Origin of the sequence: Pseudomonas sp. MF4836, assembly GCF_002018875.1 — a bacterium.
Taxonomy (GTDB): Bacteria; Pseudomonadota; Gammaproteobacteria; order Pseudomonadales; family Pseudomonadaceae; genus Aquipseudomonas.
In genome coordinates this window covers 56216-110504 of record NZ_MVOL01000018.1, presented here as the reverse complement: position 1 = coordinate 110504, position 54289 = coordinate 56216, and the positions used below count along the sequence as shown (strand labels likewise).

At 64.1% G+C, this 54289-nt stretch carries 60 protein-coding genes (2 of these 60 cut by a window edge); 33 read left to right on the top strand and 27 right to left on the bottom strand.

Annotation, left to right across the window (positions count from 1 at the left end; genetic code table 11):
- The 7 genes in view from mdcH to mdcA are tightly spaced (each overlapping or abutting the next) and all read right to left on the bottom strand, a layout consistent with a single transcriptional unit that may run on beyond the window.
- On the bottom strand, positions 1-344 hold the 5' end (the start) of the coding sequence (gene mdcH / locus MF4836_RS30980) for a malonate decarboxylase subunit epsilon (RefSeq protein WP_078473552.1). 592 nt of this gene lie to the left of the window's left edge; 344 of the gene's 936 nt are visible here — the first part of the coding sequence; its start codon is at positions 342-344; its stop codon lies beyond the left edge, outside the window.
- Positions 341-964, bottom strand: coding sequence for a malonate decarboxylase holo-ACP synthase (locus tag MF4836_RS30975; RefSeq protein ID WP_238596239.1), 624 nt, complete (start codon positions 962-964; stop codon positions 341-343). Before MF4836_RS30975 ends, mdcH begins: the two co-directional genes overlap by 4 nt.
- A complete protein-coding gene (mdcE, locus tag MF4836_RS30970; protein WP_078473550.1) occupies positions 961-1764 on the bottom strand; it encodes a biotin-independent malonate decarboxylase subunit gamma in 804 nt (267 codons plus the stop codon). Before mdcE ends, MF4836_RS30975 begins: the two co-directional genes overlap by 4 nt.
- Positions 1761-2612: a biotin-independent malonate decarboxylase subunit beta gene (locus MF4836_RS30965; RefSeq protein ID WP_078473549.1), complete on the bottom strand. Its 852-nt coding sequence runs from the start codon at positions 2610-2612 to the stop codon at positions 1761-1763. Before MF4836_RS30965 ends, mdcE begins: the two co-directional genes overlap by 4 nt.
- Positions 2605-2904: a malonate decarboxylase subunit delta gene (locus MF4836_RS30960; RefSeq protein WP_078473548.1), complete on the bottom strand. Its 300-nt coding sequence runs from the start codon at positions 2902-2904 to the stop codon at positions 2605-2607. The genes MF4836_RS30965 and MF4836_RS30960 overlap by 8 nt, the downstream gene beginning before the upstream one ends.
- Entirely contained in the window at positions 2904-3779 is an 876-nt protein-coding gene (locus MF4836_RS30955; protein ID WP_078473547.1) for a triphosphoribosyl-dephospho-CoA synthase, read from the bottom strand. The genes MF4836_RS30960 and MF4836_RS30955 overlap by 1 nt, the downstream gene beginning before the upstream one ends.
- Positions 3779-5455, bottom strand: a complete 1677-nt coding sequence (gene mdcA / locus MF4836_RS30950) for a malonate decarboxylase subunit alpha (RefSeq protein ID WP_078473546.1) — start codon at positions 5453-5455, stop codon at positions 3779-3781. The genes MF4836_RS30955 and mdcA overlap by 1 nt, the downstream gene beginning before the upstream one ends.
- Before the next feature lie 223 nt (positions 5456-5678).
- On the opposite strand from mdcA, the gene MF4836_RS30945 reads away from it, so the two are divergent.
- The gene (locus MF4836_RS30945; RefSeq protein ID WP_078473545.1) at positions 5679-6251 is read left to right on the top strand and encodes an NADAR family protein; all 573 of its coding nucleotides are present in this window, start codon (positions 5679-5681) and stop codon (positions 6249-6251) included.
- A 6-nt stretch (positions 6252-6257) separates the two neighbouring features.
- Here the strand turns inward: MF4836_RS30945 and MF4836_RS30940 are convergent, their stop codons facing one another.
- From MF4836_RS30940 to pilG, 6 genes are all read right to left on the bottom strand, one after another.
- Entirely contained in the window at positions 6258-6725 is a 468-nt protein-coding gene (locus MF4836_RS30940; protein ID WP_078473544.1) for a chemotaxis protein CheW, read from the bottom strand.
- Positions 6718-12639, bottom strand: coding sequence for an Hpt domain-containing protein (locus MF4836_RS30935; RefSeq protein WP_078473543.1), 5922 nt, complete (start codon positions 12637-12639; stop codon positions 6718-6720). The genes MF4836_RS30940 and MF4836_RS30935 overlap by 8 nt, the downstream gene beginning before the upstream one ends.
- Positions 12640-12668: 29 nt before the next feature.
- Positions 12669-14732 (bottom strand): methyl-accepting chemotaxis protein, encoded by a 2064-nt coding sequence (locus tag MF4836_RS30930; RefSeq protein WP_078473542.1) that lies wholly within the window; start codon positions 14730-14732, stop codon positions 12669-12671.
- Between the two features lie 85 nt (positions 14733-14817).
- Complete coding sequence (locus MF4836_RS30925) at positions 14818-15357, bottom strand: chemotaxis protein CheW (protein WP_078473541.1); 540 nt, start codon at positions 15355-15357, stop codon at positions 14818-14820.
- Positions 15358-15368: 11 nt separating this feature from the next.
- Complete coding sequence (gene pilH / locus MF4836_RS30920; RefSeq protein ID WP_020295795.1) at positions 15369-15734, bottom strand: twitching motility response regulator PilH; 366 nt, start codon at positions 15732-15734, stop codon at positions 15369-15371.
- A gap of 43 nt (positions 15735-15777) precedes the next feature.
- On the bottom strand, positions 15778-16185 hold the full coding sequence (gene pilG, locus MF4836_RS30915; protein ID WP_020295796.1) for a twitching motility response regulator PilG: 408 nt from the start codon (positions 16183-16185) through the stop codon (positions 15778-15780).
- A gap of 238 nt (positions 16186-16423) precedes the next feature.
- Between pilG and gshB the strand changes: the two genes are divergently transcribed.
- The 7 genes from gshB to MF4836_RS30880 all read left to right on the top strand — a co-directional run bounded on the left by gshB (position 16424) and on the right by MF4836_RS30880 (position 22506).
- On the top strand, positions 16424-17395 hold the full coding sequence (gene gshB, locus MF4836_RS30910; RefSeq protein ID WP_078473540.1) for a glutathione synthase: 972 nt from the start codon (positions 16424-16426) through the stop codon (positions 17393-17395).
- 127 nt (positions 17396-17522) lie between these two features.
- The gene (locus tag MF4836_RS30905) at positions 17523-18434 is read left to right on the top strand and encodes an energy transducer TonB (RefSeq protein ID WP_078473539.1); all 912 of its coding nucleotides are present in this window, start codon (positions 17523-17525) and stop codon (positions 18432-18434) included.
- 140 nt (positions 18435-18574) lie between these two features.
- The gene (locus MF4836_RS30900; RefSeq protein ID WP_020295799.1) at positions 18575-19144 is read left to right on the top strand and encodes a YqgE/AlgH family protein; all 570 of its coding nucleotides are present in this window, start codon (positions 18575-18577) and stop codon (positions 19142-19144) included.
- Positions 19144-19581, top strand: coding sequence for a Holliday junction resolvase RuvX (gene ruvX / locus MF4836_RS30895; RefSeq protein WP_020295800.1), 438 nt, complete (start codon positions 19144-19146; stop codon positions 19579-19581). Before MF4836_RS30900 ends, ruvX begins: the two co-directional genes overlap by 1 nt.
- Positions 19582-19700: 119 nt before the next feature.
- On the top strand, positions 19701-20207 hold the full coding sequence (gene pyrR / locus MF4836_RS30890) for a bifunctional pyr operon transcriptional regulator/uracil phosphoribosyltransferase PyrR (protein ID WP_020295801.1): 507 nt from the start codon (positions 19701-19703) through the stop codon (positions 20205-20207).
- Between the two features lie 26 nt (positions 20208-20233).
- Positions 20234-21238: an aspartate carbamoyltransferase catalytic subunit gene (locus tag MF4836_RS30885; RefSeq protein WP_078473538.1), complete on the top strand. Its 1005-nt coding sequence runs from the start codon at positions 20234-20236 to the stop codon at positions 21236-21238.
- Complete coding sequence (locus MF4836_RS30880) at positions 21235-22506, top strand: dihydroorotase (protein ID WP_078473537.1); 1272 nt, start codon at positions 21235-21237, stop codon at positions 22504-22506. Before MF4836_RS30885 ends, MF4836_RS30880 begins: the two co-directional genes overlap by 4 nt.
- Positions 22507-22613: 107 nt before the next feature.
- Here the strand turns inward: MF4836_RS30880 and MF4836_RS30875 are convergent, their stop codons facing one another.
- Positions 22614-23033 (bottom strand): NINE protein, encoded by a 420-nt coding sequence (locus MF4836_RS30875; protein WP_078473536.1) that lies wholly within the window; start codon positions 23031-23033, stop codon positions 22614-22616.
- Between the two features lie 250 nt (positions 23034-23283).
- On the opposite strand from MF4836_RS30875, the gene MF4836_RS30870 reads away from it, so the two are divergent.
- Positions 23284-23907, top strand: a complete 624-nt coding sequence (locus MF4836_RS30870; protein ID WP_078473535.1) for a C40 family peptidase — start codon at positions 23284-23286, stop codon at positions 23905-23907.
- Positions 23908-24024: 117 nt separating this feature from the next.
- On the opposite strand, the gene MF4836_RS30865 is transcribed toward MF4836_RS30870, so the two are convergent.
- Positions 24025-25059, bottom strand: coding sequence for a type IV pilus twitching motility protein PilT (locus MF4836_RS30865; RefSeq protein ID WP_078473534.1), 1035 nt, complete (start codon positions 25057-25059; stop codon positions 24025-24027).
- A 57-nt stretch (positions 25060-25116) separates the two neighbouring features.
- Here MF4836_RS30865 and MF4836_RS30860 point away from each other — a divergent pair, with 57 nt between their 5' ends.
- The 11 genes from MF4836_RS30860 to MF4836_RS30810 all read left to right on the top strand — a co-directional run bounded on the left by MF4836_RS30860 (position 25117) and on the right by MF4836_RS30810 (position 32775).
- The gene (locus MF4836_RS30860) at positions 25117-25815 is read left to right on the top strand and encodes a YggS family pyridoxal phosphate-dependent enzyme (RefSeq protein ID WP_078473533.1); all 699 of its coding nucleotides are present in this window, start codon (positions 25117-25119) and stop codon (positions 25813-25815) included.
- A 33-nt stretch (positions 25816-25848) separates the two neighbouring features.
- On the top strand, positions 25849-26667 hold the full coding sequence (gene proC, locus MF4836_RS30855; protein WP_078473532.1) for a pyrroline-5-carboxylate reductase: 819 nt from the start codon (positions 25849-25851) through the stop codon (positions 26665-26667).
- A gap of 11 nt (positions 26668-26678) precedes the next feature.
- Positions 26679-27269, top strand: coding sequence for a YggT family protein (locus MF4836_RS30850; protein WP_078473531.1), 591 nt, complete (start codon positions 26679-26681; stop codon positions 27267-27269).
- 4 nt (positions 27270-27273) lie between these two features.
- Positions 27274-27567 carry a DUF167 domain-containing protein gene (locus MF4836_RS30845; protein WP_078473530.1) on the top strand — a complete coding sequence of 98 codons (294 nt, stop codon included), beginning with the start codon at positions 27274-27276 and terminating at the stop codon, positions 27565-27567.
- A 259-nt stretch (positions 27568-27826) separates the two neighbouring features.
- Positions 27827-28969, top strand: coding sequence for a homoserine O-succinyltransferase MetX (metX, locus tag MF4836_RS30840; RefSeq protein WP_078473529.1), 1143 nt, complete (start codon positions 27827-27829; stop codon positions 28967-28969).
- 25 nt (positions 28970-28994) lie between these two features.
- Positions 28995-29615 (top strand): methionine biosynthesis protein MetW, encoded by a 621-nt coding sequence (metW, locus tag MF4836_RS30835; protein WP_078473528.1) that lies wholly within the window; start codon positions 28995-28997, stop codon positions 29613-29615.
- A gap of 26 nt (positions 29616-29641) precedes the next feature.
- The gene (locus MF4836_RS30830) at positions 29642-30076 is read left to right on the top strand and encodes a DUF4426 domain-containing protein (protein ID WP_020295813.1); all 435 of its coding nucleotides are present in this window, start codon (positions 29642-29644) and stop codon (positions 30074-30076) included.
- The gene (gene rdgB / locus MF4836_RS30825; RefSeq protein ID WP_078473527.1) at positions 30073-30669 is read left to right on the top strand and encodes an RdgB/HAM1 family non-canonical purine NTP pyrophosphatase; all 597 of its coding nucleotides are present in this window, start codon (positions 30073-30075) and stop codon (positions 30667-30669) included. The genes MF4836_RS30830 and rdgB overlap by 4 nt, the downstream gene beginning before the upstream one ends.
- Complete coding sequence (hemW, locus tag MF4836_RS30820; protein WP_078473526.1) at positions 30666-31868, top strand: radical SAM family heme chaperone HemW; 1203 nt, start codon at positions 30666-30668, stop codon at positions 31866-31868. The genes rdgB and hemW overlap by 4 nt, the downstream gene beginning before the upstream one ends.
- Positions 31869-31877: 9 nt before the next feature.
- A complete protein-coding gene (locus MF4836_RS30815; RefSeq protein WP_020295816.1) occupies positions 31878-32201 on the top strand; it encodes a DUF3392 domain-containing protein in 324 nt (107 codons plus the stop codon).
- A 25-nt stretch (positions 32202-32226) separates the two neighbouring features.
- Complete coding sequence (locus tag MF4836_RS30810) at positions 32227-32775, top strand: RNA 2'-phosphotransferase (RefSeq protein WP_078473525.1); 549 nt, start codon at positions 32227-32229, stop codon at positions 32773-32775.
- A 46-nt stretch (positions 32776-32821) separates the two neighbouring features.
- Here MF4836_RS30810 and trmB read toward each other — a convergent pair whose 3' ends face one another.
- The 4 genes from trmB to MF4836_RS30790 form a co-directional block, all read right to left on the bottom strand.
- Positions 32822-33547 (bottom strand): tRNA (guanosine(46)-N7)-methyltransferase TrmB, encoded by a 726-nt coding sequence (gene trmB, locus MF4836_RS30805; RefSeq protein WP_078473524.1) that lies wholly within the window; start codon positions 33545-33547, stop codon positions 32822-32824.
- 9 nt (positions 33548-33556) lie between these two features.
- Positions 33557-34351 (bottom strand): thiazole synthase, encoded by a 795-nt coding sequence (locus MF4836_RS30800; protein WP_078473523.1) that lies wholly within the window; start codon positions 34349-34351, stop codon positions 33557-33559.
- Positions 34352-34416: 65 nt separating this feature from the next.
- A complete protein-coding gene (thiS, locus tag MF4836_RS30795; protein ID WP_161955775.1) occupies positions 34417-34617 on the bottom strand; it encodes a sulfur carrier protein ThiS in 201 nt (66 codons plus the stop codon).
- Between the two features lie 71 nt (positions 34618-34688).
- Complete coding sequence (locus MF4836_RS30790) at positions 34689-35069, bottom strand: DUF423 domain-containing protein (protein WP_078473522.1); 381 nt, start codon at positions 35067-35069, stop codon at positions 34689-34691.
- 74 nt (positions 35070-35143) lie between these two features.
- Between MF4836_RS30790 and mtgA the strand changes: the two genes are divergently transcribed.
- The gene (mtgA, locus tag MF4836_RS30785) at positions 35144-35866 is read left to right on the top strand and encodes a monofunctional biosynthetic peptidoglycan transglycosylase (protein ID WP_020295822.1); all 723 of its coding nucleotides are present in this window, start codon (positions 35144-35146) and stop codon (positions 35864-35866) included.
- Between the two features lie 81 nt (positions 35867-35947).
- Here mtgA and rpoH read toward each other — a convergent pair whose 3' ends face one another.
- The 4 genes from rpoH to ftsY all read right to left on the bottom strand — a co-directional run bounded on the left by rpoH (position 35948) and on the right by ftsY (position 40126).
- Entirely contained in the window at positions 35948-36802 is an 855-nt protein-coding gene (gene rpoH / locus MF4836_RS30780; protein ID WP_020295823.1) for an RNA polymerase sigma factor RpoH, read from the bottom strand.
- Between the two features lie 113 nt (positions 36803-36915).
- Positions 36916-37938 (bottom strand): permease-like cell division protein FtsX, encoded by a 1023-nt coding sequence (gene ftsX / locus MF4836_RS30775; protein WP_020295824.1) that lies wholly within the window; start codon positions 37936-37938, stop codon positions 36916-36918.
- A complete protein-coding gene (gene ftsE, locus MF4836_RS30770; protein ID WP_020295825.1) occupies positions 37935-38606 on the bottom strand; it encodes a cell division ATP-binding protein FtsE in 672 nt (223 codons plus the stop codon). Before ftsE ends, ftsX begins: the two co-directional genes overlap by 4 nt.
- Positions 38603-40126, bottom strand: coding sequence for a signal recognition particle-docking protein FtsY (gene ftsY / locus MF4836_RS30765; RefSeq protein WP_078473521.1), 1524 nt, complete (start codon positions 40124-40126; stop codon positions 38603-38605). Before ftsY ends, ftsE begins: the two co-directional genes overlap by 4 nt.
- Here ftsY and MF4836_RS30760 point away from each other — a divergent pair.
- The 6 genes from MF4836_RS30760 to MF4836_RS30735 all read left to right on the top strand — a co-directional run bounded on the left by MF4836_RS30760 (position 40125) and on the right by MF4836_RS30735 (position 45822).
- Complete coding sequence (locus MF4836_RS30760; protein ID WP_078473520.1) at positions 40125-40319, top strand: hypothetical protein; 195 nt, start codon at positions 40125-40127, stop codon at positions 40317-40319. The two genes, ftsY and MF4836_RS30760, sit on opposite strands and share 2 nt — an antisense overlap.
- A gap of 151 nt (positions 40320-40470) precedes the next feature.
- On the top strand, positions 40471-41826 hold the full coding sequence (locus tag MF4836_RS30755) for a M16 family metallopeptidase (RefSeq protein ID WP_078473519.1): 1356 nt from the start codon (positions 40471-40473) through the stop codon (positions 41824-41826).
- Positions 41819-43309 carry a M16 family metallopeptidase gene (locus MF4836_RS30750; protein WP_078473518.1) on the top strand — a complete coding sequence of 497 codons (1491 nt, stop codon included), beginning with the start codon at positions 41819-41821 and terminating at the stop codon, positions 43307-43309. Before MF4836_RS30755 ends, MF4836_RS30750 begins: the two co-directional genes overlap by 8 nt.
- Entirely contained in the window at positions 43309-43929 is a 621-nt protein-coding gene (rsmD, locus tag MF4836_RS30745) for a 16S rRNA (guanine(966)-N(2))-methyltransferase RsmD (protein WP_078473517.1), read from the top strand. The genes MF4836_RS30750 and rsmD overlap by 1 nt, the downstream gene beginning before the upstream one ends.
- A gap of 58 nt (positions 43930-43987) precedes the next feature.
- Positions 43988-44986 (top strand): hydrolase, encoded by a 999-nt coding sequence (locus tag MF4836_RS30740; RefSeq protein WP_078473516.1) that lies wholly within the window; start codon positions 43988-43990, stop codon positions 44984-44986.
- 2 nt (positions 44987-44988) lie between these two features.
- Positions 44989-45822 (top strand): AraC family transcriptional regulator, encoded by an 834-nt coding sequence (locus MF4836_RS30735; protein WP_078473515.1) that lies wholly within the window; start codon positions 44989-44991, stop codon positions 45820-45822.
- A 41-nt stretch (positions 45823-45863) separates the two neighbouring features.
- On the opposite strand, the gene MF4836_RS30730 is transcribed toward MF4836_RS30735, so the two are convergent.
- Both MF4836_RS30730 and MF4836_RS30725 read right to left on the bottom strand, forming a co-directional pair.
- Positions 45864-46718, bottom strand: coding sequence for a sulfurtransferase (locus MF4836_RS30730; RefSeq protein ID WP_078473514.1), 855 nt, complete (start codon positions 46716-46718; stop codon positions 45864-45866).
- A 34-nt stretch (positions 46719-46752) separates the two neighbouring features.
- Positions 46753-47424, bottom strand: a complete 672-nt coding sequence (locus tag MF4836_RS30725) for a TetR/AcrR family transcriptional regulator (RefSeq protein WP_020295834.1) — start codon at positions 47422-47424, stop codon at positions 46753-46755.
- A 146-nt stretch (positions 47425-47570) separates the two neighbouring features.
- Between MF4836_RS30725 and MF4836_RS30720 the strand changes: the two genes are divergently transcribed.
- The 5 genes from MF4836_RS30720 (at position 47571) to MF4836_RS30700 (ending at position 52183) form a co-directional block, all read left to right on the top strand.
- Entirely contained in the window at positions 47571-49001 is a 1431-nt protein-coding gene (locus tag MF4836_RS30720; RefSeq protein WP_078473513.1) for a coniferyl aldehyde dehydrogenase, read from the top strand.
- A gap of 27 nt (positions 49002-49028) precedes the next feature.
- Positions 49029-49574 carry a hypothetical protein gene (locus MF4836_RS30715; RefSeq protein WP_043228798.1) on the top strand — a complete coding sequence of 182 codons (546 nt, stop codon included), beginning with the start codon at positions 49029-49031 and terminating at the stop codon, positions 49572-49574.
- Positions 49575-49633: 59 nt separating this feature from the next.
- Entirely contained in the window at positions 49634-51229 is a 1596-nt protein-coding gene (locus tag MF4836_RS30710; RefSeq protein WP_078473512.1) for a GMC family oxidoreductase, read from the top strand.
- Positions 51230-51344: 115 nt separating this feature from the next.
- Positions 51345-51824 (top strand): pantetheine-phosphate adenylyltransferase, encoded by a 480-nt coding sequence (gene coaD / locus MF4836_RS30705; protein ID WP_008019993.1) that lies wholly within the window; start codon positions 51345-51347, stop codon positions 51822-51824.
- 107 nt (positions 51825-51931) lie between these two features.
- The gene (locus MF4836_RS30700) at positions 51932-52183 is read left to right on the top strand and encodes a YfhL family 4Fe-4S dicluster ferredoxin (RefSeq protein WP_020295838.1); all 252 of its coding nucleotides are present in this window, start codon (positions 51932-51934) and stop codon (positions 52181-52183) included.
- A 127-nt stretch (positions 52184-52310) separates the two neighbouring features.
- On the opposite strand, the gene mutM is transcribed toward MF4836_RS30700, so the two are convergent.
- Both mutM and MF4836_RS30690 read right to left on the bottom strand, forming a co-directional pair.
- Entirely contained in the window at positions 52311-53123 is an 813-nt protein-coding gene (gene mutM / locus MF4836_RS30695) for a bifunctional DNA-formamidopyrimidine glycosylase/DNA-(apurinic or apyrimidinic site) lyase (protein WP_020295839.1), read from the bottom strand.
- A 33-nt stretch (positions 53124-53156) separates the two neighbouring features.
- Positions 53157-53969, bottom strand: coding sequence for an HDOD domain-containing protein (locus MF4836_RS30690; protein ID WP_178103000.1), 813 nt, complete (start codon positions 53967-53969; stop codon positions 53157-53159).
- Positions 53970-54184: 215 nt separating this feature from the next.
- Between MF4836_RS30690 and MF4836_RS30685 the strand changes: the two genes are divergently transcribed.
- On the top strand, positions 54185-54289 hold the 5' portion of the coding sequence (locus MF4836_RS30685) for a class I SAM-dependent rRNA methyltransferase (RefSeq protein WP_020295841.1). It continues 1092 nt past the right edge of the window; 105 of the gene's 1197 nt are visible here — the first part of the coding sequence; it begins with the start codon at positions 54185-54187; the stop codon falls past the right edge of the window.

The following is a 54289-nucleotide window of genomic DNA, read 5'->3' as shown; positions in this document are numbered from 1 at the left end:
ATCAGCTCGCCCCGCAGGCTCACCAGGCGCAACGCATCGGCAAATTCCAGGGCCCCGGCCACCACCGCCGCCGGATAGGCGCCGATGGACAGCCCGGCCACGTACTCCGGCGCCGGTGCCTGCTCCAGCAGCAGTCGGGCACTGGCAACGCCGGCGATCAGCAAACACAGTTGCACGGCCCGGGTATTGGCCAGGGCGGCGGGGGAGTCCAGGGTCAGCGGATCCTCGCCCAGCACCTGCGCCGCCTCTTGCAGGCAGGCCTGCACCAGCGGGTTGGGCGGCAGGCGCTGCAACATGCCCGGCTGCTGCGCGCCCTGGCCCGGAAACACCAGCAGGCTGCTCACGCCACATGCTCCAGGGCCTGCCACGGGTTCTCGACCAGCCGAGCACCCGTCGCGCATTTGAGCAATACACGCCGGGCGCCGGCAGCCCATTCGCGCAGGGCCAGTGCGCCGTTGGGGGTCTGTAATTGCAGGTCCACCGGGCATGGCGCGCTGTCCAGCAACGCCAGCAGGTGCCGGGCCTGGGCCCGGGGCAGAGGTTCGACGCTGCGCGCAATCAGGTCCAGGTCACTGCCCTGGTGCAGCGCTGCCACACCGCTGGCCAGTTCAAACCCGGCGCTGCCGCTGACGCCCCACACCAGGCCGCACGCGTTCAACTGCGGGCGCAACAGGGCCAGGGCCCGCAACGCCGGCCAGGGCTGATCCGACTCCACTGCGCACAGGGCTTCGGGCGTGACGCAACGGCTGATGGAGGCCAGCGCCATCAGGGTCGGATAACGCTGCTCGCGCAGGCGCCCGCGCACGCCCACCGCCACCTGCCCCGGCGCGGTCAACGCCCGGCGCACCACCACCGGCTGGCCGTCGGCCATGGCCGCCACCACCCAGGCTGGCGCATCGCCCGGCAATTGCTCGGGCGTCAGGCCCCAGAGCAGGTCATGGGGCTGGGGTGGCAAGCGGCTCACCACTGTTCTCGCAACAGCTGGCGCACCCGGCTCGACGCTACCCGATTGCTCGCGCCCAACCGCCCGCTCAGGTCATGCCCGGTGGCGCGCACATCGGCTATCGCCTGCACCAGGCACTCGTTGACCCGCGCCAGGTCATGGGCCGTGGGTTGTTCGATCTGAGTCACCGACAGGGTTTCCCAGAGCAGGCCCAGGCTGGCAAAGCTGTCGATGTCATAGGCCATCGGCGGCACGCTGGCGGCCAGGGCTTCCAGTTCCTCGACGCTGCGCAGGGTCACCCGCGCCGCCGAAGCCTTGCCCATGGCATGCACCATCACCCCCGGGTCACGCAGGGCGATCAGGCGGTTGGCCTGGTAGCCGTGGGCCAGAAACGCCCCGGACATGGCCTTGCCCACCAGCAGGGCAATCACCGGGTGCCCGGCCAGCCGCGCCCGGGCATAACTGTCGGCCGCCCCGGCCAGCGCCTGGTGAATGCCCAGTGCTTCTTCACGCCGACCGTAGGCCTGGCTCGGCACATCGACGATGGCGATCAGGGGGCGTTTTTCGGTGTGCGCGGCATCGGCCGCGATCACGTCATCCACCACCCGAGCCAGGCTCCAGCCTTCCAGCAACCCGACTTCGCCGTTGCGGGCACGGGGGAAACGGTTGTCCGGGTCGGCCACCACGGCGATAAAACGCACCGCTTGCCCGGCCAGGTGGCCGTCCGCGACGCTCAACGATGCCGGCACATCAGTGACGGGCGTGGCGCCGGCACTCAGGGCCTGAAACCAGTGCCAGCCGCGCAGGGAATAAGCACTCATGAGCGGTCTCCTTGATACAGGTCGCGAACCGTTGCCGGTTCGATTTGCGGCGCGGTATCCAGCCGCGCCAGGCAGCCCAGGTAATGTTCGGCCTGGCGGCTGCGCTGCTGCGCCGGCAACCCCAGGGCCAACAGTTCACCGACCTGCTGCTGGATCTGCGCCACATCGTCGGCCACATACCGATCCACCAGGCCACTGGCAAAGCGCTGTTCGCCGCCGGTCAGGCTCCAGATAAACGGCCGGTCGCGGGAGTCGTACTCCTCAAGGCCGGCTTCCTGCTCGATCACTTGCGGGCCGTTGAGCCCGAGCCGCGCTTCTTGGGTCACCAGCAGGTAACTGCACAGGCCGGCGGCAATCGACATCCCGCCAAAACAGCCAACGCTGCCGGCCACCACGCCGATCACCGGCTGGTACTGGCGCAGGTCGACAATCGCCGCGTGGATATCGGCAATCGCCGCCAGCCCCAGGTTGGCTTCCTGCAGGCGCACGCCGCCGGTTTCCAGGAGCAAGACGGCGCGAGTGGCGATGCCGTTGCGGTTGTCCTCGGCGGCCAGTTCCAGGGCGCCGGCGATCTTCGCCCCGCCCACTTCACCCAGGCTGCCGCCCTGGAATGCGCCTTCGATGGCGGCAATCACCACCGGCAGGCCATTGATCTTGCCCTTGGCGATCACCACCCCGTCGTCGGCCTGGGGCACCACGCCCTGGCGGACGAGCCAGGGCGACATGACCCGCTGGAAAGGGTCGAGCAACTCGCGAAAGCTGCCGGCATCGAGCAAGGCCCTGGCCCGCTGGCGAGCGCCGAGTTCGACGAAGCTGTGCTTGTGCAACAGGCGGTCGCTGTCAGTCATGGCCGATCTCCTCGAAGCCCTGTTCCAGGCGCAGGCGCACCACGCCCGGCGTGGCGCCGAAATCATGAATATCGATGGCCAGCGCCGGCGGCACCTGGCCGTCGAAGAGGCGCTCGAACAGATGCTGCCAGCGCGCCCCGCTGCCATTCACCGAGGTCTGCACCTGGATCGTCAGCTTGCCGGCCGGGCCGGGTTCGAGCAGCACTTCCAGGTCGCCCGAGCCGACACAGCCCACCAGCGCCCGACCGCGAGCCGGTGGCCCGGCGGGAAATTCAAAAGACAAGGTTTCCATCACACTGCTCCCTGGATAAAGGCGTCGCCGGACTCGATCCGGTCGAGCAACAGGCAGGCTGCCAGGAGGTCCGCAGCGCCGCCGGGCGAGGCATTCAAGGCCAATAACTGTTGGTCCAGCTCATGCAGGCGGCGACGCCCGGCCAGGCTCGCACTGCCACCGGCCTCGAGCACCGCCCGCGCGCCCCGCTGCATGGCCTGCAAGCCCTGCTCGCCGGCGCGGTACAGCACGCAGGTGTCGACCAGGGTGGTCATGATGGCGAGCAAGGCATCGAGCCGGGCGTTCTGCTCGCCATGGCCCTGGGCGCGACTGCGCTGAAGCTGCGGCAAGCCATGTTGCAGCACCGCTGGGAACCCCAACTGCGCCTGTTCGCGGGCACCGAGTGCACCGTAGCGCTGCGCCACCTGGGCGCCATGGCTGAGGGCACGCGGGGCATGGCGATCATCGAGCAACGCCAGGCGTGCGGCGCGAACGGCCAGGCTGCCGGCGCGGTTGGCCTGAGGCTCCAGCGCCGCAGCCGCCACCAGCAGGCCCAGGGCCCATATAGCCCCACGATGGGTATTGACCCCGCCGGTGGTGACCAGCATCGCCGCTTCGCCTTCACGGCCGATGCGGCCCAGGGCTTCGCGCAATGGCAAACCGATCGCGCCGAGTTCAATGGCGGCGTCGGCCATGGCCTTGAACGCCGGCCACAGGGACAGGGCCGAGGCGTGCATCAGCCCCAGGTGCAGGTCGCTGTGGGCACCGTTGCCACGACGATCCACCAGCGCCGGCTTGGGCGACAGGTCGGCCTCGTCGATCAGTGCGTCGACCGCCAGGTCCGCCAGGCGCTCGGCCAGGCTCAAGGGTTTCGCGTGCAGATTGAATGCGTGCATTACCAGCTCCTGAACTTGGCGGGCGGGTGGTACAGGCCACCCGACCACTCCACCAGATCGGCGACGCTTTTCGCCGCGAGCAACTCGCGACTGGCATCGGTACGGCGAATGCCGAGGTCTTCGGGCAAGGCGATCAAGCCTTCACGGCGCATGCGCGCGGTGTCTTTGGGGTTGTGTCGCAGGCCGATGACGGTGACCCCGGCCACGGCGGCGATCATGGCCTGGCGCTCTTCCAGGGAGCGGGCCTTGTACAGGTAGGCGATGCCTTCCTCGGTCAGCAGGTGGGTGACGTCGTCGCCGTAGATCATGATCGGCGCCAGGGGCATGCCGCTCTTGCGCGCCACTTCCACCGCATCCAGGGTCTCGACGAAGGTCGGTTTGCCGCCTTCCTGGAAGGTCTCGACCATCTGCACCACCAGCTTCTTGCCGCGTTCGAGCATGGCCTGGGGCGCGTCGCTCTGATCGACGCGCATATCCAGCCAGGCCGGGGTGCCATGGCGTCGGCCGCGGGGGTCGTGGCCCATGTTCGGGGCCCCGCCGAAACCGGCCAGGCGCCCGCGGGTCACGGTGGAAGAATGGCCGTCGCCGTCCACCTGCAAAGTGGCGCCGATAAACAGGTCCACCGCGTACTGCCCGGCCAGTTGGCAGAACATCCGGTTGGAGCGCAGGGAACCGTCGCGGCCGGTGAAGAACACGTCCGGGCGCGCGGCGATGTAGTGCTCCATGCCCAACTCGGTGCCGAAGCAGTGCACGCTTTCCACCCAGCCACTTTCAATGGCCGGGATCAGGGTCGGATGGGGGTTGAGGGTCCAGTTGCGGCAGATCTTGCCCTTGAGCCCCAGGGATTCACCGTAGGTGGGCAGGATCAGCTCGATGGCCGCGGTGTTGAAACCGATGCCGTGGTTCAGCGACTGCACATTGTGTTTTTCGTAGATGCCGCGGATCGCCATCATCGCCATCAGCACGTGCACCGGCTTGATATGCCGTGGGTCGCGGGTAAACAGCGGCTCGATGTAGAACGGCTTGTCGGCCACCACCACGAAATCCACCCAGGACGCCGGGATGTCCACTCGCGGCAACTCGCTGACGTCATCCACCAACTGGTTGACCTGGACGATCACGATACCGTCGCTGAAGGCTGCCGGCTCGATCAGCGCCGGGGTGTCCTCGGTGCTCGGGCCGGTGTAGATATTGCCGGCGCGGTCGGCCATGAAGCCGGCCGAGAGCACCACGTTGGGAATCAGGTCCACCACCAGCCGTGCATAAAGCTCGATGTAGGTATGGATCGCGCCGACTTCCAGCAGCCCGTCTTCGAGCAACTGGCTGATGCGCAGGCTCTGGGTACCGGCAAAGGAAAAGTCCAGCTTGCGCGCGATGCCGCGCTCGAACAGGTCCAGGTGCTCGGAACGGCCGACGCTGGGCATGATCATGTGCAAGTCGTGGAGCTTGGCCGGGTCGGCCTTGGCCAGTGAGCGCGACAGGAAATCCGCCTGCTTCTGGTTGTTGCCCTCCAGCACCACCCGGTCCCCGGGCAGGATCAACGCCTCCAGGGCCGCCACGATCTTGTCGGTGGGCAACACCACACCATCGGCCAGGGCCCGCACCTGTTCGAGGCGCCGCTGCTTTTCGCTGCGCCGCCGCGTCCAGCGCGAGTCGGGGGATATTATTGTTGTCATGCTCACTCCACTGGTTCGCTGTCGTGGAGCCACCTTAGGAGGCAATGCCCGGGGCATCAATCAAGCCCAGCGGCGGATCGTTACGCTCAGGGTAATGATTCAAGCCGCAGCCATGGAGGCAGTGCCTGCACCGCCGATGTTGGAGTACCCTGCCACCCCACCACAGCTGCATCCCGAATCACCCGGCCGATGAATGGCCGGCATCGACGTGACGAGAACTCTCATGGCAAAAACCGCATTCCCTCCTGTGCGCTCGGTCGAGCAGTTGCTGGGGCAACTCCAGCAGGGCTTCAAGCCCGAGTACCTGATGTTCTGGGGCCACCAGCCGGCGCGGGATGGCCGTGTCACCCACAGCTGCTTCAGCCAGTGGTTCCCCACGCCGTTCGAGGTCGACGGGGTGAGTTACGCCAGCGCCGAGCATTACATGATGGCGGGCAAGGCCCGTCTGTTCGATGACGCCCAGACCCTGGAGCGGATCCTCGTCGCGGCAACCCCGGCCGATGCCAAGCAATTGGGGCGTCAGGTGCAGGGGTTTGACGGGGCGCAGTGGGACGCGGCGTGCTTCGATATCGTGGTGCGCGGCAACCTGGCCAAGTTCAGCCAGCACCCGGCACTGGCTGAGTTCCTGCTGGCCACTGGCGAGCAGTTGCTGGTGGAAGCCAGCCCGGTGGACCGCATCTGGGGCATCGGCCTGGCCGCCGAGGACAAGAAAGCCTCGCAGCCGGAGAAATGGCGCGGGCTCAATCTGCTGGGGTTTGCCCTGATGGAAGTGCGCAGCGCCCTGCTTGCCGGCTAAGCAGGCTCAGCCCTCGCCCGGCACCAGCCCCGACGCCACCAGCAAGGCTTCGAGGCCCAGCAGGTCGGGGACCTTGGCCACTTGTTCGGCCACTTGTACCGCGGCTTTTTCCAGGGCGCACAAGGGCACATCGACGTAGCTCAATTGGCTGTCGAGTTTGTGCGAGCGCGGGATGCCCTGGACCAGCAAGGCGATGAACGCCAGGTTCGGCCGCCCGCCCAGGGCGTTGAGCACAACGATCCGCGCCCGGTCGCCAATCACGGTCTTGCCGCCACAGGCCGATTCGAAGCTGAGCAGCGGGATCTGCCGGTCGCGCCAGCTCACCAGGCCCAGGTACCAGGGCGGCGAATCCAGGTCGAACGAGCCGGGCTGGTAATCGATCAGTTCGGCGATCGCGACATTGGGCAGGACCAGGGTCCGGTCGGCCAGGGGCAACAGCAGCCCGGTCAGGTTGCTGGCGCGGTGATCAAGCATGGGGTTTGCTCCACAGGGCGATGCTTTCGAGCAATACCGACTCTTGGTAGGGCTTGCCCAGGTAGTCGTTGACGCCGATGGCCATGGCCCGGTCGCGGTGCTTCTGCCCGGTGCGCGAGGTGATCATGATGATCGGCAGGTGCTGCAGGCGCGGATCGCTGCGCACCTGCATCGCCACTTCAAAGCCGTCCATGCGCGGCATTTCGATGTCCAGCAGCATCAGGTCCGGCAGGTGCTCGTCGAGCAGGAGCATGGCGTCCACCCCATCCTTGGCGGTCAGCACGTTCATGCCGTGACGCTCCAGCAGGCGGCTGGTGACCTTGCGCACCGTGACCGAATCGTCCACCACCATGACCAGCATCGGCCGTTGCGGCTCGGCCTCTACCGGCCCTTCCTCGTTGCCCACCACCTGCTGGCGCGGCAACCAGCTCTGCTGGACGCGGATATGGGCCAGCAAATCGAGAATCAGCACCACCCGGCCATCGCCGAGGATGGTCGCGCCCGACAGCCCCTGTACCGCCGAGAACTGCGGGCCAAGGCTCTTGACCACGATCTCCCGGCTACCGGCCATGGCATCGACCTGCACCGCGATCCGGTGCTCGTTGTAATGCACCAGCAGCACCGGCAGCGGCAGGCTCTGGCCCAGCAGTTTCGGGCGGCCGACGGTGTGCAGCAGTTCGCCGAGGTAGCACAGGTCGTAGCGCTGACCGGCGTATTCATAACGCGGCGGATCGAGCTGGTAATAGCTGTCGAGCTCCACCGGCAGTACGCGGACGATGCCTTCGATGGTGTTCAGCGGGATCGCGTATTGCTCGTCGGCACACTGCACCATCAGTGCCCGATTGACCGACACGGTAAACGGCAGGCGAATCCGAAAGTGCACGCCCTGCCCCGGGATCGAGTCGATGCTCATGGTGCCGCCCAACTGCCGCACCTCTTCATGCACCACGTCCATGCCCACGCCGCGCCCGGAAATCTGGGTGATTTTTTCCGCCGTGGAGAACCCCGGCTGCATGATGAATTGCAGCACGTCGCGGTCGCTGATTTCGAGGTTCGGGTCCAGCAGCCCGCGCTTGATCGCCTTGCTGCGCACCGCCTCCAGCGGCACCCCGGCACCGTCGTCACGCATGTCGAAAACGATGTCGCCACCTTCGTGTGCCAGGTCCAGGGTGATCCGGCCCTGGGCCGGCTTGCCCACCGCCAACCGCGCCTCGGCCGATTCCAGGCCATGGTCGACGGCGTTGCGCAGCATGTGTTCCAGGGGCGCCACCATGCGCTCCAGCACGTTGCGGTCCATCTCGCCCTCGGCATTGCCGACGACGAACTCGACCTCCTTGCCCAGTTCGCTGGCGACCTGGCGCACGATGCGCTTGAGCCGCGGCACCATGCGTTCGAACGGCACCATGCGCGTGCGCATCAAGCCTTCCTGCAATTCGGTGTTGATTCGCCCCTGCTGCTGCAGCAGGTTGTGTGCGTCGTGATTGCGGCGGTCGAGGGTTTCCTTGAGGTCGAGCAGGTCGGAGGCCGACTCGAACAGGGCCCGCGACAGCTGCTGCAACTGGGAATGGCGGTCCATTTCCAGCGGGTCGAATTCTTCATAGCCCAGGCGCTCGGCCTCCACCTGCTGGCGGCTGAGGATGCGGCCCTGGGTTTCGGTGTCGAGCCGGCGCAGTTGGTCGCGCATGCGCTCGATGGTGGTTTCCATCTCGCTCAGGGCCACCCGCGCATCGTTGACCTGCTGTTCGATACGCCCGCGAAAGATCGAGGTTTCCCCGGCCAGGTTGACCAGGTCATCCAGCAGTTCAGCCGACACCTTGACCATGTCCCCGGCCGGAGCCTCGACCACCGGCACAGGCGTCTCAGGCTTGCTCGGCGGCGGCAGGCTGAGCAGCGCTGGCGGCGGGCTGGGCTCGACAGAAGGATGGGTAAACGCCCGGATCGCTTCGATCAGGCTGTCGGCGGGCTTGATCGGCTGCCCCGCGCGGGCCGCATCGAGCATCTGCGCCAGCCGGTCGTGGCTGCTTTGCAGCAGGCTGAACAACGCGGGGGTGGCGTGCAGCAGCCCGGAGGACAGGCCTTCGAAGAGAAACTCCAACTCGTGGGCCAGGTCGCCGATCGGGACGATTTCCACCATCCGCGCCCCACCCTTGAGGGTGTGCAGGTCACGCAGCAGGGTTTCCACCTCCTGCCGCCCCTGGGGCTCGGCCTGCCAGCGGACCAGCGCCGCAGCGGAGCTGTCGATGATGTCGAAACCTTCCTCGAGGAAGATCTCCAGCAGCTCCGGGTCATGGGCGGCCGAATCACTGTCGGCCAATGGCTCCACGACCTCGGGGGCGACACTCGCCCGCTGGCGGAAACGGCTGATGGCCTCGATCAGTTCCTGCGGTTCATCCAACGGCTGTTGCCGCTGCAACTGCTCCAGCAGTACTGCCAGTTGATCGTGGCTGTGCTGCAGCAGCTGCGCCAGTTCCGAGCTGTGCTGGTAACGCCGGTCCACCAGGCCCTGGTACAGGTTTTCCAGCTCATGGGCCAGGTCGCCCACCGGCCCGACGGCGGCCATGCGTGCGCCACCCTTGAGGGTGTGCAGGTCGCGCTGCAAGGACAACAGCGGCGCGCCGTTGTCCGGGTCGGACAACCAGCGTTGCAGGGCCTGGCCCGCACTTTCCAGGATATCGACTGCCTCTTCGAGGAAGATCGCGACAATTTCATCGTCCTGCTCTGGCAGGTCCGCAGCCTGCCCCAGCTCGGCGGTGGCAGCCCCCAGTTCACTGATGCTCAGGGTGCGACTGCCGTCGCTGCGGATCAGCCCGGTGGCCGTCGGGTCCAGGCCTTCCTCGAGCAACTCGCGCAAGGCCCTGACCCGCGCCGGTTGCGGGCTGACCACCTGCCCGGCGGCCAGCTCGTCGAGCATATTGATCAGCGCTTCATGGGCGCTTTCGGCCTCGTGGAAGAAGCGCTCGCTGACCGCCAGGCTGCTTTCCTCCACCGCCCCATACAGGTCGAGCAAGGCTTCGCACAACTCATCCATCGGTTGCAGGTCGGCCAGGTGCGCGCCCTCGCCCAGGGTCGTCAGCTCATCCAGCAGCGCGCTCAGTTCCTGACGCGCGCCGGGGTGCTGCTGCCAGCGGCGCAACAGGTTTTCGGCGTCCAGCAGGATGTCCATGCCCTGGGCCAGGAAGTTGTTGATCAGTTGCGGGTCGCGCTTGATGCGCAGCCCGCTGGTAGGGGAATTGAGGAGTTTTTCCAGGCGTTCGCCCAGCAGGGCCTGGGTGCGGTCGATCAATGACCGCGCCCCGTTGATGGGCGCCTGGGGATCGTTGCCCAACTGCTTCAGGCCACGGCGAAACAGGCCCTCGGCCTCCAGCAGCAGCTCGACTTCATCCAGGTCGAGGGCGATCAGGTGCGCGCGATACTCCCGGGCCAACTGGTCAAGAGGCGCCGCCAGCTCGGCAATCGGCAAGACTCCGGCCATCGAGGCACTGCCCTTCAGGGTGTGCAGGGCCCGTTGCAACTCGTCGCTGGCCTGCAACGGCAGGTGCTCGGCGGCGTGGTCGAGAAAGCGATTGATGCTGTCGAGGTGGGTTTGCGCTTCATTGCGGAAAATCTCCAGCAACTGCGGATCGAGGGCACCGCTCGCCGTGTGCTCCACCGGCTCGGCGTCATCGCCCTTGGCCAGGGCATGGGCACGGGCCGCCAGTTGGTCGACATCGTCACGCTGACGCTGGGCCTGGGCGGCGAATTCGGCGATCAGCTCCGGCAGCAGCTGCACCACTTCGCCCAGCAGTTGCCAAACCTGGGGCCCGGGCTCGACGCTGCGCTCCAGCACCCGGTTGAGCAGGTTCTCGACGGCCCACGCCAGTTCCCCCAGGACCAGCGCACGCACCATGCGCCCACTGCCCTTGAGGGTATGGAAGGCGCGGCGCAGCTCACTCAGCGCGGCCTTGCTCGCAGGATCGGCCGACCAGCGCGGCAGGTACTCGCGCAGCACTTCCAGCACCTCGTCGGTTTCCTCGAGGAACACTTCCCGCAGCTCATCGTCCACCGGTGCTTCGTCCCGCGGCGGCGGCAGCAGGCTGCCCGGGGTGTTGAGCGCCGGCGGGTTGAGGGCCGACACCGGGCTGGCCAGCACATCAGCCAGGGACTGCACCACCTGCGGGTCGTCGAGTTCCTGCAGGTCCTGCATCACCAGGGCTTCGCCGGGGCTGAGCACATCGTCGAGAAGCGGCACCTGTTCGACCGGCACATAACCCAGCGCGGCCAAGCCCTGCTCGGCCACATCGAGGATTTTCTCTCCGGGGGCCTCGGGGTCTTCGCTCAGGCGCTCAAGGTAATACTCGATGCTGGTGATCACGTCGGCCAGGCTGTCCAGTTGCTGCCACTCGGGGCGGACCGGGTCGGGCAGCAGGTGTTCACGGATAAAGCTGTTGCAGGCTTCGAGCAGGCTCGCGGCGCGGCTCAGGGGAATCATCGCCAGCGCCCCGCGCACCTGGGTCAGCAGCTCGGGCAAAGGCAACAGGTGCTCGCGGTCCCAATCGGCGTCGATGTATTCAACGATCAGGTCCTTGGCCTGTTGCAGGCACAGCCGCGCTTCCTTGATCACCAATTGGTGGATCTGGGTCAGGTCGGTGGTGGGCAGGCGGCTTTCTTCGCGGCTTTCAGGCTCCACGGTGCCGACCATACCGGCCAGGGTCGCCTCGACATACAGCAAGGCGCCGGCCACATCCATCAGCACCGCGTCATTGGGTTCGCGCTGGCCCTGGGCCAGGCTCTGGACCACCGCCAACTGGTCGATGATCACCTTGCGCGGCTGGCCAAAACCCAGCACCGCGAGGGTGTCGGCGATCTGCCGCAACGGCGCCAGCAGGCTGTCCAGGTCATCAGCGTGCTGCCGGTCGCTGCGCACGAACAGATCCAGGCGCTCCTTGACCCGTACCAGCTCCTCGCACAGCGCGGCCAGGACCGAGCGCATGGCGTCGCGGTCGGGGCCCGCCATGCGTGCGCGCTCCTCATCGACCAGGGCGCTGTCGGGCAGCGCGTCGTCCAGGGCGTAGCGTTCTTTCATGATCTGCATCTGCGGGGTGGGATGACGGGCCTTGGCGATGTAAAACAGCAGGCTCTTGAGCAATTCGTCCGGCGCCGGCTGGTTGACCCCGGCGATGCCTTCCTCGAACAGGCGCTTGAGCTGGCGGTCGACATCCTTGAGCAGGCTGCGCACCGCCGGGCTGTTGGCCACCACCTCATGGCGCATGCCGTCCACCAGGGCCAGGGAAATCTGCCACAACGGCCCCAGCGGCGCGTTCTGGCACAAGGCCTCAAGGCGCTCGAACACGCGGGTCATATAGGACAGGCTGTTTTCCACATCCTGTTCCCGCAGCAGGTCCACCAGCGCGGTTTGCAGCATATGCCGCAGTTTGCGCAACAAGACCTGCCATTGCCCCGGATCCAGCTCGGCCAGGGCCGCCGCGTCGAGCGGCGCGAGGCTGGGCAGCAGGGGGCTGAACAGGCTGGTTTCCGAGAGCAGACTCTCGCCACGGGCACTGCGCAGGTCGTTGAGCAGCGGCAACACCACCAGCGGCAGGTCGCGCCGCGCACTTTGCACCCGATCCAGGTATTGCGGCAGTTGAGTGATGGCCTGCAACAACAGGCGGATGGCTTCGTCACGCTGGGACACGCGGTGCTGCTGCAAGGCCAGGGCCAGTTGCTCCATCTCTTCGGCCAGCAGCGCCGCGCCATAGAACTCGACCATCTGCAGGCTGCCATGGACCTGATGGATGCCCTCCAGGCACTGGCCGATGGCGTCGGCCGCCAACGGCTCATCGAGCAGATGCTCCAGCGCCTGATAGGCCTGCTTCAGGGTCTCGGCAATTTCGCCCTTGACCCATTCGAGGGCCACATAGTCGTGCCGATCAACCATAACCACTCCAGTCAAAGTCTTCGTCTGCCTTAGCGTTTGTCACCCGGGGCGAGTTCCCGAGAGGCCGGCAAGGTGAAGCCGGACACCGAACGCCGCAGTTGGCTGGCCATTTTTGCCAGGTTGCCAATGCTTTCAGCCGTCGCGGTGGAACCGGACGAAGTTTGTGAGGTGATCTGCTGGATCACGTTCATGGTCAGGGAAATCTGCCCGGCCGATGAGGTCTGCTGCTGCGCCGCATTGGAAATGCTCTGGATCAGCGCCGCCAGGGTCTTGGACACGCCTTCGATTTCTTCCAGAGCCACCCCGGCGTCCTGGGCCAGGCGCGCACCGCGCACCACTTCGGAGGTGGTCTGCTCCATGGAGATTACCGCTTCGTTGGTGTCGGTCTGGATCGCCCGCACCAGGGTCTCGATCTGCCGCGTGGCCGCCGAAGAGCGCTCGGCCAGACGCTGCACCTCATCGGCCACCACTGCAAAACCGCGCCCGGCGTCCCCGGCCATGGAGGCCTGGATCGCCGCGTTCAGGGCGAGGATGTTGGTCTGGTCGGCGATGTCGTCGATCAGACTGACAATGTCGCCGATCTCCTGGGAAGACTCACCCAGACGCTTGATGCGCTTGGCGGTGTCCTGGATCTGCTCGCGGATGTTGTCCATGCCGTGGATGGTGTTGTGCACCACCTCATTGCCCTTGTTGGCGATCTCCACCGAACGCTCGGCCACCGCCGACGACTCGGCAGCGTTGGCCGAGACCTGGTCGATGGACTGGGCCATGTCGTTGATCGCGGTGGAGGCTTCGGAAATCTGCTGCGCCTGATGCTCCGAGGCTTCGGCCAGTTGCATGGCGGTGGCCTGGGTTTCCTGCACGGCACCGGCCACCTGGCCGGCGGTGAGGTTGATGGTGGCCACCAGGTCGCGCAGTTGGTCGACGGAATAGTTGATCGAGTCGGCGATGGTTCCGGTGAAGTCTTCGGTGACCGAGGCCGTCACCGTCAGGTCGCCGTCGGCCAGGTCTTCGATTTCATCCAGCAGGCGCATGATCGCGTTCTGGTTGCGCTCGTTCTTTTCAGCGGTCTCGCGCAGTTGGCGATTGGTCTCGCGCACCATCACCAGGCCGATCAGGATGATCGACATCAGCGCCAGCAACCCCAGGACATAACCACCAATGGTGTCCAGGGAGCGGCCACCGGCCAGGTTCTCAAAACCGTTGGCCAGGCGCGAGGCTTCATCGAGCAGGGTTTGCGAGAGGCTGAAGATATTGCTCGCGGACTCGCGAACCTGGAACAGCTCGGGAGAGGTTTCGAGGATTTCATCCACCGAGCCCGACACGAACTCGAACAGCTCGGAGATCTCGGCCAGCCGGGCGCGGGCATCACGGTCTTCGACCTGGCTGATCTTCAGCGCCGGATTGCCCTGCAACATGCCGTTCAGCACCTGGCCAAAGCGTGCCGCATCGCGCCCGAAGGCATCGGCGGCCTGGACCGCATTCTCATCCCCGGCGAGCACGGTGTTCACCGCGCCCAGGATCCGTTCCGCCAGCAGCGACTGACGCTGAGCCACGGCCACCTGGGCCGCCGGCGCGCCACGCTGGAGGAGGATTTCGACCACCTTCTCGTACTCCACCTGCAGTTGCGGCACGGTTTCCGCGAGGGTCGCGGCCACTTGATGCAAGGACAGCACGGTCTGTTCGCTGGCAAGAATGGCGTCGGTGTTCTTCAGCAGTTTTTCCCAGTCCTGCTGCACGGCGTGCATTTCATCGCGCACGGCCAGCGGCGCGCCGGGCAGGCCGGTGGCCGGGTCGCCTTTTTTCAGGTAACCCCAGCGCTGGGCAAAATCGTTGCGCGCATCACTCAGCAGCTTGAACGCGGCAGCCTTGCCGGCGGCGGCTTCGGTGGCGTTCTTGGCAATGCGCTGGGACAGCACCCGCAGCTCGCCGGCGTGGCCGATGTACTGCTTGTCGTAGGTGGCCTGGGTGTTGAGGTAAGCGAAGTTGGCGAACAGCAGCATGATGAAAATGATCAGCGCGATAAACAGCACGATGATCTGCGAGCGGCTGCGCGAACCTTCCACGGGCTTGGCGGTTTTGGCTTTTATCATCGATCAGGCCTGTGGCGAGCGAGCATGCCCGCGTTGTAAGTGCACAGCGCTCATGACGGGCCCCGCGGCGGCGATGCCTGGCGGTTCACGGCGCTACATCCATAAATCCCGAGGAACCGGCCAGGGCAAAGGGGCTGAACACCTGCCACACCTGGTCGCGCTCGAAACGGCCTTGCAGGTAGGGCGCGATCGCCCCCTGGGCCGGCTCGGTCACGCTGGCTTGCAGGCTGTCCTGGGCAAAATGCTGCATGCCGACGACTTCATCCACCATCAGCCCAGCAAACACCTCTTTGTGCTCGACCACCAGCACCCGACGTTGCTTGCGCAGTGCCGAGAGCTCATGGCCGAGGAAACCGCACAGGTCCATGACCGGCAGCAGCCGCCCCCGCAGATTGGCCACGCCCTTGACCCAGGATTTCACCCCGGGCAGGACGGTGTAGCGCGGTTCATGCAGGACTTCGCTGACTTCGCCCATGGGCGCCACGTACCACTGCTCACCGATGCGAAAGCCGATCCCGCTCCAGCTGTGCTGGCGGGTTTCCTGGGACGGCAGGTCCGCCGCCAGCAGGCGGCAGCGCCGATCGATATCGAGCAGCAGCTCGAACGCGGTTTGCGACTCGGCCATGGCGCTGGCCGTCAGCCGGCCAGAACGTTGTTCAGGGTCTTGATCAGGGTTTCTTCATCCACCGGCTTGGTCAGGTAGTCCTTGGCGCCCTGGCGGGTGCCCCAGACCTTGTCGGTCTCCTGATCCTTGGTGGTGATGATGATCACCGGGATATGGCTGGTTTCGGCGTCCTTGGTCAGCTGGCGGGTCGCCTGGAAGCCATTGAGGCCTGGCATGACGATATCCATCAGCACCGCGTCGGGTTTTTCCTGGCGGGCCAGGGCGACGCCGTCCGCGCCGTTTTCGGCCTTGAGGACTTCATGACCGTGCTTTTCCAGCATGCCGGTCAGTTTGTACATTTCAGTCGGCGAATCATCGACGATCAGAATACGTGCCATGGTCTTCCCCATACGAATAGGCGTTCGGCCCCTTGGCTGAACGTCAATGTGCTTGTTCTACTGCGGCGAAGCCCGGGACATGGGCCTTGATCGCGTTCAGCAGTTCTTCCTTGCTAAAGGGCTTGGTCAAAAACTGGTCGGAACCGACGATGCGGCCCTTGGCCTTGTCGAACAGACCGTCCTTGGAGGACAGCATAATCACCGGCGTGGACTTGAAGGCACTGTTGTTCTTGATCAGGGCGCAGGTCTGATAGCCATCGAGGCGCGGCATCATGATGTCGACAAAAATGATCCCGGGGTGATGATCGGCAATCTTGGCCAGGGCCTCGAAACCGTCAACCGCAGTGATGACTTCACAGCCCACGTTCTTGAGCAGCGTTTCAGCCGTGCGGCGAATCGTCTTCGAGTCATCGATCACCATCACCTTCAAGGCGCTGGAATGCTGTTCCATATTCTGCTCTACCATCGCCACAGCGAATCGATTTAATGCCGGTACCGCCTGGTAAAGCCCCAAACCCTTGATGTTCAAGGCCTGGGCGCGGCATGCGAGCCTTTTTAGCATACTCTCAGAATGCAATCTATCGGCCGACCGGCAAGGCGGTTTTTCCTTGACCGGGAACCGCCCGAGCGCCACTCTGACGCCACTTTTTCAAGCCATTGCGCCCACTAAATTTTCGAGGAAACAGCCCATGAGCGTTCGCGTCGGGATTGTCATGGACCCTATCGCCAGCATCTCCTATAAAAAGGACAGCTCGCTGGCCATGCTGCTGGCCGCCCAGGCCCGCGGCTGGACCCTGTTCTACATGGAACAGCGCGACCTCTACCAGGGCGCGGGCGAGGCACGGGCACGCATGCGTCCGCTGCAAGTCTTTGCCAACCCGGAAAAATGGTTCGAGCTGCAAGACGAAATCGACAGCCCGCTGAGCGATCTGGACGTCATCCTGATGCGCAAGGACCCGCCGTTCGACATGGAGTTCGTCTACTCCACCTACCTGCTGGAGCAGGCCGAGCGCGCCGGAGTGCTGGTGGTCAACAAGCCGCAGAGCCTGCGCGACTGCAACGAGAAGCTGTTCGCCACGCTGTTCCCGCAGTGCACGCCGCCGACCGTGGTCAGCCGCCGCGCGGACGTGCTGCGTGAATTTGCCGCGCAACATGGCGACGTGATCCTCAAGCCCCTGGACGGCATGGGCGGCACCTCGATCTTCCGCCACCGCGCCGGCGACCCGAACCTGTCGGTGATCCTGGAAACCCTGACCGCCCTGGGCGCCCAGCAGATCATGGGCCAGGCCTACCTGCCGGCGATCAAGGATGGCGACAAGCGCATCTTGATGATCGACGGCGAGCCGGTGCCTTATTGCCTGGCGCGAATCCCGGCCGCCGGTGAAACCCGGGGCAACCTTGCCGCCGGCGGACGTGGCGAAGCCCGCCCGCTGACCGACAAGGACCGCTGGATTGCCGCTCAGGTCGGCCCAACCCTGCGGGAGAAAGGCCTGCTGTTCGTCGGCCTGGATGTGATCGGCGAGCACCTGACGGAAATCAACGTCACCAGCCCGACCTGCATCCGCGAAATCGACAATGCGTTTGGCACCAACATCGGTGCGCTGCTGATGGATGCCATCGAGGCCAAGCTGCAAGTGGCAAGCCGCAAGCCACAAGCTTGATGTGGATCATGTACAGCCTGTCGCTTGTCGCTTGAAGCTCGCAGCTTGAAACCAACATTGCGTTATCATGCGCCGCCTGTGAAACGCGCGATGTTGGTTTTGTGATGCCTCCTGTGATGTTGAACCGATGACACTCCCGTCCGACCTGCCCCTCGACCTCCCTCCCGAGCTCGCGCATAGCGGTGTGCGTGCGGCTGATCGTCTCGGTTTCACCCTGTTTCTCGCCGCCCTCCTGCACCTGGCGCTGATTCTCGGCCTGGGCTTCTCCTTCGCCGAACCCAAGCAGATCACCAAGACCCTGGAAATCACCCTCGCCACCTTCAAAAGCGAGACCAAGCCGAAGAAGGCCGATTTCCTGGCCCAGGACAACCAGCAGGGCAGCGGCACCCTGGACAAGAAGGCGATCCCCAAGACCACCGAGGTTGCGCCGTTCCAGGACAACCAGGTGAACAAGGTCACGCCGCCGCCCGCCGCCAAGCCCGAGGTCAAGGAAGCCGCGCCCAAGGCCGCCGTCGCCACCACCGCGCCAAAACCGAAAAAGACCGTCACCAAGCGCGAAGAGGTCAAGACCGAAGCCGCGCCCAAGCCTGCGGCGCCGACCTTCGACAGCTCGCAGCTGTCCAGCGAGATCTCCAGCCTCGAAGCCGAACTGGCCAATGAGCAGCAGCTGTATGCCAAGCGCCCGCGCATCCACCGCCTGAGCGCGGCCTCGACCATGCGCGACAAGGGCGCCTGGTATAAGGACGAATGGCGCAAGAAGGTCGAGCGCATCGGCAACCTCAATTACCCCGAGGAAGCCCGGCGCAAGCAGATTTACGGCAACCTGCGACTGATGGTCTCGATCAACCGCGACGGCTCGCTGTATGAAGTGCTGGTGCTGGAGTCGTCCGGCCAGCCGCTGCTGGACCAGGCGGCGCAACGCATCGTGCGCCTGGCCGCGCCTTTTGCCCCTTTTACCGGTGACCTGTCGGATATCGACCGCCTGGAAATCATTCGCACCTGGAAGTTTGCCCGGGGCGACAAGCTTTCCAGCAACTGACGCCCTGTCCGTGGCCAGGGAGCCTGCTCGCCCTCGACCCGGCACTTCGGACCGAAGGCAGCAGCTGGCCCCACGCCACCGGGCCAACCGCAGTGATCACCAGCTTGTCAGTTTGCCCCTCCAACGCCACACTAGCGCACATGAAAAACGTCAGCCCCAGTTACCTCAAGCATCACTTCCTGATCGCCATGCCCCATATGGCCGACCCGAACTTTGCGCACACCTTGACTTACATCGTCGAGCACAACGCCAATGGCGCCATGGGGCTGGTAGTCAATCGCCCGCAGGAACTGAGCCTTGCCGACATTCTCGAGCAACTGCGCCCCGATGTTGAAACGCCACTGCTGTGCGAGCACGTGCCGATTTTCAGCGGCGGCCCGGTGCAGACCGATCGCGGTTTTGTCCTGCACCCCAGCGGCCTGACCTTCCAGGCCACGGTCGAGCTCGAAGGCCTGGCGCTGTCCACCTCCCAGGACGTGCTGTTCGCCATCGCCGACGGTGAAGGCCCGCAGAAAAGCCTGATCGCCCTGGGCTACGCCGGCTGGGAAGCCGGGCAACTGGAGGCCGAACTGGCCGACAACGCCTGGCTGACCTGCCCGTTCGATGCCGACATCCTGTTCAACACCAGCAGCGAACTGCGCCTGGAAGCGGCCGCGCGGCACCTGGGGATCAACCTCAACCTGCTCACCAGCCAGGCGGGGCACGCCTGATGGCCTTGCGACTGATCCTCGGTTTCGACTACGGCACCAAACAGATCGGCGTCGCCGTCGGCCAGGCGATCACCGCCCAGGCCCGCGAGCTGTGCACGCTGAAGGCGCAGAACGGCATTCCCGACTGGAATCAGGTCGAAGCCCTGATCAAGGAATGGAAGCCCGACGCCGTAGTCGTCGGCCTGCCGCTGAATATGGACGGCAGCCCCAGCGACATGTGCGTGCGCGCCGAAAAGTTCGCCCGGCGCCTCAACGGCCGCTACAACCTGCCCTTCTATACCCACGATGAACGCCTGACCACCTTCGAGGCCAAGGGCGAACGCCTGACCCGGGGTGGGCAAAAGGGCAGCTACCGCGACAACCCGGTCGACGCCATCGCCGCCGCCCTGCTGCTGCAAGGCTGGCTCGACGAAAACGCAGCCTTGCTCGAACACTGAACCGCCCGATCCTGAAGATGCGTGGCTGCCCCAGCCACACGCCTCCTGGCCACAACACCAGCCGTAAGACTCCGCACCCGGCTCCACGCAGCCGGGCGCGGGCCCACGAAGGAGCAACCATGAGCCTGCCCAATCCCGTCGAACTGATCAGCCAGATGGCCGCTGATCTCAACGCCCACCTGGCCAAGCGCAAGATCAGCGAGCCGCGCTATATCGGCATTCGCACCGGTGGTGTCTGGGTCGCCCAGGCCCTGCTGGAAGCGCTGGGCAGCGACTCGCCGTTGGGCACGCTGGATGTGTCGTTCTATCGCGATGACTTCAGCCAGAACGGCCTGCACCCGCAAGTGCGGCCTTCGGAGCTGCCGTTCGAGATTGAAGGCCAGCACCTGGTGCTGATCGATGACGTGTTGATGAGCGGCCGGACCATCCGCGCCGCCCTCAACGAACTGTTCGATTACGGCCGCCCGGCCAGCGTGACCCTGGTCTGCCTGCTGGACCTGGACGCCGGCGAACTGCCGATCCGCCCGAATGTGGTGGGTGCGACCTTGTCGCTGGCCGCCCATGAGCGGGTAAAATTGTCCGGCCCCGCGCCACTGCAACTCGAACTGCAAGACCTCGCCCTTTGACACGCCCCTTTAAAGAGTCCATTGCGATGACGCCTCCAGACGCCAAGCGCCCGCTGCAGCTCAATGATCAGGGCCAGCTGCGCCACTTCCTGTCGCTCGACGGCCTGCGCCGCGAGCTGCTGACAGAAATCCTCGACACCGCCGACTCGTTCCTTGAAGTCGGCGCCCGGGCGGTGAAAAAAGTCCCGTTGCTGCGCGGCAAGACCGTGTGCAACGTGTTCTTCGAAAACTCCACCCGTACCCGCACCACCTTCGAACTGGCGGCCCAGCGCCTGTCGGCGGACGTGATCACGCTGAACGTGTCCACCTCCTCGGCGAGCAAGGGTGAAACCCTGCTCGACACCCTGCGCAACCTGGAAGCCATGGCCGCCGACATGTTCGTGGTGCGCCACGGCGACTCCGGCGCCGCGCACTTCATCGCCGAACACGTGTGCCCGCAAGTGGCGATCATCAACGGCGGCGACGGCCGGCACGCGCACCCGACCCAGGGCATGCTCGACATGCTGACCATCCGCCGGCACAAGGGCGGCTTCGGGAACCTGTCGGTGGCCATCGTCGGCGACATCCTGCACTCGCGGGTGGCTCGTTCGAACATGCTGGCCCTCAAGACCCTCGGTTGCCCGGACATCCGGGTGATCGCGCCCAAGACCCTGCTGCCGATCGGCATCGAGCAGTACGGGGTCAAGGTCTACACCGACATGACCGAAGGCCTGAAGGATGTCGACGTGGTGATCATGCTGCGCCTGCAACGCGAGCGCATGCAGGGCGGCCTGCTGCCCAGCGAAGGCGAGTTCTACCGCCTGTTCGGCCTGACCACCGCGCGCCTGGCCGGAGCCAAGCCGGACGCCATCGTCATGCACCCGGGCCCGATCAACCGCGGCGTGGAGATCGAATCGGCGGTGGCCGACGGCCCGCATTCGGTGATTCTCAACCAGGTGACCTACGGCATCGCGGTACGCATGGCCGTACTGTCCATGGCCATGAGCGGGCAGACCGCCCAGCGACAATTCGAGCAGGAGAACGCCCAGTGAAGCTCAGCATTCTCGGCGCCCGCGTCATAGATCCAAGCAGCGGGCTGGATCAAGTCACTGATTTGCACCTGGAAGCCGGCAAGATCGTCGCCATTGGCGCTGCCCCGGCCGATTTCAACGCCACCCAACGCATCGACGCCAAAGGCCTGGTGGCCGCCCCCGGGCTGGTGGACCTGAGTGTCGCCCTGCGCGAACCGGGCTACAGCCGCAAAGGCAGCATCGCCAGCGAAACCCGGGCTGCTGCTGCCGGTGGCGTCACCAGCCTGTGCTGCCCACCGCACACCAAACCGGTGCTGGACACCTCGGCGGTGACCGAGCTGATCCTCGACCGTGCTCGCGAAGCCGGCAATACCAAGGTGTTCCCCATCGGCGCCCTGAGCAAAGGCCTGGAAGGCGAGCAGCTTGCAGAACTCATCGCGTTGCGCGACGCCGGCTGCGTGGCGTTCGGCAATGGCCTGGAGAGCTTTCGCAGCACCCGCACCCTGTGCCGTGCCCTGGAATACGCTGCAACCTTCGACCTGACCGTGATTTTCCACTCCCAGGACCGCGACCTGGCCGAAGGCGGCCTGGCCCACGAAGGCGCCACCGCCAGCTTCCTCGGCTTGCCGGGGATTCCAGAGACCGCAGAAACCGTGGCCCTGGCCCGGGACCTGCTGCTGGTGGAGCAAAGCGGCGTACGCGCGCACTTCAGCCAGCTGACCAGCGCCCGGGGTGTGGCGCTGATCGCCCAGGCCCAGGCTCGCGGCCTGCCGGTGACTGCCGATGTGGCGCTGTATCAGCTGATCCTGACGGATGAAGCCTTGATCGACTTCTCCAGCCTGTATCACGTGCAGCCGCCCCTGCGTTCGCGGGCGGACCGCGACGGGCTGCGTGAGGCGGTGAAATCCGGGGTGGTCCAGGCCATTTCCAGCCACCACCAACCCCACGAGCGCGACGCCAAGCTGGCGCCGTTCGGCGCCACCGAGCCGGGCATCAGCAGCGTCGAGCTATTGCTGCCACTGGCTCTGACCCTGGTGGAAGATGGCTTGCTGGACCTGCCGACCCTGCTCGCCCGCCTCAGTGCCGGCCCGGCCGATGCCCTGCGCCTGCCTGCCGGCAAGCTCGCGGTAGGCGCCCCGGCCGACCTGGTGCTGTTCGACCCGACCAGCTCCACCGTGGCCGGTGAACACTGGCTGTCCAAAGGCGAAAACTGCCCGTTCCTCGGCCACAGCCTGCCCGGCATGGTGCGCTACACCCTGGTGGATGGGCGCATCAGCTACCAGGCGTGACTGTAGGCGCGGTGGTGTGGCAGGTGGGTGCTGGTTGATGCAGAGGGCCAGCGCAGCCTCGCACGACTCGACAGCGGCTACAGGTTGTAGCCGCTGTTTGAGTCAGGTTAACGCCGCTTGGCGTTTTCCAGGGAGACCTGATCGTTCAGGGTCCAGAAGTCGTAGAGCACACCCAGGAAGAACAGCCCGCCTGTCAGCAGGTACAACAGGCCACTGATCCATTTGCCCTGGTACATGCGATGCACGCCAAACACCCCGAGAAAGGTCAGCAGCACCCAGGCCACGCTGTATTCGACCGGGCCGGCGGTAAACCGCAGGTCCGCTTCACGGTCCATGGCCGGAATCAGGAACAGGTCGATCAGCCAGCCAATCCCCAATAAGCCCAAGGTGAAAAACCAGATCGTACCGGTCACCGGCTTGCCGTAATAAAAGCGGTGCGCACCGGTAAAACCGAAAATCCACAACAGATAACCAATCACCTTGCTGTGGGTGTCCTGCGGTGAAACATCCTGACGATAGGTGTTCATTGATGACCTCATTCCACGCAATAGATAAATATTCTTTAATTCTTTGTGACTTTTTTACAGGCTGCCGACGTATGGGAAATGTTAAAGTCCCTCCCGCCAAAGCCCCGTACCGCCTGAGTTCTGACGGACAATTGCGTCAATTTGCCGCTACTTTGCAGAAGTTGACCTCCAGGTTGAATCGACAAACGGCCTCGGAACAGACAAAAAAGCTGTTATAAAGTTGCGCGCTAACCCATAAGAGCCTTGCCTAATGCGTCCATTTTTCAAGACATGGCTAACCATTTGCCTATTAATGCCACTGGCCGCCCACGCCACCAACCGTGAGCAACGTCTTCCCAACATTAACGGTTACACCCCGAAATCCCATGTTTCGCCGGTAACCGCCAAGAACAAGCAAAGCATCAAGGGCCCGACTCACCTGAGCAAGGCCGACAGCAAGCTGGTCCCGCAAATGGCGACCAAGCAGAGCAGCAACGTACTGAGTCGCGCCGTCAACGTCCTGGGTACTCCCTATCGTTGGGGCGGCAGCAGCCCAAGTAAAGGCTTCGATTGCAGCGGGCTGGTGAAATACGCGTTTAATGATGTGGCAGCGGTGGATCTGCCTCGCACGTCCAATGCCATGGCCAGCGGCCACGGGCAGAAGGTCGAGCGCAAGGACCTCAAGCCGGGCGACCTGCTGTTTTTCAACATCAAGAGCCGCAAGGTCAACCACGTTGCCATCTACCTGGGCAATGACCGCTTTATCCACGCCCCGCGCCGTGGCAAGGCCGTGTCGATCGACACCCTGAAAAAGCCGTACTGGGATAACCACTACGTGGTTGCCAAGCGCGTCCTGCCTAAAGAGCAGAACGCACTGCGTGTGGTTCAGCGCTGACCGCCAGCCCGAACGCAATACCTCTATCGCCGGCAAGCCGGCCCCTACAGGTCTCATGGCCTTGCCGGGGTCGCCTTGCCGGCGATGGCGTTTCTGGCGCCGCACAAAATCCCTCGCTCACAGCCCCTGCGGCGTCCGGGCCTTCTCCCGAGCATGTTCCGGGCTGATCAGCCCCGCACTCAGCAGCGCCTTCAAGCTCATGTCCAGGGTGCGCATGCCCACCGCGCCGCCGGTCTGGATCGCCGAATACATCTGCGCCACCTTGTCTTCGCGGATCAGGTTACGGATCGCCGGGCTGCCGAGCATGATTTCGTGCGCCGCCACCCGCCCACCGCCGATGCGCTTGACCAGCACCTGGGCGATCACCGCCTGCAGCGACTCGGCCAGCATCGAACGCACCAGGGCCTTCTCCTGGGCCGGAAACACGTCCACCAGCCGATCGATGCTTTTCGCCGCCGAGGTGGTGTGCAGGGTGCCGAACACCAGGTGCCCGGTCTCTGCGGCGGTCAATGCCAGGCGAATGGTTTCCAGGTCCCGCAGTTCGCCCACCAGGATCACATTCGGGTCTTCGCGCAGGGCCGCGCGCAACGCCGCGGCAAAACTTCGGGTATCACGCAGGACTTCGCGCTGGTTGATCAGGCACTGCCTGGGCGAATGGATGAACTCGATGGGGTCTTCGATGGTGAGAATGTGTTGTTGGCGGTGTTGATTGAGGTGGTCGATCATCGCTGCCAGGGTGGTGGACTTGCCGGACCCGGTCGGCCCCGTTACCAGCACCAGGCCATGGGGTAAGGCGGTAATCTGGCGAAACACTTCGCCCATCCCCAACTGCTCCATACTCGGCACCTGCGCGGGAATGGCGCGCAAGACCCCGGCAGCGCCGCGGCTTTGATGGAAGGCATTCACCCGAAAACGCCCGATTCCCGGCAGTTCGTAGGAAAAATCCAGGTCAAGGGTTGCCGCGAATTCCGCCCGCTGCGCCTCGCTCATCAGCCCCTGGAGCATGGCCTGCACCTGCTGCGGCTCAAGCGCCGCCATCTCGCTGCGGACAATCTCGCCATCAACCCGCAGCATCGGCGGCAAACCTGCGCTAAGGTGCAAGTCCGACGCGCCCTGTGCAACGCACAAGGCCAGCAACTCAGGGATGTCCATAGTGCCTCCCAATTCCAGTAGAATGCCGCAACCCCAAGACCCGCTGGCGCACATTGAATGTCCACGATAGCAGACAACATCGCACTGGTCGGCGCGCGGATCCGCGCTGCGGCGCAGGCTTCGCAACGAGATGTAAACAGCATTCACCTGCTCGCCGTGAGCAAGACCAAACCCGCCGCCGCCCTGCGTGAAGCCCACGCCGCCGGCTTGCGCGACTTCGGCGAGAACTACCTGCAGGAAGCCCTGGGCAAACAGCTCGAACTGGCCGACCTGCCCTTGTGTTGGCACTTCATCGGCCCCATTCAATCGAACAAGACGCGACCTATCGCTGAACATTTCGACTGGGTGCACTCCGTGGATCGCCTGAAAATCGCACAACGCCTGTCCGAGCAACGGCCTGAACACCTGCCGCCGTTGAATATCTGCATTCAGGTCAACGTCAGCGGCGAGGCCAGCAAGTCCGGTTGCACCCCGGCCGATCTGCCGGCCCTGGCCAGCGCCATCAGCGCCCTGCCGCGCCTGCAACTGCGCGGGCTGATGGCGATACCCGAGCCGACCGAAGATCGTGCCGCCCAGGATGCTGCCTTTGCTGCCGTGCAGGCACTGAACAACAACCTGCAACAGCGTTTGAATCTGCCGCTCGACACACTTTCCATGGGCATGAGCCACGACCTCGAAGCGGCCATCGCCCAAGGCGCCACCTGGGTGCGGATCGGTACCGCGCTGTTTGGTACCCGCGACTATGGCCAGCCCTGACGTGGCTGACTTACCTCTCTATAAGGACCTGACATGAGCAAGACTCGTATCGCCTTTATCGGCGCCGGCAACATGGCTGCCAGCTTGATTGGGGGCCTGCGCGCCAAGGGCCTGGACGCCGCGCAGATCCGCGCCAGCGACCCGGGGGCCGAAACCCGGGCCCGGGTCCAGGCTGAACACGGCATTGAGGTGTTCGCTGACAACGCCGAGGCCGTCCAGGGCGCCGACGTCATCGTCCTGGCGGTCAAGCCCCAGGCCATGAAGGCCGTATGCGAGGCCTTGCGCCCAAGCCTTCGCGCTTCGCAACTGGTGGTTTCAATCGCCGCCGGCATCACCTGCGCCAGCATGAACAACTGGCTCGGCGCCCAGCCCATCGTGCGCTGCATGCCCAACACGCCGGCGCTGCTGCGCCAGGGCGTCAGCGGCCTGTTCGCCACCGCCCAGGTGAGCGCCGAACAGCGCCAGCAGGCCCAAGAGTTGCTGTCGGCCGTCGGCATTGCCCTGTGGCTTGATGAAGAACAGCAACTGGACGCGGTGACTGCGGTGTCCGGCAGTGGGCCGGCGTACTTCTTCCTGCTGATCGAAGCCATGACCGCCGCCGGCGAGAAGCTCGGCCTGCCTCGGGAAATTGCCGCCAAGCTGACCCTGCAAACTGCCCTGGGCGCCGCGCACATGGCCGTCTCCAGCGAGGTCGATGCCGCCGAGCTGCGCCGTCGTGTCACCTCGCCGGCCGGCACCACTGAAGCCGCCATCAAATCGTTCCAGGCCGGGGGCTTCGAAGCCCTGGTGGAAAAAGCACTGGGTGCCGCCGCGCACCGCTCGGCCGAAATGGCCGAACAACTGGGCCAATAAAGGAGCCACTGATGATTGGATTGAATACTGCAGCGGTGTATGTGCTGCAAACCCTTGGCAGCCTGTACCTGCTGGTCGTGCTGCTGCGTTTTGTGCTGCAACTGGTCCGCGCCAACTTCTACAACCCGTTATGCCAGTTCATCGTGCGCGCCACCCAGCCGCTGCTCAAGCCGCTGCGCCGGATCATCCCGAGCCTGTTTGGGCTGGACATGTCGTCGCTGGTACTGGCGATCATCGTGCAACTGGCACTGATGGCACTGACCCTGCTGCTGACCTACGGCACCACCGGCAACCCGCTGCAACTGCTGATCTGGTCGATCATTGGCGTGACCGCGCTGTTTTTGAAGATCTTCTTCTTCGCCCTGATCATCAGCGTGATCCTGTCGTGGGTCGCTCCGGGCAGCCATAACCCGGGTGCTGAACTGGTGAACCAGATCTGCGAGCCGGCCCTGGCGCCGTTCCGCAAGATCCTGCCGAGCATGGGCGGCCTGGATATCTCGCCGATCCTGGCGTTCATGGTGCTCAAGCTGCTGGACATGCTGGTGATCAACAACCTGGCGGCGATGACCATGATGCCGGACATCCTGCGCCTGCTGATCTGACCCGGTGAGCTACTTTCGCTGGGACGGTGACGACCTGATTCTGGAGTGCCACTTGCAACCTGCGGCCCGCAGCGATGACTTCGCCGGGCTGCATGGTGACCGGCTGAAAATCCGCCTGACCGCGCCGCCCGTCGAGGGCAAGGCCAACGCCTACCTGATGGCGTTCCTGGCCAAGGCGTTCGGCGTTTCGAAAAGCCAGGTCAGCCTGATCAGCGGCGAGCTGAACCGGCAAAAGCGGGTCCGGATCAACGCCCCCAAAAAGCTCCCGGACCTGCCCGACCTGACCCGCCCGACCTGATCTGTACGGTTTCTGCGCAGCACCCTCGATTCCGGCGTCCACACCTGTAGCCGCTGCCAAGCCCGCGAGGCTGCGCTGCCCCGCACCCACACCCTCAATTTGCCAGACACACCCGCGACACCAGTTACAGCCAGCGCCCGAACCCGGCCCGAGCCTTCGGCAGCGGCTACAGCGCACGAAATAATCAGGCCCGGCCTTTGCTTGCCGCTGGGGGCAGCGGTCTTTAGACTTACGCCTCATTTAAATGAGAGCAGGGTCGATGCCAACTGCCTTTCCCCCCGATTCCGTTGGTCTGATCACGCCGCAACTGGCGCACTTCAGCGATCCCCTGGCCCTGGCCTGCGGTCGCTCGCTGCCGGCTTATGACCTGATCTTCGAAACCTATGGCGAACTGAACGCCACGGCCAGCAATGCCGTGCTGATCTGCCATGCCCTGTCCGGCCATCATCACGCTGCTGGCTTTCACAGCGCCGAAGACCGCAAGCCGGGCTGGTGGGACAGCTGCATCGGCCCCGGCAAGCCCATCGACACCAACAAGTTCTTCGTGGTCAGCCTGAACAACCTCGGCGGCTGCAACGGCTCCACCGGCCCCAGCAGCATCAACCCGGAAACCGGCAAGCCCTTCGGTGCCGACTTCCCGGTACTGACCGTGGAAGACTGGGTACACAGCCAGGCCCGGCTGGCCGACCGTCTCGGCATCCAGCAATGGGCCGCCGTGATCGGCGGCAGCCTGGGCGGCATGCAGGCCCTGCAATGGACCATCACCTACCCGGATCGGGTACGCCACTGCCTGGCGATCGCCTCGGCGCCCAAGTTGTCGGCGCAGAATATTGCCTTCAACGAAGTGGCGCGCCAGGCGATCCTCACCGACCCCGAATTCCACGGCGGATCGTTCCAGGAACACGGGGTGATCCCCAAGCGCGGCCTGATGCTGGCGCGCATGGTCGGGCACATCACTTACCTGTCCGACGACTCCATGGGCGAAAAATTCGGCCGTGGCCTGAAGAGCGAAAAGCTCAACTACGACTTCCACAGTGTCGAGTTCCAGGTCGAAAGCTACCTGCGCTACCAGGGCGAGGAGTTCTCCGGACGCTTCGACGCCAACACCTATCTGTTGATGACCAAGGCGCTGGACTACTTCGATCCTGCGGCGAACTTCGACGATAACCTGGCGAAAACCTTCGCCAACGCCACCGCCAAGTTCTGCGTGATGTCCTTCACCACCGACTGGCGCTTCTCCCCGGCCCGCTCCCGGGAATTGGTGGACGCGCTGATGGCGGCGAAAAAAGACGTCTGCTACCTGGAAATCGATGCGCCCCAGGGCCACGACGCCTTCTTGATCCCGATCCCGCGTTACTTGCAGGCCTTCAGCAACTACATGAATCGGATTGCGCTTATATGAGCCGCTATCACTTGGGGAGGACGGCATGAGAGCCGATCTGGAAATCATCCAGGAATGGATCCCCGCCGGCAGCCGCGTGCTCGACCTCGGCTGCGGCGACGGCGAACTGCTGACCTGGCTGCGCGACCACAAGCAAGTCACCGGCTACGGCCTGGAAAACGACCCGGACAACATTGCCCAGTGCGTGGCCAAGGGCATCAACGTCATCGAGCAGGACCTGGACAAGGGCCTGGGCAACTTCGCCAGCAACAGCTTCGACGTAGTGGTCATGACCCAGGCCCTGCAGGCCGTGCACTACCCGGACCGGATCCTCGACGAAATGCTCAGGGTCGGCCGCCAGTGCATCATCACCTTCCCCAACTTCGGCCACTGGCGCTGCCGCTGGTACCTGGCGAGCAAAGGCCGGATGCCGGTGTCCGAGTTCCTGCCCTACACCTGGTACAACACGCCGAACATTCACTTCTGCACCTTCGAGGATTTCGAAGAGCTGTGCCGTGAACGCGAAGCCCGGGTCATCGATCGGCTTGCCGTCGATCAACAACACCGTCATGGGTGGGCCAGTAAGCTATGGCCTAATCTCTTAGGAGAGATCGGCATCTACCGCGTCAGCAGTCCGGGGCTTGCGGACCACAAGGTCGCGGTTTAATCCACGTCACAGCAAGGAGAACGATCATGGGTCGCTTGGTTACTTTTCTATTGGCCGCCTGCCTGAGCTTCACGGCCGTGGGCGCCGAGGCCATCAAGGGCGAGCGCAAGGAAGTCTTCGGTGACGTCACCGTGCACTACAACACGTTCAACTCGACCTACCTGCAACCGGACATCGCCAAAAGCGCGGAGCTGATCCGCAGCAAGAACCAGGGCGTGATCAACGTTTCCGTGATCAAGGCCGGCAAACCGCTGGTCGCCCAGGTCAGTGGCACGGTCAAGGACCTGACCAGCAAGAGCATCCCGCTGAGCTTCAAGCAAATCACCGAACAAGGCGCGATCTACTACATCGCCCAGTTCCCGGTCGAGCAGCAGGAAACCCGAACCTTCACCATCAACGTTCAAACTGGCGGCGACAGCAACAGCTTCAGTTTTAACCAAGAGCTTTTCCCGGGCGAATAATGAACCTCACGCAACTCGTACTGGCCAGCCATAACGCCGGCAAACTCAAGGAACTGCAGGCCATGCTCGGCGCATCGGTGCAATTGCGCTCGATCGGCGAGTTCAGCAGCATCGAGCCGGAAGAAACCGGTTTGTCGTTCGTCGAGAACGCCATTCTCAAGGCACGCAATGCCGCGCGTATTTCCGGCCTGCCGGCCCTGGCCGACGATTCGGGCCTGGCGGTGGACTTCCTCGGCGGCGCACCGGGCATCTACTCGGCGCGCTATGCCGATGGCCAAGGCGACGCGGCGAACAACGCCAAGCTGCTGGAGGCCCTCAAGGATGTCCCCGAGGAACAGCGCGGCGCGCAGTTCGTCTGCGTCCTGGCGCTGGTACGGCATGCCGACGACCCGCTGCCGATCCTCTGCGAAGGCCTGTGGCACGGGAGCATCCTCCATGCGGCCAGCGGCGAGCACGGTTTTGGCTACGATCCGCTGTTCTGGGTCCCGGAGCGCAAGTGCTCCAGCGCCGAACTGACCCCGGGCGACAAGAACCAGATCAGCCACCGCGCCCGTGCAATGGATCTGCTGCGCCAGCGTCTGGGCCTGAAATGACCCCACAGACACCCGCGCAGCCGCTGATTCTCGGCACTGCGCCCACGCCCCGGGCGGCCCTTCCCCTGTTGCCGCCCCTGGCGCTGTACATCCACATCCCGTGGTGTGTACGCAAATGCCCGTATTGCGACTTCAACTCCCACACCGCCAGCCCCGTGCTGCCGGAAGAAGAGTACGTCGACGCCCTGCTGGCCGACCTCGACCAGGACCTGCACGCCGTCTACGGCCGCGAGCTGAGTTCGATCTTCTTCGGCGGCGGCACGCCGAGCCTGTTCAGCGCCGAAGCCCTGGGCCGCTTGCTCAAGGGGGTGGAGCAGCGCATCCGCTTTGCCGCCGATATCGAAATCACCCTGGAAGCCAACCCCGGGACCTTCGAGCAGGACAAGTTCATCGCCTACCGCGCCCTGGGTATCAATCGGCTGTCGATCGGCATCCAGAGCTTCCAGGAGGCCAAGCTCAAGGCCCTGGGACGGATCCACAACGGCGCCGAAGCGATCCGCGCCGCCGATATGGCACGCCTGGCCGGCTTCAACAACTTCAACCTGGACCTGATGCACGGTTTGCCCGATCAGTCCCTGGACGATGCCCTTGGCGACCTGCGCCAGGCCATCGCCATGCAGCCGACCCACCTGTCCTGGTACCAGCTGACCCTGGAACCCAACACCGTATTCTGGAACCAGCCACCCGTGCTGCCGGAAGACGACACCCTGTGGGATATCCAGGAAGCCGGCCAGGCCTTGCTCGCCGAGCATGGCTACGCCCAGTACGAAGTCTCGGCCTACGCCCAGCCGGGCCGCGCAGCGCGGCATAACCTGAACTACTGGAGCTTCGGCGACTTCATCGGCATCGGCGCCGGCGCCCACGGCAAGCTCAGCCACCCGGACGGGCGCATCGTGCGCACCTGGAAAACCCGCCTGCCCAAGGACTACCTGAACCCGGCCAAACAGTTCAAGGCCGGCGACAAACTCCTGGCCAACGAGGAGCTGCCGTTCGAGTTCCTGATGAATGCCCTGCGCCTGACCCAGGGCGTCGATGCCGCGCTCTATGCGCAGCGCACCGGGCTCAGCCTGGAAAGCCTCGCCGACGCCCGGCGCCAGGCAGAACAAAGTGGCTTGTTGCAGGTCGAACCGTCACGCCTGGCTGCAACCGCCCGCGGACAACTCTTCCTCAATGACTTGCTGCAATACTTTCTGACTTAAGGAAACCCCATGGATCTGGTACTCGATCTGCTCGCCACGGTGTCCCGCTGGAGTCGCAGCAACCTCTCGGAAATCGCCCTGGCACTGGTGGGCTGCCTGCTGGTGCTGTTTGGCGCCGACATCAAGGGCTGGGTCGAGCAACGCCTGGGCGGCCTGGCCGGCGCCCTGCGTGTGCCATTGATGGCCCTGCTGTGCATGATCGGCAGCGGCCTGGCGCTGATCTACGCCACGCCCTGGATCATTCGTGGCCTGAGTCAATTCAACAATTACAGCCTGGCGCCGGTGCTGCTGGTGGTGCTGGTGCTGATCGGGGTGGTGGCGGATCGCCGCTGAGCCGGGTTCGCAAACAAGGATGAATATGAGCAAGAAAGTCATCGATGAAACCAGCAAGTTTCTCAGCTACGTGCTGCGCCATGAGCCCCAGGCCATAGGACTTGAACTGGACACTGAAGGCTGGGGCGATATCGACGCACTGATCAGCGGCGCGGCCCGGGACGGGCGGCAACTGAGTCGGGAACTGATCGCGCAGGTGGTCGACAGCAACGACAAGAAGCGCTTTTCCCTGTCGGCCGATGGCCAGCGCATCCGCGCCGTCCAAGGCCACTCCAACAAAGACGTGCAACTGCAGCTCGAAGCCAGACAGCCACCCGCGATCCTCTACCACGGCACTGCCACGCGGTTCATGGAGTCGATCAATCAGAAGGGGCTGATCCCGGGTTCACGTCATCACGTGCACCTGTCTCAGGATCTGGAAACCGCCAGCGCCGTGGGCCAGCGTTACGGCAAGGTGGTGATTTTGCAGATTGCCGCGCAAGACATGCAGGCCCAGGGCTTCACGTTCTATCAGGCGGAGAATGGGGTGTGGCTGACCGAGCAGGTGCCGGTGAGCTTTATCAAACCCCTGTAGGAAAGCGGCTCCCTTGTGGCAAGGGAGCCTGATCCACTCAAGCTGTTCAGTTCAGCTTTTCAAACTTCAGATCCCACACCCCATGCCCCAGGCGCTCGCCGCGGCGTTCGAACTTGGTGATCGGGCGTTCGGCCGGGCGCGGCACGCATTTACCGTCTTCGGCCAGATTGCGGTAGCCCGGCGCGACGTCCATCACTTCCAGCATGTACTCGGCGTAGGGTTCCCAGTCGGTGGCCATGTGCAGGATGCCGCCTACCTTAAGTTTGCTGCGCACCAGCTCCGCGAACGAGGCCTGGACGATGCGCCGCTTGTGATGGCGGCTCTTGTGCCACGGATCGGGGAAAAACAGCATCAGGCGATCGAGGCTGTTGTCGGCGATGCAGCGGTTGAGCACTTCGATCGCGTCGCAATCGTAGACCCGCAGGTTGGTCAAGCCTTGAGTCAGCACGCCATTGAGCAACGCACCGACACCCGGACGGTGCACCTCGACGCCAATGAAGTCCTGCTCTGGCGAGGCGGCAGCCATTTCCAGCAGCGAGTGGCCCATGCCGAAGCCGATTTCCAGGGAGCGCGGCGCGGAGCGGCCGAACACCTGGTCGAAGTCCACCGGCGCATCGGCCAGGGGCAGCACAAACAGCGGCGCGCCCTGTTCCAGGCCTTTCTGCTGGCCTTCGGTCATGCGCCCGGCGCGCATCACGAAGCTCTTGATGCGGCGGTGTTGGCGTTCTTCGCCTTCTTGCGGCTGGATAGGCGTGTCGTTTGATTCAGTCATCAATGGCTCTTACTTGATCAGACCATCCAGCGGCGAGGAGGCGCTGGCATAGAGTTTCTTCGGCATGCGACCGGCGAGGTACGCCAGGCGGCCCGCGACAATCGCGTGTTTCATGGCTTCGGCCATCAGGATCGGCTGTTGCGCGTGGGCGATGGCCGAGTTCATCAGCACCGCCTCGCAGCCCAGCTCCATGGCGATGGTGGCGTCGGAAGCGGTGCCGACGCCGGCATCCACCAGCACCGGAACCTTGGCTTCTTCGAGGATGATCTGCAGGTTGTACGGGTTGCAGATCCCCAGGCCGGTGCCGATCAGGCCCGCCAGCGGCATGACCGCGATGCAGCCCATTTCCGCCAGCTGGCGGGCGATGATCGGGTCATCGCTGGTGTAGACCATCACGTCGAACCCTTCCTTGACTAGCACTTCGGCAGCCTTGAGGGTTTCCAGGACGTTGGGGAACAGGGTCTTCTGGTCGGCCAGGACTTCGAGCTTCACCAGGTTGTGGCCGTCGAGCAGCTCACGGGCCAGGCGACAGGTGCGCACCGCTTCAACCGCGTCATAGCAACCAGCGGTATTGGGCAGGATGGTGTAGCGATCCGGCGGCAGGATATCCAGCAGGTTCGGCTCACCCGGGTTTTGCCCGATGTTGGTACGACGCACGGCAACGGTGACGATCTCGGCGCCCGAGGCCTCGATGGCCAGGCGGGTTTCTTCCATGTCACGGTACTTGCCGGTGCCTACCAGCAGTCGCGACTGGTAGGTACGACCGGCCAGGACGAAGGGCTTGTCACTGCGAACATTGCTCATCGGAAATCCTCTGTTGGGGTGAGGTTCTTGCAGAATTCTGGGGTGCGCGGGTCGGACCTTAACGGCTAGCCGCCGCCAATGGCGTGCACCACTTCGACCTGATCGCCTTCATTGAGGGAGGTCTCGGCGTGCTGGCTGCGCGGAACGATGTCCTGGTTGAGTTCGACCGCAATCCGGCGTCCGGTCAGGTCCAGACGGATCAGCAGGGCCGCGACAGTTGCACCGTCGGGCAATTCAAAGGGCTCACCGTTCAACTGAATGCGCATGCTCAAGGCCGCCATCATTTTTAGGGGCCAGCATTCTAGCCCGATCGAGCCCCAAAGGTCAGCTACAAGCGTCAGACGGCAAGCTGCATGCGCCAGGCGGCAAGGCCGAGGAAAAACCAGCCCACCAGGAAGGCCAGGCCGCCAAACGGGGTGACGATTCCCAGCTTGCTGACGCCGGTCAGGGTCAGCAGATACAGGCTGCCGGAGAACAGCAAAATGCCGACCACGAACGAGATTCCGGCCCAGCTCACCAGACGCCCGGGAATATGCGCGGCCAGCAGGGCCACGCCGAACAGGGCCAGGGTATGCACCAGTTGGTAAGTGACGCCGGTGTGGAAAATCGCCAGGTATTCGGCACTCAGGCGGTTTTTCAGGCCGTGGGCGGCAAAGGCGCCGAGGGCGACGCCGGTAAAGCCGAAAAAGGCAGCCAGCATCAGGAAGCCACGCAGCATGAGGAACTCCAGTCAGAATCATCGGGCAGGGTCTGTATAATGGCCCGCTCAACGGGTTCGGCCAAGCCATCTCTATGCTGCGTTTACTTTTCCGTCGCGTCACAAAAGCCCTGCTCTGGTTCGCAGGCGGCAGCGTTCTGCTGGTGCTGGTATTTCGCGTGGTGCCGCCCCCCGGCACGGCGCTGATGATCGAGCGCAAGATCGAATCCTGGGTCGACGGCGAGCCCATTGACCTGCAACGCACCTGGAAACCCTGGGCCGAGATCTCCGACGACCTCAAGGTGGCGGTCATTGCCGGTGAGGACCAGAAGTTCTCCGAGCACTGGGGTTTCGATATAGGCGCCATTCAGGCGGCGTTCGCCCATAACGAACGTGGCGGCTCGATTCGCGGCGCCAGCACCTTGAGCCAGCAGGTGTCGAAGAACCTGTTTCTGTGGTCCGGGCGCAGCTGGCTGCGCAAGGGGCTGGAAGCCTGGTTTACCGGGCTGATCGAGATTTTCTGGCCCAAGCAGCGAATTCTCGAGGTGTACCTCAATAGTGTGGAGTGGGATGAAGGTGTGTTTGGCGCTGAAGCCGCGGCGCGTCATCACTTCGGCATCGGCGCAGGTTCGCTGTCACGCCAGCAGGCCAGCCTGCTGGCCGCTGTGCTGCCCAACCCGCGAGTCTGGAGCGCCAGTCACCCGACCACTTATGTGTCGCAGCGAGCAGGCTGGATTCGCCGGCAGATGAGCCAACTGGGCGGCGTCGATTACCTCAACGGCCTCAACACCACGCGCAAGGCGCCCTGGGAGCAGTAACCCAAGGCCATGAGGATGACCCTCGCCCACAAACAAAAACGCCCCGATCAATGACCGGGGCGTTTTTTATTGCGCCAGGGCTTACGCCGCAATCGACAGCTTCAGCTTGTTCATCGCGCTTTTCTCAAGCTGACGAATCCGCTCGGCCGACACGTTGTACTTCTGCGCCAGGTCGTGCAGCGTGGCTTTCTCTTCTGCCAGCCAGCGCTGGTAGAGGATATCGCGGCTGCGGTCGTCCAGTACTTCCAGGGCTTCGTGCAGGTTGTGGTTGGAGTTGTCGCTCCAATCCGCATCCTCCAGTTGCCGCGCCGGGTCGTAGCGGTGGTCTTCCAGGTAGTTGGCTGGCGACTGGAACGCGCTGTCGTCATCCGCTTCGGCGGCTGGGTCGAACGCCATGTCCTGGCCAGTCAGGCGACTTTCCATCTCGCGCACTTCCCGCGGCTCGACGCCGAGGCTTTCCGCCACACGATGCACTTCTTCATTGTTCAGCCAGGCCAGACGTTTCTTCTGGCTGCGCAGATTGAAGAACAGCTTGCGCTGGGCCTTGGTGGTCGCGACTTTCACGATGCGCCAGTTGCGCAGGATGAACTCGTGAATTTCCGCCTTGATCCAGTGCACGGCAAAGGACACCAGGCGCACACCCATTTCCGGGTTGAAGCGTTTGACCGCTTTCATCAGGCCCACATTGCCTTCCTGAATCAGGTCAGCCTGGGCCAGACCGTAGCCGGAATAGCTACGGGCGATATGTACAACAAAACGCAGGTGGGCGAGCACCATCTGCCGAGCCGCCCCAAGATCCTGCTCATAGTAGAGACTCTCGGCCAGTTCACGCTCCTGCTCCGGTGTCAGCAATGGAATGCTGTTCACGGTGTGCACATAGGCTTCCAGGTTTGCGCCTGGGACTAGGGCATAAGCAGGTTGCAAAGAAGTGGTCATACGAAAAAACCTCCGACTTACATAACTCGTGCAGTTCAGCACTGCGAAAATTGACCAGAAACCGAAGAACAAGTTCCCATAAATGCTGAAAGGTCAATACAAGCAAAAAGACACTACTTCGGCGCCAGTTCCCTGAGGTGTCGAGCGACCGCAATCCATGCACCGATATACCCTAACAGCACCGCGCCAAGCAAGAGAGACAGACCGTCGGCGGGCGGTACACCCGCCAGGGCAAAATCACTGCCGTACAAACCGGCAAGCCCGACTACTGCATCGTTCAGCCAATCAAGGCCAAACGCCAGCACCCCCCAGGACAGAAGCCCCGCACCGAAGCCATATAACGCGCCCATATAAAGGAAGGGACGCCGTACATAGCTGTCAGTGCCGCCGACGAGTTTAATCACTTCTATCTCTGTGCGGCGGTTTTCAATATGAAGACGAATGGTATTGCCTATCACCAAAAGTAATGCGGAAACCAGCAGCACCGTCAGGCCGAAGACAAACCGGTCGCCCAGCTTGAGGATCGCCGCCAGACGCTCGACCCACACCAGATCCAGTTGCGCCAATTGCACCTTGGGCATATCCGCCAGGCGCTGACGCAGGGCTTCCAGGGTGGCCTTGTCGACTTCATTCGGCGTCACCAGGACCACGCCCGGCAACGGGTTCTGCGGCAACTCCTTGAGCGCATCGCCCAGCCCGGACTGCTGCTGGAACTCTTCCAGGGCGCGGTCCTTGCTGATGAACTCGGCATCCGCCACGCCCGGCAAGCCCTTGATCTGCTCGCTGAGCTTCTCGCCTTCGGTGGCGCTGGCGTCGAGTTGCAGGTACAGGGAAATCTGCGCCGCCCGCTGCCACGAGCCACCGAGGCGCTCGACGTTGTTCAGCAGCAGCGACAGGCCCATTGGCAAGCTCAGGGCCACCGCCATCACCAGGCAGGTAAAAAAGCTGCCGATTGGCTGCTTGCCCAGGCGTCGCAGGCTATCGAGCAGGCTGGCGCGGTGGTTTTCGATCCAGGCATGCAGCTGAGTGCCGAAATCCGGGCCGTCGTCTTCATCGCGCTTTTTCTTCGAGGGTTGCGGATCGGAGGCTTTAGGCGCCACACGCTCGGCAACTTTCGGACTGCGAGTGGCACTCATACCCCGGCCTCCCCGTCGCCGATCAATCGGCCACGTTGCAGGGTCAACATGCGATGGCGCATGCGGGCGATCAGCGCCAGGTCGTGACTGGCAATCAGCACGCTGGTGCCCAGGCGGTTGATGTCTTCGAACACACCCATGATTTCAGCGGCCAGGCGCGGGTCGAGGTTACCGGTGGGCTCGTCCGCCAGCAGCAAGGCCGGGCGGTGGACGATGGCGCGGGCGATACCGACGCGTTGCTGCTGGCCGGTGGAGAGGTCGCCGGGGTACAGATCGGTCTTGTCCGACAGCGCCACGCGCTCCAGGGCCGAGTCCACACGCTTGGCGATCTCGGCCTTGGACAGCCCGAGGATCTGCAGCGGCAGGGCCACGTTGTTGAACACCGTGCGATCGAACAATAACTGGTGATTCTGGAACACCACGCCGATCTGCCGGCGCAGGTAAGGAATCTGTGCATTGCTGATGGTGCCCAGGTCCTGTCCGGCCAGCAGCAATTTGCCGGTGGTCGGGCGCTCCATGGCCAGCAGCAGGCGCAGCAAGGTACTTTTACCGGCCCCGGAGTGGCCGGTGACAAACAGAAACTCGCCACGTCGCACTCGAAAGCTCAGCTCATGCAAGCCGACGTGACCGTTCGGGTAGCGTTTACCGACCTGTTCGAAACGAATCATGAACGCTCCCGCTCGGCAAACAGTGCCTGGACAAAGGGTTCTGCTTCAAAGGTACGCAAATCATCGATGCCTTCACCGACCCCGATATAACGGATCGGCAGGTTGAACTGCTTGGCCAGGGCGAAGATCACCCCGCCTTTGGCAGTGCCATCGAGCTTGGTCAGGGCCAGGCCGGTCAATTCCACGGTCTGGTGGAACTGCTTGGCCTGGCTGATGGCGTTCTGCCCGGTGCCGGCGTCAAGCACCAGCAGCACTTCATGGGGCGCGTCTGCGTCCAGTTTGCCGATGACCCGGCGCACTTTTTTCAGCTCTTCCATCAGGTTGTCTTTGGTGTGCAGGCGGCCGGCGGTGTCGGCGATCAGCACATCGATGCCCCGGGCTTTGGCGGCCTGGACGGCGTCGAAGATCACCGAAGCCGAATCGGCGCCGGTGTGCTGGGCAATCACCGGGATCTTGTTGCGCTCGCCCCAGACCTGCAATTGCTCGACGGCAGCGGCGCGGAAGGTATCGCCGGCGGCCAGCATGACTTTCTTGCCTTCCAGCTGCAGCTTCTTCGCCAGCTTGCCAATGGTGGTGGTCTTGCCGGCGCCGTTGACGCCAACCACCAGGATCACGAACGGCTTGTTCTGCGAGGTGATCTGCAACGGCTGCTCGACCGGCTTGAGCATGGCGGTCAGCTCGGCCTGCAAGGATGTGTACAGCGCATCGACGTCGGTCAACTGCTTTCGCGCGACCTTCTGGGTCAGGTTCTGGATGATCACCGAAGTGGCTTCAACGCCCACGTCGGCCGTCAGCAGGCGGGTCTCGATGTCTTCGAGCAGCTCGTCATCGATGGTTTTCTTGCCCAGGAACAGGCTGGCCATGCCTTCGCCGATACTGGCGCTGGTCTTGGACAGGCCCTGCTTCAGGCGGGCGAAGAAACCGACTTTGGTTTCTGCCGGGCTGGCTGCGGGCTCGGGCTCGACCGCAACCTCCACAGGCGTGGCCACGACTTCAACGACAGGTGCAGGTGCAGGTGCAGGTGCAGGTGCAGGTGCAGGTGCAGGAGGTTGCGGGGCAACGAAGACCGGTGCAACCGGCTCCGGCAGCGCCGCTTCAGGCGCCGACCGCACCGGCTCTGGTTCAAATGCAGGGGCAACATTGGACGCCGGGGCCGGGATCGGCGGGCTGACATCAATGGCCTGCTCGTCTTCCACCAGGGCCACCGGCTCTTCCGCCACCGGCAGGGTCAGCCAGGGTTGGTGCTCGGGGGCGGGTGTCAGCGGCAATTCGGCAGCGGGGGCAGGCTCAGGGGCAGGTTCGGCCACCGGCTGCAGAATCGGCTCGGCCAGCGGCAGGATCACGGCCGCCGGCGCTTCAACCTCTGCTGCGGGCTGGGCAAGCGGCTCGGGAGCGGCTTCAGGAAGGGCTTGCGGCTGTTCGACGACGGTTTCCTGCGGTTTTTTGCGCAGCCATCCGAACAGGCTTTTTTTCTCGCCAGCCGGGGCTGGGGTCTTCTTGTCGTCGTTGGAACCAAACATGGAGGACGGCTATCTCAAGGTAGCGACGCGCCAAGGTGGCGCCTCGGTAAATAAATATTCGATGCAGAACAGACTGCGTTTCACCCAGCTTGTTCACGCGCAACATTTTGTTGAAGTGCCCACACGCACATCAAAGAACGATTTCACTCAGGACTGGAACGGTAAAATCGGCGAAAAAGCGAAGTTTAGCTGATAAAAACCGACCTTCCGCAGCAAACCCATACAACCTGATCCAGCACAAAGGCCCGATAGGCGTGGCCGCCGCTAAAACGGATCAGTATCCTAGCACCTCCTCGCCCGTACAGGCTAAGACCAAGCGGGCAGTCCAACAGGTTTAAAAACGAATGAATGCTCTAGCCCGCCGCGCTGCAGGCCTGCTGCTCAGCACAGTTTGTCTGCCCCTTTCAGCCCTGGCTGCCGATCCACAACCGACCCATGAATTCACCCTCGACAACGGCCTCAAGGTCGTCGTGCGCGAAGACCATCGTGCGCCTGTCGTGGTGTCCCAGGTCTGGTACAAGGTCGGCTCCAGCTACGAGACCCCGGGCCAGACCGGTTTGTCCCACGCCCTGGAACACATGATGTTCAAGGGCAGCGAAAAGGTCGGCCCCGGCGAAGCCTCGCTGATCCTGCGGGACCTCGGCGCCGAGGAAAACGCCTTCACCAGCGATGACTTCACCGCCTATTACCAGGTCCTGGCCCGCGACCGTCTGGGCGTGGCCTTCGAGCTGGAAGCCGACCGCATGGCCAGCCTGCGCCTGCCGCCCGACGAGTTCAGCCGCGAGATCGAAGTGATCAAGGAAGAACGCCGTCTGCGCACCGACGACAAGCCGATGTCCAAGGCTTACGAGCGGTTCAAGGCCATGGCCTACCCCGCCAGCGGTTATCACACGCCGACCATCGGCTGGATGGCCGACCTCAACCGGATGAAGGTCGAGGAGCTGCGCCACTGGTACCAGTCCTGGTATGTGCCGAACAACGCCACACTGGTGGTGGTCGGCGATGTGACTCCGGACGAGGTGAAAGCCCTGGCCCAGCGTTACTTCGGCCCGATCGCCAAGCGTGACGTGCCACCGTCGAAGATCCCCCTGGAACTGGCCGAGCCGGGCGAGCGGCAGATCACCCTGCACGTGAAGACCCAGTTGCCGAGCCTGATGCTGGCCTTCAACGTGCCGAGCATCGCCACCGCTGAAGACAAACGCTCGGTGCATGCCCTGCGCCTGATCTCCGCCCTGCTCGACGGCGGCTACAGCGGTCGCATTCCGACCCAGCTGGAGCGCGGCGAAGAGCTGGTCTCCGGCGGCTCGTCGAACTACGACGCCTACACCCGCGGCGACAGCCTGTTCATGCTCTCCGCAACCCCCAACAGCCAGAAGAAAAAGACCATCGCCCAGGCTGAAGCCGGGTTGTGGCGCCTGCTGGACCAGTTGAAGACCACCCCGCCGAGCGCCGAGGAGCTGGAGCGCGTGCGGGCTCAGGTTATTGCCGGCCTGGTCTTCGAGCGCGACTCGATCACCAGCCAGGCCACCGCCATTGGCCAGCTGGAAACCGTCGGCCTGTCCTGGAAGCTGATGGACACCGAACTGGCCGAATTGCAGGGCGTGACCCCGGAAGATATCCAGAAAGCCGCCCGTACCTACTTCACCCGCGAACGTCTGAGCGTTGCGCACGTACTGCCTGAGGAGTCCGCTCATGAGTAAGCGCAAGAACTCACGCCCGGCCCTGATCGGCCTGGTGCTCGTTGCCCTGGTCGGCGCCGCCGGCGTCTACCTGTACCCGCAAGGCGATTCCAAGGCCAGCGAGGCCCTGGACCAGGCCAAGTCGAGCCAGAAGCTGCAATCCCTGGCCGAACTGGACGGCAAGGCCCCCAGCCACCGCAGCCTCAACGTGCAGACCTGGAACACCGCCGAAGGCGCCAAGGTGCTGTTCGTCGAAGCCCGTGAACTGCCGATGTTCGACATGCGCCTGATCTTCTCCGCCGGCAGCAGCCAGGATGGCAAGGCCCAGGGCCTGGCCCTGCTGACCAATGCCATGCTCAACGAAGGCGTGGCCGGCAAGGATGTGGGGGCGATTGCCCAGGGCTTTGAAAGCCTGGGGGCCGATTTCGGCAATGGCGCCTACAAGGACATGGCCGTGGCCTCGCTGCGCAGCCTGAGCGCCGTGGATAAACGCGAACCGGCACTGAAGCTGTTCGCCGAAGTGGTGGGCAAGCCGACCTTCCCTGCCGACTCCCTGGCACGGATCAAGAACCAGATGCTCGCGGGCTTCGAATACCAGAAACAGAACCCCGGCAAGCTGGCGAGCCTGGAACTGATGAAGCGCCTGTACGGCGAGCACCCTTACGCCCACTCCAGCGACGGTAACGCCCAGAGCATCCCGCCGATCACCCTGGAACAACTGCGCGCTTTCCACGCCAAGGCCTATGCCGCCGGCAACGTGGTGATCGCCCTGGTCGGCGACCTTTCGCGCAGCGACGCCGAGGCAATTGCCGCGCAAGTCTCCAGCGCCCTGCCCAAAGGCCCGGCGCTGGCGAAGATCGCACAACCGAGCGAGCCCAAGGCGAGCACCGGCCATATCGAGTTTCCGTCGAGCCAGACCAACCTGATGCTGGCCCAACTGGGCATCGACCGCGCCGACCCGGATTACGCCGCGCTGTCCATGGGTAACCAGATCCTCGGTGGCGGCGGCTTCGGCACCCGGCTGATGAGCGAAGTCCGCGAAAAACGCGGCCTGACCTACGGCGTCTACTCGGGCTTTACCCCGATGCAGGCCCGCGGTCCGTTCATGATCAACCTGCAAACCCGCGCCGAAATGAGCGAGGGCACCCTGAAACTGGTGCAGGACGTGCTCGCCGACTACCTGAAGACCGGCCCGACCGAGAAAGAGCTCGAAGACGCCAAGCGTGAACTGGCCGGCAGCTTCCCGCTGTCCACCGCCAGCAACGCCGACATCGTCGGGCAACTGGGGGCCATGGGCTTCTATGACCTGCCGCTGAGCTACCTCGAAGACTTTATGCAGCAGTCCCAGAGCCTGACCGTGGAACAGGTCAAGACCGCCCTGAACAAACACCTGAGCGCCGACAAGATGGTGATCGTCAGCGCTGGCCCGACCGTCCCGCAAAAGCCGTTGCCGGCCCCCACTGACAAACCCGCCGAGCAACCGCTCGGGGTTCCGGAGCATTAATGGCCAGCCCATCGCGTCCCAGCAAAAAACCCGTGCACAACCAGCACAACGGCGTCGGCCACCTGCGCATCATTGGCGGTGAATGGCGCAGCCGGCGCCTGAGCTTCCCCGATGTGCCGGGCCTGCGCCCGACCCCGGACCGTGTGCGCGAGACCCTGTTCAACTGGCTCGCGCCCTATGTTGCCGGGGCCAAGGTGCTCGACCTGTTCGCCGGCAGCGGCGCGCTGTTCCTTGAGGCCCTGTCCCGTGGCGCCGCCATGGGCCAGGCCCTGGACAGCAGCAACGTCGCGGTGTCCAGCCTGCGCGAACACCTGGGCACTCTGCGTTGCAGCGTCGGCCAGGTGCAGACCGCCGACGCCCTGCGCTACCTCGAAAGCCAGCCGGCCAGCGCCTTTGACCTGGTGTTCCTCGACCCACCGTTCCACCAGAACCTGCTGCCGACCGCCTGCGCCCTGCTTGAAGAGCGCAACTGGCTGGCCGCCGAGGCCTGGATCTACACCGAAAGCGAAAGCGCACCCTCGACCCTGGGCCTGCCGGCCAGTTGGCGCCTGCACCGTGAACAAAAATCCGGGCAAGTGCATTACGCGTTGTGGCACCGTATGGCAGAGATCGCCGGTTAAAGCACCGGCCTGAACACGCTGCGCAGCCCGTCTGCGCAGCGCTGCATCGAGAATCAGCGTGCCTACATCGTCAGATCGCTTCACCCCCGCCTTCGGCCTCGGCAACCCGCACCTGCAAACGTTGTGGGGCCCGCTGTGGCGCAAAACCACACACCTGGAACGCGAACGCGAGCGCCTCTGGCTCGACGATGGCGACTTCCTCGACCTCGACTGGCATGGCCCCCATAACGCCCAGGCCCCGCTGGTGCTGGTGCTGCATGGGCTGACCGGCTCTTCCAATTCGCCTTACGTGGCCGGGCTGCAGAAAGTGCTGGCCGAACAGGGCTGGGCCAGCGCCGCGCTGAATTGGCGCGGCTGCTCGGGCGAACCGAACCTGCTGCCGCGCAGCTACCACTCCGGCGCCAGCGAAGACCTGGCCGCCGCCATCGCCCATTTGCGTGCCAAGCGTCCACTGGCGCCGCTGTATGCGGTGGGCTACTCCCTGGGTGGCAATGTGCTGCTCAAGTACCTGGGGGAAAGCGGCAGCGCCAGCCAGTTGCAGGGCGCGGTGGCGGTGTCGGTGCCGTTTCGCCTGGACCAGTGCGCCGACCGTATCGGCCAGGGATTCTCCAAGGTCTACCAGGCGCACTTCATGCGCGAGATGCTGGCCTACATCAAGCACAAACAGCGTCAGTTCCGGCTCGACGAGCGCCATGAAGGCCTGGCCACCCTGGAGGGCCTGGGCTCCCTGGAGAATATGCGCACCTTCTGGGAGTTCGACGGCCGGGTCACCGCGCCGCTGCATGGTTTTGCCGATGCCGAGGACTATTACCGCCGCGCCTCCAGTCGCTACTTTCTCGGCGAGATCCGCACCCCGACCCTGATTATCCAGGCCGCCGACGACCCCTTCGTGTTCACCCACAGCCTGCCGCAGGCCACCGAGCTGTCGGCCTGCACCCATTTCGAGCTGCAAGCCAAAGGCGGGCACGTGGGGTTTGTCGAGGGCTCACTGAAGCGCCCCGGCTATTACCTCGAACGCCGCATTCCGCGCTGGCTGACCGCCCTGGATCGCCCATAGCCATGGCAGCCTCCGGCGGCGAATCAATCCGTTTCTGGCAGACCGCGCCATTGGCCGGGGTCGAACTGCTGGCCGCGCGCTACATCGAGCAGCGTTTCGTGCCCCATGTGCACGATGGCTATGTGATCGGCATGATCATGGCCGGCGCCCAGCGCTACCGCTATCGCGGCGCCGAACACCTGGCGGCCAGCGGCACTCTGGTGCTGATCAACCCCGACGAGCTGCACACCGGGGCCAAGGGCGCCGAGGACGGCTGGCTGTACCGGGCGTTTTATCCGGATAACCGCCAAATCCTGACCCTGCTCGACGAACTGGAGCTGCCCAGCGGCAGCCTGCCGGCGTTTGGCGCGACCCTGTACCGCGACAGTGACCTGGTCAGCGGCTTCGCCCGCCTGCACCACTTGCTGGAAAGCCCGGCCACCGCCCTGCAGCAGCAGACCCAGTGGCGGGAAATGATGCTCCTGCTGTTGCAGCGCCACGCCGGGGTCAAGACGCCCGGCGCACCGGGGCAGGAACACCGGGCCATCGTCCAGGCCAAGGAACTGCTGCGTTCACAGCTGGCGGCACCACCGTCACTGGAAGAACTGGCGACGGCGGTGAATCTGTCACCGTTCCACTTTGCTCGGGTGTTCCGCCGGGCCACCGGCATTCCACCCCATACCTGGCTGATGCAGCAGCGTATCGCCAAGGCCCGGGCGCTGTTGCGCGAGGGCTGCCTGCCGCTGGAGGTGGCGACTCAGTTGGGGTTTGCCGACCAGAGTCATCTCAGTCGGCAATTCAAGCAGGTGTATGGAGTGGCGCCGGCGGCGTACCGCAGTGCACTGCTGGAGGGCTGAAGCAGCGCACACCGCAAGCGGATTCGCGGTCCGGCTGAGGCTTAGTCGCCTTTGGCAACCGCCCGCGTCGGATCGTTGATCCATTCGCTCCACGAGCCGGCGTACAGCTTGCCCAGGGGATAACCGGCCAGGCTCAGGGCAAACAGGTTGTGGCAGGCGGTGACACCGCTGCCGCAATACGCCACCAGATCGGTCGGAGAACGGCTGCCCAATTGCGCGGCGAAACGCTGTTTGAGTTGCTCGGCCGGCAAGAAGCGCCCGTCGCTGCCCAGGTTTTCGCTGAAGGCCGCGCATTGCGCGCCGGGAATATGCCCGGCCACCGGATCGATGGGTTCGACCTCACCGCGAAAGCGCGGCTGGGCCCGGGCATCGAGCAGGGTCAGGCTGGGCTGGCCCAGGCGCTGCTGCAACTGCTCGGCACTGAGCAGCAACGAGTGGTCGGGGCTGCCGACAAAGCTTCCCGGGGTGCTCGGCGGAGCATCCAGGCTCAGGGGCAGGCCAGCGGCGTGCCAGGCTTTGAGGCCACCATCCAGAATGAACACGCCCTCGCGCTTGCCGAGCCAGGCCAGCAACCACCAGGCCCGAGCGGCATAAGAACCAGGGCCGTCGTCGTAGAGCACGATGTCGCTGTCGGCATCGATGCCCCAGGCTTGCAACCGCGCCTGCAACGCCGCAGGTTCCGGCAAGGGGTGACGCCCGGTCACGCCCTTGACCACCGGCCCGCTCAGGTCACGCTCAAGGTCGGCAAAATGCGCGCCGGCAATATGCCCCTCGGCATAGCTGCGCTGCCCGTAATCCGGGTCTTCGAGGGCAAAACGGCAATCCACTATCACCAGGCCGGGCTGCTCTTTTCGCAGGTCCAGGGCAAGCGGGCTGATCAGTTGCGCGAGGGGCATAGCGGGCTCCTGTGATTCAAGTCGGTGGTAGATCCTACTGCACTTCTTCCAAGGCCTGGGCCAGTGGCACATAAAACTCGTCGAACAGGCCATCGACCGCCTCCCGCGCCTGATCGGTGACAAACCCGGCCTCCAGCACCAGCACCTGATACACCCCGCGCTTGACGGCTTCCTCACTCAAATGCGCGGAGTTTTCCCGGGTGGTGCAGAGAAAACGCACCCAGGACGTGAGGATGATCCAGGCGTTGAGGGTCAGGGACTCGATCTGCACCCGGTCCATGCGCAGGATCCCGGCTTCGACAAAGCGCTGATAGATCGCAATGCCCTGAATCAGGCAGCGCTGGGAGAAGCGCCGATAGCGCGCAGCCAGGTCGCTGTCGCTGTCGAGCAGGTGTTCGAGGTCGCGGTGCAGGAAGCGGTAGCGCCACATGGCGGCCAGCAGTGCCTGCAAGTAATAGCGCTTGTCCTGAACGGTCATCGGGCGCCCCTGGGGCGGGCGCAGGAAACTGTCGACCAGGGTTTCGTATTCGGCGAAGAGCACGGCGATGATCGCCTGCTTGTTCGGGAAGTGGTAGTACAGGTTCCCCGGCGAAATCTCCATGTGCGCCGCGATATGGTTGGTGCTGACGTTACGCTCGCCACTCTGGTTAAACAGGTCGAGGCTGTGCTGAACAATCCGTTCGCGGGTTTTTATACGTGGGGCCATGGGCTTGGGCTTTAATCATTGAAAAGGCTGGCCGGCATCTTACGACCTATCCGAAGCGGGATAAATCAAAGCCGGCCGGGATGGCATTTGACAATTTAGAGTATAAGCTCTAAAAACTAGCCACCCCATAATAATCGGAGCCGTTCATGTCCGCCGAGATCGCCTACCTGCAGGAATCCCACTCGCAACTGGACGAGCTTCAACAGCTGTTTTGCGCCCAGCGCCAGGCTTATGCCGCCAACCCGATGCCGCCCGCTGCCCAGCGCCAGCAATGGCTCAAGAGCCTGCTGGAGCTGCTGAGCAACGAGCGCCAGGCACTGATCGAGGCCATCAGCCAGGACTTCAGCCACCGCAGCGCCGATGAAACCCTGCTCGCCGAGCTGATGCCGAGCCTGCACGGCATTCATTACGCGCGTAAACACCTCAAGGGCTGGATGAAACCCTCCAGGCGCAAAGTCGGCCTGGCCTTCCAGCCTGCTTCGGCCAAGGTGGTTTACCAACCGCTGGGGGTGATCGGGGTGATCGTGCCCTGGAACTACCCGCTGTACCTGGCCATGGGCCCCTTGGTCGGCGCCCTGGCCGCCGGCAACCGGGTGATGCTCAAGCTCAGCGAATCGACGCCGGCCACCGGACGGTTGCTCAAGCAATTGCTGGCCCGGGTTTTCCCTGAAGACCTGGTGTGCGTGGTGCTCGGCGAGGCTGAAGTGGGCATGGCCTTCTCCAAGTTGCGTTTCGATCACCTGCTGTTCACCGGTGCCACCAGCATCGGCAAGCATGTGATGCGCGCCGCGGCGGAAAACCTCACGCCGGTGACCCTGGAGCTGGGCGGCAAGTCCCCGGCCATTGTTTCCAGCGACGTGCCGCTCAAGGACGCCGCCGAACGCATCGCCTTCGGCAAGACCCTGAACGCCGGGCAAACCTGTGTCGCCCCCGATTACGTGCTGGTGCCGGAGGAGCGCATCGGCGCCTTTGTCGAGGCTTACCGCCAGGCCGTGCGCGGGTTCTTCCCGACCCTGGCGGACAACCCCGACTACACCGCGATCATCAATCAACGCCAGGTGGCGCGGCTCAACAGCTACCTGAGCGATGCCACCAGCAAGGGCGCGCTGCTGATCCCGCTGTTCGACCAGGGCCAGGAACGGCGCATGGGCCACAGCCTGCTGCTCAATGTCAGCGATGACATGACCGTGATGCAGGATGAAATCTTCGGCCCGATCCTGCCCATCGTCCCGTATCAGACCCTCGACCAGGCCTTTGCCTACATCAACCAGCGGCCGCGTCCGTTGGCGCTGTACTACTTCGGCTACAACAAGGCCGAACAGAACCGCGTGCTCGAACACACCCATTCCGGTGGCGTGTGCCTCAACGACACCCTGCTGCATGTGGCCCAGGACGACCTGCCCTTCGGCGGCATCGGCCCGTCCGGCATGGGTCACTACCACGGGCATGAAGGCTTCCTGACCTTCAGCAAGGCCAAGGGCGTGCTGATCAAGCAGCGGCTGAACGCGGCCCGGCTGATTTATCCACCCTACGGAAAATCGATCCAGAAACTGATTCAGAAGATGTTCGTCCGCTAACCAGTCGATCGCCGGATAACAATAACAATGACCCCTAGCCTGTCTGAATCACCCGCGCTGTCACGGCGCGGCTTGCTGAAAATCGGCCTCTGCGCCAGTGCCTTCCTCGCCACCGCCGGTCTGGGCGCCAGCCTCAGCGGCTGTTCTGCCAGTACCCCGGCCAGCGGCTTTGCGATGTTGCGCAGCAACGACCTGCCATTCCTGCGGGCGCTGATCCCGGTGATGCTCGAAGGCGCCGTGGCCGCCGACAAGATGCCTGCCGCCATCGATGGCACCCTGGCCAGCCTGGACAACGCCCTCAATCACCTGTCGCCGGAGATGTTCAAGCTCACCCAGCAATTGTTCGACGTACTGGGCATGGCCGTTACCCGTGGCCCGCTGACAGGGGTCTGGGGCAGTTGGGAAAACGCCAGCGCCGACGATATCCGCCACTTCCTCGGGCGCTGGGAAAACAGCCTGCTGTCCCTGCTGCGCATGGGCCATGCCTCATTGCTGCAATTGGTGATGATGGCCTGGTACACCCGCGCCGAGTCCTGGGCCCACTGCGGTTACCCCGGCCCGCCCAAGGTCTGATCGCCCCCCCGTAGCTGCCGCCGCGCCCTTCCATAATAAGAAACGACAGAGAGCCTGATATGCCCGTACCCGATCTGTTCCGCGAAGGCCTGGCCCGCGGCTGGAAAACCTACAACGGCGCACAGCTGGAGCAGGACCTGACCCTGGAGGCCGACGTCGCCATCATCGGCAGCGGCGCAGGCGGCGGCACCACTGCAGAGATCCTCAGCGCCGCCGGCTACAAGGTCTTGCTGATCGAGGAAGGGCCGCTGAAAACCAGCAGCGATTTCAAGATGCTCGAAGACCAGGCCTACACCAGCCTCTATCAGGAAGGTATCGGGCGCATGAGCAAGGACGGCGCCATCACCATTCTTCAAGGCCGTGCCGTGGGCGGCACCACCCTGATCAACTGGACCTCGAGCTTTCGCACCCCGGACCCGACCCTGGAACACTGGGCCCGCGAGCACGAAGTCAAAGGCCACAGCGCCAGCGACATGGCGCCCTGGTTCGAAAAGATGGAGCAGCGCCTGGGGGTCGCGCCCTGGGCCATGCCGCCCAACGCCAACAATGACGTGATCCGCAACGGTTGCGAGAAGCTCGGCTACAGCTGGCATGTGATCCCACGCAACGTGCGCGGCTGCTGGAACCTCGGCTACTGCGGCCTGGGCTGCCCGACCAACGCCAAGCAATCGATGCTGGTGACCACCATCCCATCCACCCTGGAGCACGGCGGCGAGCTGTTGTACCTGGCCCGCGCCGAGCGCTTGCAGATCAAGGGCGACCAGGTCACGGGCCTGCAATGCGTGGCCATGGACGAGCGCTGCGTGGCCCCTACCGGCCGCATCATCACGGTCAAGGCCCGGCATTACGTGCTCGCCGGCGGCGGCATCAACAGCCCGGCCTTGCTGCTGCGCTCCGATGCACCCGACCCCCATTCGCGCCTGGGCAAGCGTACCTTCCTGCACCTGGTGAATTTTTCCGCGGGGCTGTTCGATGAGGTGATCAACCCGTTCTACGGGGCGCCGCAGTCGATCTACTCCGACCATTTCCAGTGGCTGGACGGCACCACCGGCAAAATGTCCTACAAACTTGAAGTGCCGCCACTGCAACCGGCGCTGGCCAGCACCCTGCTGGGCGGTTTCGGCCCGCAAAGCGCGCTGAACATGGAACAACTGCCCCACACCCACGCCATGCTCGCGCTGCTGCGTGACGGTTTTCACCCGGACAGCACGGGCGGCAACGTCGAATTGCGCGGCGACGGCACCCCGGTGCTCGACTATCAGGTCTCGCCCTATGCCTGGGACGGCCTGCGCCGGGCCTTCCACAGCATGGCCGAGATCCAGTTCGCCGGCGGCGCCAAGGCGGTGATGCCGCTGCACAGCGACGCGCGCTATGCGAAGAGCCTGGCCGAGACCAAGGCCCAGATCGACGGCCTGGACCTGGCGCTGTACCGCACGCGCCTGGGCAGCGCCCACGTGATGGGTGGTTGCGCCATGGGCGAAAACCCGAAAATTGCCGTCACCGACAGCCTCGGGCGCCATCATCAATTGGCCAATCTGTCGATCCACGATGGCTCGCTGTTCCCCACCAGCATTGGCGCCAACCCCCAGTTGTCGGTCTATGGGCTGACCGCGCAACTGGCCACGGCCCTGGCCGAACGCTTGAAAACCGGGTGAAAAAGCTGATTATTCGCCACGTCTATAGTGCTTTCTTCCGTGACAGGCGACTTGGCCGACCGGAAAGGCTGCGATACCATCCGACTCCCCAACGGATTCCCGCCAGGACGACGCGATGAACCGAGTGTTGTACCCAGGTACCTTCGACCCTATTACCAAGGGCCATGGCGATCTGGTCGAACGCGCCTCGCGCCTGTTCGACCATGTGATCATTGCCGTCGCCGCCAGCCCCAAGAAGAACCCGCTATTCCCCCTGGAACAGCGTGTGGAGCTGGCCCGCGAGGTCACCAAACATCTGCCGAACGTTGAAGTCGTCGGTTTTTCGACGCTGCTTGCGCACTTCGCCAAGGAGCAGAACGCCAACGTATTCCTGCGTGGCCTGCGGGCGGTCTCGGACTTCGAATACGAGTTCCAGCTGGCCAACATGAATCGCCAACTGGCGCCGGATGTGGAGAGCCTGTTCCTCACGCCGTCGGAGCGTTATTCGTTCATTTCCTCGACGCTGGTCCGTGAAATCGCAGCCCTGGGCGGTGATATCACCAAGTTCGTCCATCCTGTCGTCGCCGACGCGCTGACCCTGCGCTTCAAGAAGTAACCCGGCGCCCCCCATCGCGCCCGCGTGCACTGCGGGCGCCAATGCGGCACAATTGCGCCCATTGGTTTTTCAAATGCCTGGGCCAGCCGCCCCGGCCGGAGTGCCCCATGTCCCTGATCATCACCGACGATTGCATCAATTGCGACGTCTGCGAACCCGAGTGCCCGAACGCCGCCATCTCCCAGGGCGAAGAGATCTACGTGATCGACCCCAACCTGTGCACCCAATGCGTTGGCCACTATGACGAGCCTCAGTGCCAGCAAGTGTGCCCGGTGGACTGCATCCCGCTGGACGAGGCACACCCCGAGACTGAAGAACAGTTGATGGCAAAGTACCGGCAGATTACCGGCAAGGCGTGAGCTGAGCCCGCCATCACCGCCCGCCTATTTCTTCAGGCGGATTGCAGGTTAAGGGTTTACGGCCGCTGCGCGCCCGAGCGGGAGCAAGCTCCCTCGCCACAGCAAAAAACCTCAGCTGCCGAATGGCTCAGCTCTGGCAACGCGGGCAATAGACGCTGGCCCGCTGGCCGAGCTTGATCTCGCGCAGGCCCGTGCCGCAGACCTTGCAGTTTTCCCCACCGCGCCCGTAGACGAACAGCTCCTGCTGGAAATACCCCGGCTGGCCGTCACCGCCGATAAAGTCGCGCAAGGTGGTGCCGCCACGCTCGATGGCGGCGGCCAGGATGCGTTTGATCTCGATTGCCAGCTTCAGGTAGCGCGCCCGGGAAATGCTCTTGGCTTCGCGGCGCGGGTCGATGCCGGCGGCGAACAGCGCTTCGGTTGCGTAGATGTTGCCGACGCCGACCACCACCGCGTTGTCCATGATGAACGGCTTGACCGCCATCGAGCGCGAGCGCGACAGCTGGAACAGGCGTTCGCCATCGAACAGGTCGGTCAGGGGCTCGGGCCCCAGGCGCAGCAGCAGTTCGTGATTGAGCGGGTCCTGGCTCCAGAGCATCGCGCCAAAGCGCCGCGGGTCGGTGTAGCGCAGGGCCAGCCCGGACTCCAGTTCGATGTCCACGTGCTCATGCTTGGCCGCCGGCAAGCCGACTTCCACCAGCCGCAAATTGCCCGACATGCCCAGGTGGCTGATCAGGGTGCCGACTTCGGCATTGATCAGCAGGTACTTGGCGCGCCGCTCCACCAGCACGATGCGCTGGCCCGAGAGGCGCACATCGAGGTCTTCCGGGATCGGCCAGCGCAGGCGCCGGTCGCGCACGATCACCCGGCTGACACGCTGCCCTTCCAGGTGCGGCGCGATACCGCGCCGGGTGGTTTCGACTTCGGGTAATTCGGGCATGGTCGCCTCAGGTGCTCGATACGGGATGAAAAATCAGTGCGCGCCCATTTCGCGAACGGTGGCCTTGAGGCTCTCGAAGTCGTAGTCGGACAGGCCGACATAATCGAGCACCAGATGGCCGACGCTGTTCCATTCGTGGTCTTCGACCTGATTGCCCAGGACCCGATAGGAGGAACAGATGTGCTCGGCCATCTTCAGGATCGCCAGCAGGTTCTTCAGTTGGCTGTTGCGCGAAGACTCGTCGCTGAAGATCGCCAGGGCGTTGTGGTGATTGGCGATGGCGTTGGTCACGTGTTCCGGCAGGCGCCAGGACTTGGCGGTGTAATAACCGACCACCGCGTGGTTGGTGTTGAACGCGGTGTTTTCGGTATCGACCACCCGGCTCTCGGGCCCGGCGTGGGCATAAGCCTGTTCGAGCACCGCCATATAGTTGGGGAAGCGCTTGAGCATCAGCGGCACCCCACAATCGTGGAACAGGCCCAGGGCGTAGGCTTCGTCGATCGCTTGCGAGCCGGTGCGCTTGGCCAGGGTCAGGCAGGTCATCGCCACGTCCTGGGCAGTGTCCCAGAAGCGATTGAGGGTGACGATGGTTTCATCGCTCATCTCGCCCTTGATCGACTGCGCGTTGATCAGGTTGATGATCGAGCGGCTGCCCAACAGGTTCACCGCGCGCTGGATCGAGGCGATCTTGTTGCTCAGGCCGTAATACGGCGAGTTGACGATTTTCAGCAGTGCGCCAGACAAACCCGGGTCCTGGGAAATCAGCTTGGCGATCACCTCCAGGTCCGGATCGGGCATGTACTGCTCCATCTGCAGATCCACCATGATCTGCGGTTGAGGCGGCACGCTGATGCCTTGCAGGGCCTGCTGAATCTGTTCTTCGGAGAGTTCTGGAGACATGAGTGCACACTCTGGACTAGGCGGCGATTCTAACCTCTAAAAAGACGAATTTGGCCACTTGGGCAGGATCTTTACATAGGTGTGACACGCCGCAGGTCCAGCCAAACCCGCGCAAGCACGCTGACGGGTTATACTCGCGCCCTTTTTTCCGGAGCGACGTCATGTCCCTGCCAAGCCTGCGCCTCAAAGCCAACGCCGATCGCCGCCTGCGCGCCGGCCACCTGTGGGTCTACAGCAACGAAATCGATGTAGCCGCCACCCCGCTC

Excerpts from the sequence above, each read along its gene's own strand:
- mdcE (WP_078473550.1), bottom strand. The coding sequence starts at position 1,764 with ATGAGTGCTTATTCCCTGCGCGGCTGGCACTGGTTTCAGGCCCTGAGT.
- MF4836_RS30965 (WP_078473549.1), bottom strand. The coding sequence starts at position 2,612 with ATGACTGACAGCGACCGCCTGTTGCACAAGCACAGCTTCGTCGAACTC.
- MF4836_RS30960 (WP_078473548.1), bottom strand. The coding sequence starts at position 2,904 with ATGGAAACCTTGTCTTTTGAATTTCCCGCCGGGCCACCGGCTCGCGGT.
- MF4836_RS30955 (WP_078473547.1), bottom strand. The coding sequence starts at position 3,779 with ATGCACGCATTCAATCTGCACGCGAAACCCTTGAGCCTGGCCGAGCGC.
- mdcA (WP_078473546.1), bottom strand. The coding sequence starts at position 5,455 with ATGACAACAATAATATCCCCCGACTCGCGCTGGACGCGGCGGCGCAGC.
- MF4836_RS30945 (WP_078473545.1), top strand. The coding sequence starts at position 5,679 with ATGGCAAAAACCGCATTCCCTCCTGTGCGCTCGGTCGAGCAGTTGCTG.
- MF4836_RS30940 (WP_078473544.1), bottom strand. The coding sequence starts at position 6,725 with ATGCTTGATCACCGCGCCAGCAACCTGACCGGGCTGCTGTTGCCCCTG.
- MF4836_RS30935 (WP_078473543.1), bottom strand. The coding sequence starts at position 12,639 with ATGGTTGATCGGCACGACTATGTGGCCCTCGAATGGGTCAAGGGCGAA.
- MF4836_RS30930 (WP_078473542.1), bottom strand. The coding sequence starts at position 14,732 with ATGATAAAAGCCAAAACCGCCAAGCCCGTGGAAGGTTCGCGCAGCCGC.
- MF4836_RS30925 (WP_078473541.1), bottom strand. The coding sequence starts at position 15,357 with ATGGCCGAGTCGCAAACCGCGTTCGAGCTGCTGCTCGATATCGATCGG.
- pilH (WP_020295795.1), bottom strand. The coding sequence starts at position 15,734 with ATGGCACGTATTCTGATCGTCGATGATTCGCCGACTGAAATGTACAAA.
- pilG (WP_020295796.1), bottom strand. The coding sequence starts at position 16,185 with ATGGAACAGCATTCCAGCGCCTTGAAGGTGATGGTGATCGATGACTCG.
- gshB (WP_078473540.1), top strand. The coding sequence starts at position 16,424 with ATGAGCGTTCGCGTCGGGATTGTCATGGACCCTATCGCCAGCATCTCC.
- MF4836_RS30905 (WP_078473539.1), top strand. The coding sequence starts at position 17,523 with ATGACACTCCCGTCCGACCTGCCCCTCGACCTCCCTCCCGAGCTCGCG.
- MF4836_RS30900 (WP_020295799.1), top strand. The coding sequence starts at position 18,575 with ATGAAAAACGTCAGCCCCAGTTACCTCAAGCATCACTTCCTGATCGCC.
- ruvX (WP_020295800.1), top strand. The coding sequence starts at position 19,144 with ATGGCCTTGCGACTGATCCTCGGTTTCGACTACGGCACCAAACAGATC.
- pyrR (WP_020295801.1), top strand. The coding sequence starts at position 19,701 with ATGAGCCTGCCCAATCCCGTCGAACTGATCAGCCAGATGGCCGCTGAT.
- MF4836_RS30885 (WP_078473538.1), top strand. The coding sequence starts at position 20,234 with ATGACGCCTCCAGACGCCAAGCGCCCGCTGCAGCTCAATGATCAGGGC.
- MF4836_RS30875 (WP_078473536.1), bottom strand. The coding sequence starts at position 23,033 with ATGAACACCTATCGTCAGGATGTTTCACCGCAGGACACCCACAGCAAG.
- MF4836_RS30870 (WP_078473535.1), top strand. The coding sequence starts at position 23,284 with ATGCGTCCATTTTTCAAGACATGGCTAACCATTTGCCTATTAATGCCA.
- MF4836_RS30865 (WP_078473534.1), bottom strand. The coding sequence starts at position 25,059 with ATGGACATCCCTGAGTTGCTGGCCTTGTGCGTTGCACAGGGCGCGTCG.
- MF4836_RS30860 (WP_078473533.1), top strand. The coding sequence starts at position 25,117 with ATGTCCACGATAGCAGACAACATCGCACTGGTCGGCGCGCGGATCCGC.
- proC (WP_078473532.1), top strand. The coding sequence starts at position 25,849 with ATGAGCAAGACTCGTATCGCCTTTATCGGCGCCGGCAACATGGCTGCC.
- MF4836_RS30850 (WP_078473531.1), top strand. The coding sequence starts at position 26,679 with ATGATTGGATTGAATACTGCAGCGGTGTATGTGCTGCAAACCCTTGGC.
- metX (WP_078473529.1), top strand. The coding sequence starts at position 27,827 with ATGCCAACTGCCTTTCCCCCCGATTCCGTTGGTCTGATCACGCCGCAA.
- metW (WP_078473528.1), top strand. The coding sequence starts at position 28,995 with ATGAGAGCCGATCTGGAAATCATCCAGGAATGGATCCCCGCCGGCAGC.
- MF4836_RS30830 (WP_020295813.1), top strand. The coding sequence starts at position 29,642 with ATGGGTCGCTTGGTTACTTTTCTATTGGCCGCCTGCCTGAGCTTCACG.
- hemW (WP_078473526.1), top strand. The coding sequence starts at position 30,666 with ATGACCCCACAGACACCCGCGCAGCCGCTGATTCTCGGCACTGCGCCC.
- MF4836_RS30815 (WP_020295816.1), top strand. The coding sequence starts at position 31,878 with ATGGATCTGGTACTCGATCTGCTCGCCACGGTGTCCCGCTGGAGTCGC.
- MF4836_RS30810 (WP_078473525.1), top strand. The coding sequence starts at position 32,227 with ATGAGCAAGAAAGTCATCGATGAAACCAGCAAGTTTCTCAGCTACGTG.
- trmB (WP_078473524.1), bottom strand. The coding sequence starts at position 33,547 with ATGACTGAATCAAACGACACGCCTATCCAGCCGCAAGAAGGCGAAGAA.
- MF4836_RS30800 (WP_078473523.1), bottom strand. The coding sequence starts at position 34,351 with ATGAGCAATGTTCGCAGTGACAAGCCCTTCGTCCTGGCCGGTCGTACC.
- thiS (WP_161955775.1), bottom strand. The coding sequence starts at position 34,617 with ATGCGCATTCAGTTGAACGGTGAGCCCTTTGAATTGCCCGACGGTGCA.
- MF4836_RS30790 (WP_078473522.1), bottom strand. The coding sequence starts at position 35,069 with ATGCTGCGTGGCTTCCTGATGCTGGCTGCCTTTTTCGGCTTTACCGGC.
- mtgA (WP_020295822.1), top strand. The coding sequence starts at position 35,144 with ATGCTGCGTTTACTTTTCCGTCGCGTCACAAAAGCCCTGCTCTGGTTC.
- rpoH (WP_020295823.1), bottom strand. The coding sequence starts at position 36,802 with ATGACCACTTCTTTGCAACCTGCTTATGCCCTAGTCCCAGGCGCAAAC.
- ftsX (WP_020295824.1), bottom strand. The coding sequence starts at position 37,938 with ATGAGTGCCACTCGCAGTCCGAAAGTTGCCGAGCGTGTGGCGCCTAAA.
- ftsE (WP_020295825.1), bottom strand. The coding sequence starts at position 38,606 with ATGATTCGTTTCGAACAGGTCGGTAAACGCTACCCGAACGGTCACGTC.
- MF4836_RS30760 (WP_078473520.1), top strand. The coding sequence starts at position 40,125 with ATGGAGGACGGCTATCTCAAGGTAGCGACGCGCCAAGGTGGCGCCTCG.
- ftsY (WP_078473521.1), bottom strand. The coding sequence starts at position 40,126 with ATGTTTGGTTCCAACGACGACAAGAAGACCCCAGCCCCGGCTGGCGAG.
- MF4836_RS30755 (WP_078473519.1), top strand. The coding sequence starts at position 40,471 with ATGAATGCTCTAGCCCGCCGCGCTGCAGGCCTGCTGCTCAGCACAGTT.
- MF4836_RS30750 (WP_078473518.1), top strand. The coding sequence starts at position 41,819 with ATGAGTAAGCGCAAGAACTCACGCCCGGCCCTGATCGGCCTGGTGCTC.
- rsmD (WP_078473517.1), top strand. The coding sequence starts at position 43,309 with ATGGCCAGCCCATCGCGTCCCAGCAAAAAACCCGTGCACAACCAGCAC.
- MF4836_RS30735 (WP_078473515.1), top strand. The coding sequence starts at position 44,989 with ATGGCAGCCTCCGGCGGCGAATCAATCCGTTTCTGGCAGACCGCGCCA.
- MF4836_RS30730 (WP_078473514.1), bottom strand. The coding sequence starts at position 46,718 with ATGCCCCTCGCGCAACTGATCAGCCCGCTTGCCCTGGACCTGCGAAAA.
- MF4836_RS30725 (WP_020295834.1), bottom strand. The coding sequence starts at position 47,424 with ATGGCCCCACGTATAAAAACCCGCGAACGGATTGTTCAGCACAGCCTC.
- MF4836_RS30720 (WP_078473513.1), top strand. The coding sequence starts at position 47,571 with ATGTCCGCCGAGATCGCCTACCTGCAGGAATCCCACTCGCAACTGGAC.
- MF4836_RS30715 (WP_043228798.1), top strand. The coding sequence starts at position 49,029 with ATGACCCCTAGCCTGTCTGAATCACCCGCGCTGTCACGGCGCGGCTTG.
- MF4836_RS30710 (WP_078473512.1), top strand. The coding sequence starts at position 49,634 with ATGCCCGTACCCGATCTGTTCCGCGAAGGCCTGGCCCGCGGCTGGAAA.
- coaD (WP_008019993.1), top strand. The coding sequence starts at position 51,345 with ATGAACCGAGTGTTGTACCCAGGTACCTTCGACCCTATTACCAAGGGC.
- MF4836_RS30700 (WP_020295838.1), top strand. The coding sequence starts at position 51,932 with ATGTCCCTGATCATCACCGACGATTGCATCAATTGCGACGTCTGCGAA.
- mutM (WP_020295839.1), bottom strand. The coding sequence starts at position 53,123 with ATGCCCGAATTACCCGAAGTCGAAACCACCCGGCGCGGTATCGCGCCG.